This window comes from Terrabacter terrigena (assembly GCF_042676085.1).
GTDB lineage: Bacteria > Actinomycetota > Actinomycetes > Actinomycetales > Dermatophilaceae > Terrabacter > Terrabacter terrigena.
On sequence record NZ_JBHTKH010000008.1, the window covers coordinates 111744 to 168097 of the forward strand.

General features: G+C 70.3%; 54 protein-coding genes and 1 other RNA gene (1 of these 55 only partly in view). 42 read left to right on the forward strand and 13 right to left on the reverse strand.

What is annotated here, in order from left to right; translation table 11 throughout:
- Positions 1-40 precede the first annotated feature (40 nt).
- From ACFQ2V_RS13570 to ACFQ2V_RS13595, 6 genes are all read left to right on the forward strand, one after another.
- A complete protein-coding gene (locus ACFQ2V_RS13570) occupies positions 41-253 on the forward strand; it encodes a hypothetical protein (RefSeq protein ID WP_386053311.1) in 213 nt (70 codons plus the stop codon).
- A gap of 116 nt (positions 254-369) precedes the next feature.
- The gene (locus ACFQ2V_RS13575; protein ID WP_386053400.1) at positions 370-744 is read left to right on the forward strand and encodes a TadE family protein; all 375 of its coding nucleotides are present in this window, start codon (positions 370-372) and stop codon (positions 742-744) included.
- Complete coding sequence (locus ACFQ2V_RS13580) at positions 741-1232, forward strand: pilus assembly protein (RefSeq protein ID WP_386053313.1); 492 nt, start codon at positions 741-743, stop codon at positions 1230-1232. Before ACFQ2V_RS13575 ends, ACFQ2V_RS13580 begins: the two co-directional genes overlap by 4 nt.
- Positions 1229-1756: a pilus assembly protein TadG-related protein gene (locus ACFQ2V_RS13585; protein ID WP_386053314.1), complete on the forward strand. Its 528-nt coding sequence runs from the start codon at positions 1229-1231 to the stop codon at positions 1754-1756. The genes ACFQ2V_RS13580 and ACFQ2V_RS13585 overlap by 4 nt, the downstream gene beginning before the upstream one ends.
- A 201-nt stretch (positions 1757-1957) precedes the next feature.
- The gene (locus tag ACFQ2V_RS13590; protein WP_386053316.1) at positions 1958-2416 is read left to right on the forward strand and encodes a lamin tail domain-containing protein; all 459 of its coding nucleotides are present in this window, start codon (positions 1958-1960) and stop codon (positions 2414-2416) included.
- A 201-nt stretch (positions 2417-2617) separates the two neighbouring features.
- Positions 2618-3157, forward strand: coding sequence for a matrixin family metalloprotease (locus ACFQ2V_RS13595; protein WP_386053318.1), 540 nt, complete (start codon positions 2618-2620; stop codon positions 3155-3157).
- A 96-nt stretch (positions 3158-3253) separates the two neighbouring features.
- On the opposite strand, the gene ACFQ2V_RS13600 is transcribed toward ACFQ2V_RS13595, so the two are convergent.
- Positions 3254-4183, reverse strand: coding sequence for a hypothetical protein (locus ACFQ2V_RS13600; RefSeq protein WP_386053320.1), 930 nt, complete (start codon positions 4181-4183; stop codon positions 3254-3256).
- Between the two features lie 181 nt (positions 4184-4364).
- Here ACFQ2V_RS13600 and prfB point away from each other — a divergent pair, with 181 nt between their 5' ends.
- The 8 genes from prfB to ligD all read left to right on the forward strand — a co-directional run bounded on the left by prfB (position 4365) and on the right by ligD (position 13762).
- On the forward strand, positions 4365-5477 hold the full coding sequence (gene prfB / locus ACFQ2V_RS13605; protein ID WP_386053322.1) for a peptide chain release factor 2: 1113 nt from the start codon (positions 4365-4367) through the stop codon (positions 5475-5477).
- Positions 5478-5637: 160 nt separating this feature from the next.
- Entirely contained in the window at positions 5638-5811 is a 174-nt protein-coding gene (locus tag ACFQ2V_RS13610) for a hypothetical protein (protein ID WP_386053324.1), read from the forward strand.
- 188 nt (positions 5812-5999) lie between these two features.
- Positions 6000-6917, forward strand: coding sequence for a cell division ATP-binding protein FtsE (gene ftsE / locus ACFQ2V_RS13615; RefSeq protein ID WP_386053326.1), 918 nt, complete (start codon positions 6000-6002; stop codon positions 6915-6917).
- A 24-nt stretch (positions 6918-6941) separates the two neighbouring features.
- On the forward strand, positions 6942-7847 hold the full coding sequence (gene ftsX, locus ACFQ2V_RS13620; protein ID WP_386053327.1) for a permease-like cell division protein FtsX: 906 nt from the start codon (positions 6942-6944) through the stop codon (positions 7845-7847).
- Between the two features lie 77 nt (positions 7848-7924).
- Positions 7925-9430, forward strand: a complete 1506-nt coding sequence (locus ACFQ2V_RS13625; protein ID WP_386053329.1) for a peptidoglycan DD-metalloendopeptidase family protein — start codon at positions 7925-7927, stop codon at positions 9428-9430.
- Between the two features lie 125 nt (positions 9431-9555).
- A complete protein-coding gene (gene smpB, locus ACFQ2V_RS13630; protein ID WP_386053330.1) occupies positions 9556-10029 on the forward strand; it encodes an SsrA-binding protein SmpB in 474 nt (157 codons plus the stop codon).
- Positions 10030-10117: 88 nt separating this feature from the next.
- Positions 10118-12076, forward strand: coding sequence for a DUF2207 domain-containing protein (locus ACFQ2V_RS13635; RefSeq protein WP_386053332.1), 1959 nt, complete (start codon positions 10118-10120; stop codon positions 12074-12076).
- 54 nt (positions 12077-12130) lie between these two features.
- Positions 12131-13762 (forward strand): non-homologous end-joining DNA ligase, encoded by a 1632-nt coding sequence (gene ligD / locus ACFQ2V_RS13640; RefSeq protein WP_386053333.1) that lies wholly within the window; start codon positions 12131-12133, stop codon positions 13760-13762.
- Positions 13763-13771: 9 nt separating this feature from the next.
- Here ligD and ACFQ2V_RS13645 read toward each other — a convergent pair whose 3' ends face one another.
- Together ACFQ2V_RS13645 and ACFQ2V_RS13650 are read right to left on the reverse strand one after the other, a co-directional pair.
- Positions 13772-14299 carry a hypothetical protein gene (locus ACFQ2V_RS13645; protein ID WP_386053334.1) on the reverse strand — a complete coding sequence of 176 codons (528 nt, stop codon included), beginning with the start codon at positions 14297-14299 and terminating at the stop codon, positions 13772-13774.
- Between the two features lie 220 nt (positions 14300-14519).
- Positions 14520-17894, reverse strand: a complete 3375-nt coding sequence (locus tag ACFQ2V_RS13650; RefSeq protein WP_386053336.1) for a pyruvate carboxylase — start codon at positions 17892-17894, stop codon at positions 14520-14522.
- Between the two features lie 220 nt (positions 17895-18114).
- Between ACFQ2V_RS13650 and ssrA the strand changes: the two genes are divergently transcribed.
- Positions 18115-18481, forward strand: a transfer-messenger RNA (tmRNA) gene (gene ssrA, locus ACFQ2V_RS13655).
- Between the two features lie 40 nt (positions 18482-18521).
- Here the strand turns inward: ssrA and ACFQ2V_RS13660 are convergent.
- From ACFQ2V_RS13660 to ACFQ2V_RS13670, 3 genes are all read right to left on the reverse strand, one after another.
- Positions 18522-18899: a DUF4333 domain-containing protein gene (locus ACFQ2V_RS13660; protein ID WP_386053338.1), complete on the reverse strand. Its 378-nt coding sequence runs from the start codon at positions 18897-18899 to the stop codon at positions 18522-18524.
- 173 nt (positions 18900-19072) lie between these two features.
- Complete coding sequence (trxA, locus tag ACFQ2V_RS13665) at positions 19073-19459, reverse strand: thioredoxin (RefSeq protein ID WP_386053339.1); 387 nt, start codon at positions 19457-19459, stop codon at positions 19073-19075.
- A gap of 58 nt (positions 19460-19517) precedes the next feature.
- Complete coding sequence (locus tag ACFQ2V_RS13670) at positions 19518-20141, reverse strand: SIMPL domain-containing protein (protein WP_386053341.1); 624 nt, start codon at positions 20139-20141, stop codon at positions 19518-19520.
- Positions 20142-20211: 70 nt separating this feature from the next.
- Here ACFQ2V_RS13670 and ACFQ2V_RS13675 point away from each other — a divergent pair, with 70 nt between their 5' ends.
- The 19 genes from ACFQ2V_RS13675 to ACFQ2V_RS13765 all read left to right on the forward strand — a co-directional run bounded on the left by ACFQ2V_RS13675 (position 20212) and on the right by ACFQ2V_RS13765 (position 39847).
- On the forward strand, positions 20212-20604 hold the full coding sequence (locus tag ACFQ2V_RS13675) for a VanZ family protein (RefSeq protein WP_386053342.1): 393 nt from the start codon (positions 20212-20214) through the stop codon (positions 20602-20604).
- A gap of 291 nt (positions 20605-20895) precedes the next feature.
- Positions 20896-23235, forward strand: coding sequence for a DEAD/DEAH box helicase (locus tag ACFQ2V_RS13680; protein WP_386053344.1), 2340 nt, complete (start codon positions 20896-20898; stop codon positions 23233-23235).
- 29 nt (positions 23236-23264) lie between these two features.
- Positions 23265-23825 (forward strand): YqgE/AlgH family protein, encoded by a 561-nt coding sequence (locus ACFQ2V_RS13685; protein ID WP_386053345.1) that lies wholly within the window; start codon positions 23265-23267, stop codon positions 23823-23825.
- 1 nt (position 23826) lies between these two features.
- Positions 23827-24708, forward strand: coding sequence for a glutamate racemase (locus ACFQ2V_RS13690; protein WP_386053347.1), 882 nt, complete (start codon positions 23827-23829; stop codon positions 24706-24708).
- A 67-nt stretch (positions 24709-24775) separates the two neighbouring features.
- Positions 24776-25075 carry a DUF3039 domain-containing protein gene (locus ACFQ2V_RS13695; protein ID WP_386053348.1) on the forward strand — a complete coding sequence of 100 codons (300 nt, stop codon included), beginning with the start codon at positions 24776-24778 and terminating at the stop codon, positions 25073-25075.
- A 329-nt stretch (positions 25076-25404) separates the two neighbouring features.
- On the forward strand, positions 25405-26934 hold the full coding sequence (locus ACFQ2V_RS13700) for a recombinase family protein (protein ID WP_386053350.1): 1530 nt from the start codon (positions 25405-25407) through the stop codon (positions 26932-26934).
- A gap of 69 nt (positions 26935-27003) precedes the next feature.
- Positions 27004-27351 carry a hypothetical protein gene (locus ACFQ2V_RS13705; protein ID WP_386053352.1) on the forward strand — a complete coding sequence of 116 codons (348 nt, stop codon included), beginning with the start codon at positions 27004-27006 and terminating at the stop codon, positions 27349-27351.
- Positions 27352-27701: 350 nt separating this feature from the next.
- Complete coding sequence (locus tag ACFQ2V_RS13710; protein WP_386053353.1) at positions 27702-28052, forward strand: hypothetical protein; 351 nt, start codon at positions 27702-27704, stop codon at positions 28050-28052.
- 92 nt (positions 28053-28144) lie between these two features.
- Positions 28145-28486: a hypothetical protein gene (locus ACFQ2V_RS13715; RefSeq protein WP_386053355.1), complete on the forward strand. Its 342-nt coding sequence runs from the start codon at positions 28145-28147 to the stop codon at positions 28484-28486.
- Positions 28483-28839, forward strand: a complete 357-nt coding sequence (locus ACFQ2V_RS13720; protein WP_386053357.1) for a hypothetical protein — start codon at positions 28483-28485, stop codon at positions 28837-28839. The genes ACFQ2V_RS13715 and ACFQ2V_RS13720 overlap by 4 nt, the downstream gene beginning before the upstream one ends.
- A 69-nt stretch (positions 28840-28908) precedes the next feature.
- Positions 28909-29376 carry a hypothetical protein gene (locus ACFQ2V_RS13725; RefSeq protein ID WP_386053358.1) on the forward strand — a complete coding sequence of 156 codons (468 nt, stop codon included), beginning with the start codon at positions 28909-28911 and terminating at the stop codon, positions 29374-29376.
- Positions 29369-29719: an FDXHR family putative zinc-binding protein gene (locus ACFQ2V_RS13730; protein WP_386053360.1), complete on the forward strand. Its 351-nt coding sequence runs from the start codon at positions 29369-29371 to the stop codon at positions 29717-29719. The genes ACFQ2V_RS13725 and ACFQ2V_RS13730 overlap by 8 nt, the downstream gene beginning before the upstream one ends.
- A complete protein-coding gene (locus ACFQ2V_RS13735; RefSeq protein ID WP_386053361.1) occupies positions 29716-29838 on the forward strand; it encodes a hypothetical protein in 123 nt (40 codons plus the stop codon). Before ACFQ2V_RS13730 ends, ACFQ2V_RS13735 begins: the two co-directional genes overlap by 4 nt.
- A 195-nt stretch (positions 29839-30033) precedes the next feature.
- Positions 30034-30294 (forward strand): hypothetical protein, encoded by a 261-nt coding sequence (locus ACFQ2V_RS13740; protein ID WP_386053362.1) that lies wholly within the window; start codon positions 30034-30036, stop codon positions 30292-30294.
- A 1043-nt stretch (positions 30295-31337) separates the two neighbouring features.
- Positions 31338-33503, forward strand: a complete 2166-nt coding sequence (locus tag ACFQ2V_RS13745; protein WP_386053363.1) for a glycosyl hydrolase family 28-related protein — start codon at positions 31338-31340, stop codon at positions 33501-33503.
- Entirely contained in the window at positions 33503-34189 is a 687-nt protein-coding gene (locus ACFQ2V_RS13750; protein ID WP_386053365.1) for a hypothetical protein, read from the forward strand. The genes ACFQ2V_RS13745 and ACFQ2V_RS13750 overlap by 1 nt, the downstream gene beginning before the upstream one ends.
- Before the next feature lie 751 nt (positions 34190-34940).
- Positions 34941-35903, forward strand: a complete 963-nt coding sequence (locus ACFQ2V_RS13755) for a zinc metalloprotease (protein WP_386053366.1) — start codon at positions 34941-34943, stop codon at positions 35901-35903.
- Between the two features lie 138 nt (positions 35904-36041).
- Positions 36042-37802, forward strand: a complete 1761-nt coding sequence (locus ACFQ2V_RS13760) for a DEAD/DEAH box helicase (RefSeq protein ID WP_386053367.1) — start codon at positions 36042-36044, stop codon at positions 37800-37802.
- Positions 37803-37993: 191 nt separating this feature from the next.
- A complete protein-coding gene (locus ACFQ2V_RS13765; RefSeq protein ID WP_386053368.1) occupies positions 37994-39847 on the forward strand; it encodes a bifunctional metallophosphatase/5'-nucleotidase in 1854 nt (617 codons plus the stop codon).
- Positions 39848-40054: 207 nt separating this feature from the next.
- On the opposite strand, the gene ACFQ2V_RS13770 is transcribed toward ACFQ2V_RS13765, so the two are convergent.
- Both ACFQ2V_RS13770 and ACFQ2V_RS13775 read right to left on the reverse strand, forming a co-directional pair.
- Positions 40055-41380, reverse strand: coding sequence for an alpha-amylase family glycosyl hydrolase (locus ACFQ2V_RS13770; protein WP_386053369.1), 1326 nt, complete (start codon positions 41378-41380; stop codon positions 40055-40057).
- Positions 41377-41901, reverse strand: a complete 525-nt coding sequence (locus ACFQ2V_RS13775) for an Lrp/AsnC family transcriptional regulator (RefSeq protein ID WP_386053371.1) — start codon at positions 41899-41901, stop codon at positions 41377-41379. Before ACFQ2V_RS13775 ends, ACFQ2V_RS13770 begins: the two co-directional genes overlap by 4 nt.
- Positions 41902-42009: 108 nt before the next feature.
- Here ACFQ2V_RS13775 and hppD point away from each other — a divergent pair, with 108 nt between their 5' ends.
- Positions 42010-43254: a 4-hydroxyphenylpyruvate dioxygenase gene (gene hppD / locus ACFQ2V_RS13780; RefSeq protein ID WP_386053373.1), complete on the forward strand. Its 1245-nt coding sequence runs from the start codon at positions 42010-42012 to the stop codon at positions 43252-43254.
- A gap of 122 nt (positions 43255-43376) precedes the next feature.
- Here hppD and ACFQ2V_RS13785 read toward each other — a convergent pair whose 3' ends face one another.
- Positions 43377-45251 (reverse strand): Ig-like domain-containing protein, encoded by a 1875-nt coding sequence (locus ACFQ2V_RS13785; RefSeq protein WP_386053375.1) that lies wholly within the window; start codon positions 45249-45251, stop codon positions 43377-43379.
- A 360-nt stretch (positions 45252-45611) separates the two neighbouring features.
- On the opposite strand from ACFQ2V_RS13785, the gene ACFQ2V_RS13790 reads away from it, so the two are divergent.
- Both ACFQ2V_RS13790 and ACFQ2V_RS13795 read left to right on the forward strand, forming a co-directional pair.
- Positions 45612-46427 (forward strand): RDD family protein, encoded by an 816-nt coding sequence (locus ACFQ2V_RS13790; protein WP_386053376.1) that lies wholly within the window; start codon positions 45612-45614, stop codon positions 46425-46427.
- A gap of 156 nt (positions 46428-46583) precedes the next feature.
- On the forward strand, positions 46584-48155 hold the full coding sequence (locus tag ACFQ2V_RS13795; RefSeq protein ID WP_386053378.1) for a DHA2 family efflux MFS transporter permease subunit: 1572 nt from the start codon (positions 46584-46586) through the stop codon (positions 48153-48155).
- Positions 48156-48239: 84 nt separating this feature from the next.
- Here ACFQ2V_RS13795 and fahA read toward each other — a convergent pair whose 3' ends face one another.
- Positions 48240-49493, reverse strand: a complete 1254-nt coding sequence (gene fahA / locus ACFQ2V_RS13800; RefSeq protein ID WP_386053379.1) for a fumarylacetoacetase — start codon at positions 49491-49493, stop codon at positions 48240-48242.
- Positions 49490-50359, reverse strand: a complete 870-nt coding sequence (locus ACFQ2V_RS13805; protein WP_386053380.1) for a hypothetical protein — start codon at positions 50357-50359, stop codon at positions 49490-49492. Before ACFQ2V_RS13805 ends, fahA begins: the two co-directional genes overlap by 4 nt.
- 82 nt (positions 50360-50441) lie before the next feature.
- Between ACFQ2V_RS13805 and ACFQ2V_RS13810 the strand changes: the two genes are divergently transcribed.
- Positions 50442-51716, forward strand: a complete 1275-nt coding sequence (locus ACFQ2V_RS13810) for a homogentisate 1,2-dioxygenase (protein WP_386053382.1) — start codon at positions 50442-50444, stop codon at positions 51714-51716.
- Positions 51717-51721: 5 nt separating this feature from the next.
- Complete coding sequence (locus ACFQ2V_RS13815) at positions 51722-52405, forward strand: IclR family transcriptional regulator (RefSeq protein ID WP_386053384.1); 684 nt, start codon at positions 51722-51724, stop codon at positions 52403-52405.
- Between the two features lie 80 nt (positions 52406-52485).
- On the opposite strand, the gene ACFQ2V_RS13820 is transcribed toward ACFQ2V_RS13815, so the two are convergent.
- Entirely contained in the window at positions 52486-53121 is a 636-nt protein-coding gene (locus tag ACFQ2V_RS13820) for an isochorismatase family protein (RefSeq protein WP_386053386.1), read from the reverse strand.
- Positions 53122-53124: 3 nt separating this feature from the next.
- Positions 53125-54375: a nicotinate phosphoribosyltransferase gene (locus tag ACFQ2V_RS13825; protein WP_386053401.1), complete on the reverse strand. Its 1251-nt coding sequence runs from the start codon at positions 54373-54375 to the stop codon at positions 53125-53127.
- Positions 54376-54535: 160 nt separating this feature from the next.
- On the opposite strand from ACFQ2V_RS13825, the gene clpS reads away from it, so the two are divergent.
- The 3 genes in view from clpS to ACFQ2V_RS13840 are tightly spaced (at most 56 nt apart) and all read left to right on the forward strand, a layout consistent with a single transcriptional unit that may run on beyond the window.
- Positions 54536-54841 (forward strand): ATP-dependent Clp protease adapter ClpS, encoded by a 306-nt coding sequence (gene clpS, locus ACFQ2V_RS13830; RefSeq protein WP_386053388.1) that lies wholly within the window; start codon positions 54536-54538, stop codon positions 54839-54841.
- Positions 54841-55614, forward strand: a complete 774-nt coding sequence (locus tag ACFQ2V_RS13835; protein WP_386053389.1) for a DUF2017 domain-containing protein — start codon at positions 54841-54843, stop codon at positions 55612-55614. Before clpS ends, ACFQ2V_RS13835 begins: the two co-directional genes overlap by 1 nt.
- A 56-nt stretch (positions 55615-55670) precedes the next feature.
- A protein-coding gene (locus tag ACFQ2V_RS13840) for an MBL fold metallo-hydrolase (protein WP_386053391.1) crosses the window boundary here: on the forward strand, positions 55671-56354 show its 5' portion. Its footprint extends 84 nt past the window's final position; 684 of the gene's 768 nt are visible here — the first part of the coding sequence; it begins with the start codon at positions 55671-55673; the stop codon falls past the right edge of the window.

The following is a 56354-nucleotide window of genomic DNA, read 5'->3' on the forward strand; positions in this document are numbered from 1 at the left end:
AGCCGGTGCACACCACCACACCGATCACAGGGAGAACGACATGAACCGCATTCTCGCCACCCAGGCCCGTGCCCGGGCGGTCCTCGCCGCGGCCGGCCACCGCATCGCCGGCCCCCGCGACCGCGGCGACGTGCCCGGCTGGGTCCTGATCACGATCATGACGGCCGGGCTCGTCACGGCACTCTGGGCCATCGCGGGTCCGCAGCTCGGGCAGCTCTTCAGCGACGCCATCTCCAACGTCAAGGGCCCGTGAGGCGTCGACTTCTCGGCACGCTCCCGTCCCCAGCGGCACTGGTGGCGCGTGCCGAGCGGGCCGAGCGGGCTCACCCGCACGCGTCCCCGTGCCCGACGAGAGACCGGGGTTCCGCCATCCCGGAGTTCGTGATGGTCGCGGCCCTGCTGCTCCTCGTGGCCATGGGGGTCTTCCAGCTGGGGCTGGCGCTCTACGTGCGCAACACGCTCATCTCGGCGGCGTCCGAAGGCGCACGCTACGGCGCTCGTGCCGACGCCTCGCCGGGTGACGGCGTCGCTCGCACCGAGGCGCTCATCACGACGTCGCTCAACCGCTCGTTCGCGCAGGACGTGAGCGCGGAGCGGTCGGTGACTGCCTCCGGGGTGCGTGTCGTCGAGGTCAGGGTGACGGCACCGCTTCCCGTCATCGGACCCGTGGGGCCGGCGGGCCTGCTCACGGTCTCCGGGCGCGCGTTCAGCGAGGAGCAGGTCGTCGCGGGAGCGAATCCGTGACACGCCCGGAGCAGCTCGTGGCCCGTGTCGCGCGCCGTCGCACCGGGCACGGCTCGCCGAGCCTGCACGCGACCGACGACGGACGAGCGATCATCGAGTTCATCTTCCTCGGCATCCTGCTCCTGCTGCCGCTGACGTATCTCGTCCTCACGGCAGCGCGCATCCAGGCAGCATCGTTCTCGGCCTCCCTCGCCGGTCGCGAGGCGGGCCGGGCCTTCGTCACCGCGCGGTCCGACGACGACGGCCTGGCCCGGGCGCGTGCGGCGGCAGCGCTGGCCTTCCGCGACTTCTCGTTCGACCGGGGCGCGGCGGTCGCCGTGAGCTGCGACGGCACGCCGTGCCTGCGCCCCGACGGGGCGGTGACGTCCGTGGCAAGCATCGAGGTGCAGCTGCCCCTCGTGCCCGATCTCATCGCCGACCACGTGCCCTCGTCGGTCACAGTCAGCTCGACGCACGTGGCGTCCGTCGACAGGTTCGTCGCGCGATGACGAGGACGTATGCCGACCGGGTCGCCCCCGTCGGCCACGGCCGGCCCCGCCGGCGCGGCCTCCTGTGCCGGGTCCTGGCTCGAGGCCGCGCCGACGAGGGGCAGATCGGCGTGCTCGTGCTCGGGCTCTTCGTCCTCGTGACCCTCCTCGTCCTGGGTGCCGTCGACGTCACCGCTGCGCAGCTGGCCCGGATGCGCCTGCTCGACACGGCCGACGCGGCAGCCCTCGACGCCGCGGACGCGCTCGACGAGCGGGTCGCGTACGAGGAGGGGGTCCTCGACCGGCTCTCAGTCACCGACGAGTCCGTGGCGCGCGCGGCACGCCAGCACCTCGCCCGCACTCCGCTGCCGCCGGGCATCACGTCGTGGTCCGTGGTCCCCGACACGGGCACGTCCGACGGGGCCACCGCCGTGGTGACCCTCCGGGGGACTGCCACCCTGCCCATGAGCGGGTGGGTCCTCGAGTCCCTCGGTGGCAGCGTGACGATCACCGTCACCTCGCGCGCCCGGTCGCCGCTGGCCTGAGGCGGGGGCCCAACGGCATTTCGTCCGAAACGACCACGCCGCCGCCGCCGCGGTCGTAACCTCCGTGTGACGCCCGCGCCGTCCCAGCACGTCCAAGCCTGGCCGGTGCGGTGCGTCGGGACAGGGAACCGTGGCGCCGTCCGACGGACGGCGCCACTGGTATGTGACGCGGCCGCCGAGCCGCACGGACGAAGGAAACACATGTACGCGTACGTCAAGAAGGCCTTTGTCGCGGCCGCCGGCCTCGGCCTCGCCGTGGCCGCCCCCATCGCCGCCGCCAGCTCGGCCCAGGCCCTGCCGGCGATCATGATCTACAAGGTCCAGTACAACTCCCCGGGGGCCGACACCGGCAGCAACACGAGCCTCAACTCGGAGTACGTCGTCATCAAGAACACGACGCGCACCAACCGGTCGATCACGGGATGGACGCTGCGCGACAAGACGGGCTACACGTACAAGTTCCCGGCCTTCACGCTCAAGGCCGGCGCCACCGTGACGGTCCGCACCGGCCGCGGCACGGCCACGACGGCGAACCGGTACTACAACTACTCGTGGTACGTCTGGAACAACTCCGGCGACACGGCATACCTCAAGACGGCGGCCGGCACGACGGTCGACACCTGCTCGTGGACGAGCTCCGGCAGCGCGAAGTACTGCTGACGACGCGCAGACGCGAACGACGGCCCACCCCGCCCGCGGGGTGGGCCGTCGTCGTTCCGTCGCGCGGTGTGGCGTCCACCGGAGCGCCCCGAAAGGTCAAGAGATCGTCAAAAATGCCTCAGGTTCGGACGAAGTCGATAATTTGGACAAACAGCGCCAATGCCACCCGGCGCGCGCGGCGTCCCGAGCAGGAGCAGGCACATGAAGCGGATCGTCCTCGTCGCACTCGCAGCGGCCGGAGCAGCGGGCATCGCCCTCGGCGCCGCCGCCCCCTCGCAGGCCGCCAAGCCGGCGCCGACAGCCCCGACGGCGGCGCCCTACCTGGGCCGCTGGGCCACCCAGGCGGTCGTCTACGACTCGACCGGTGGCGGCAACTGGTTCCGCATCGCCGAGGCGGTGGGCGAGTGGCGCACCTCCGGGTGGAACGTCGTCACCACGAGCGACCCGGCCCGGGCCAACATCACCGTCGTCGCCGAGGACTCGTCGATCTTCGGTGCGATCGGCGACGCCAGCCCGGTGAGCAGCGGCGGCGTCATCACGTCGTGCACCGTCCACCTCGCGCCCTCGTGGGCCACTCTCACGGGTGGCCAGCAGCTGGCGATCCACGAGCTCGGCCACTGCGGCGGCCTGCCCCACTCCACGTCGAGCAGGAGCGCGATGTACTCCTACACCAGCTCGTCGTCGACGCTGTCGAGCCCGACCAGGGACGACCTGAAGTGGATGGCCGGCAACTACAGGTAGGTCGGTCCGGCAGGAACGTGGCCCCATTGACGACGGGCCCGCGGATCCCGCGGGCCCGTCGTCGTGTGCGGGTGTGTGCCGTGCGCCGTCAGGACGTCACGGGGTGAGTGCCGTCAGGTAGGCGTGCTGGAAGCGGAACTGGCGCATCGTCGCGTCCTTGTACTGGTCGGAGCCCGACTCGAAGTTGACGTAGACCCAGTCGCCGGCCGGCCCCGCCGCGCCGCGCGGAACGTTGACGATGCCCTCGCTCATCGGCGGGATCTCGATCGGGCGCCCGTAGGTGCTCGAGCCGATCTTCCTGAACTTCAGCCGGCTGTAGCAGCTTCGTCCGTAGGACGTGCTGAAGATGTACTGACCGTCGGCGACGACGGCCCCCTGGACCCGCGTCGGCGTGCTGATCGCCACAGGGGCGCCCGTGGGAGCCTGCGTCGAGGTCAGCTTGTATCGCCACATCGTGGAGCTGCCGTTGAGGGCGTCGCTGAAGCTTCCGACGTAGAGGTAGCCGCCCGCGGCGGTGTTGTACGAGCTGGCCTTGACCGACCACGAGCCGTTGGTCTTGAGCGCCGTGTTGTGGGGCGCCAGCTCGAGCGCACGCAGCGAGAACCGGAAGAGGTTCCTGCCACCGGAGCTCGTCGACAGCAGCAGGCTGCCGCCGGCGACGGAGACGCCGCCCATGTGCCCCTCGATCTCCGCACCGTTGGTGTACTGGACGAAGACCTTCTTGACGAGGGTGCCCGTGGAGCGGTTCTTCACCGCGAGGATGTTCCTGCCCGGCAGCCACGTGTCGTCGCTCAGAGACGTGATGAGCCAGTCCTTCGCCGGCCAGTAGGCCAGGCCCTGCGAGACGTAGTCGGTGTTCGTGTAGGGGATGGTCGTCCCCGCGTCGAAGTTGTTGGTGAACCACGTCAGCCCCAGCCGCGGAGGGCACGTCACCGCAGCCTCGGACGACGTGGCGGTGACGACTCCCATCGGAGCGATGAGGCCCGCGACGGCGACGAGCCGCACGAGCGCAGCACGGATGCGCATACCCCTGTCCTTCCCCTGTTCCCTGACGACCCGGGCGGCCCGGTGCTCACCCGGTGTGCGCATCCTGACCCACGACGACGCCGGAGGCAATGGGCAGGACTGCTCGCCGCAGCGCCGCTCCATACCCTGGCCGCGCCCGGCCGTGCACGGCAGGCGCCGCGCTGCCGTAGGCTGTTCGATCGTGGCTGTTGACTTCACGCAAGAGATCAAGGAACTGCGCGCGACGATGGATTCCGTGCGTGGGGTCACCGACCTCGACGCCTTGGGCGTGACCATCGCCGACCTCGAGAAGCAGGCCTCCGCCCCCGACCTCTGGGACGACCCCGACCAGGCCCAGCAGGTGACCAGCGCCCTGAGCCGTGCCAACTCCGAGCGCGACCGTGTCGTCACCATGGACGCCCGCATCGAGGACCTCGAGACCCTCGTCGAGATGGGGCAGGAGGAGAGCGACCAGGCCACCCTCGACGAGGCCGAGCGCGAGCTCGACGCCCTGCGCAAGGACGTCGGCGAGCTCGAGGTCCGCACCCTCCTCTCCGGAGAGTACGACGAGCGCGAGGCCGTCGTGACGATCCGCGCCGGCGCCGGCGGCGTCGACGCCGCCGACTTCGCCGAGATGCTCATGCGGATGTACCTGCGCTGGGCCGAGCGCCACGGCTACCCGACCAAGGTCATGGACACCTCGTACGCCGAGGAGGCCGGCCTCAAGTCCGCCACCTTCGAGGTCAACGTGCCGTACGCCTTCGGTCACCTCTCGGTCGAGGGCGGCACCCATCGCCTCGTGCGCATCAGCCCCTTCGACAACCAGGGCCGTCGCCAGACCAGCTTCGCCGCGGTCGAGGTGATCCCGCTCATCGAGAGCGACGACTCCATCGAGATCCCCGAGAACGAGCTGAAGATCGACGTCTTCCGCTCGAGCGGCCCGGGCGGCCAGAGCGTCAACACGACCGACTCGGCCGTGCGCATGACGCACCTGCCGACCGGCATCGTCGTGTCGATGCAGAACGAGAAGAGCCAGATCCAGAACCGCGCCGCCGCGCTGCGCGTGCTGCAGTCGCGACTGCTCCTGCAGCGCAAGGCCGAGGAGGCCGCGGTCAAGAAGGAGATGGCGGGCGACGTCAAGGCGAGCTGGGGCGACCAGATGCGCTCGTACGTCCTCAACCCGTACCAGATGGTCAAGGACCTCCGCACCGAGTTCGAGACGGGCAATCCTGCCGCGGTCTTCGACGGCGACATCGACGGCTTCATCGAGGCCGGCATCCGGTGGCAGATCGGCGAGAACCGCCGACAGGCCTGACGGCCCGCGTGCCCGTTTCGGCGGGCTGGAGCCTTCAGCACTCGTGGGGTCGCGTCATCGGCTCCACCCGGGAGGCTCCGCCCATGTCGGATGAACGTCACCTCGGTCTACGTGCGGGACCAGTGCCCCTCGCGCGGCACGGCCTACCGCTCGATGGCGGGTGTCGCCGTCCGCGGCGAGCCGGAGACGCGGGGGGTCCTTCACCGGCGCCCTGCGCCAGCAGCTGAGCTTCTCGGCGCCGCTGCGCATCAGTGCGCTCTGCACGCAGGGCTGGGGCGAGCTGGCCCGCCCGGGCGGTGAGTCCGCGCAGGGCCTCAGCACCTTCGTCTGCTGACCGCCGCACCATCTGGTGACGCCACGCCCGGCACGCACGTTTTCCACGGGTTTCGACCCGGTGGCCCGTAGCCTCGGAGGCGGTCCTGCGCGCCCGCCCACGTATGCCGTCGCCGACGTGTGCCGCCAGGTGGGCGCCCAGCCCAGCCGCTGTCCCGCTGCAGTCCAGTACGAGTCGAGGCCCGACGCATGATCCTCTTCGAGAACGTGACGAAGACCTACCCGCGCACCACCCGTCCGGCTCTCGACGACGTCAGCCTCGAGATCCCCCGCGGTGAGTTCGCCTTCGTCGTCGGCACGTCCGGCTCGGGCAAGTCGACCATGATGCAGCTCGTCATGAAGGAGCAGGACGCGACCCGCGGACGCATCCTCGTCGCCGGGCGCGAGCTCGACCGGCTGCCCGAGCGCAAGGTCCCGGCGCTGCGCCGCGAGATCGGCTGCGTCTTCCAGGACTTCCGCCTGCTGCCCAACAAGACGGTCTTCCAGAACGTCGCCTATGCCCTGCAGGTGCTCGGCAGCAGTCGCGCCCGCATCCGCCAGACGGTCCCCGAGACCCTCGAGCTCGTCGGGCTCGCCGGCATGGAGAAGCGCCTGCCGCACCAGCTGTCCGGCGGTGAGCAGCAGCGGGTCGCGATCGCGCGCGCCTTCGTCAACCGGCCGCCGGTCCTGCTCGCCGACGAGCCCACGGGCAACCTCGACCCCGACACGAGCCTCGGCATCGTGCAGCTGCTCGACCGCATCAACCGCACGGGCACGACCGTCGTGATGGCCACCCACGACACCGTGACCGTCAACGCCATGCGCAAGCGCGTCGTCCGCCTCGACCGTGGGGTGCTCGTCAGCGACATGGAGGCGGGCGACTACACGACCGGCTCCATCCCGCGAATCCGGCTCGACGACGAGCCGGCCGCGGCACCCCGGCCCATGGCCGCCGAGGCGCCCGACGTGGCCGACGGCTACGACGACGCCGACCCGACGGCATACGGCGAGAGCGACCTCGACGACGACCCCGACGCCCTGCCGCCCATCGGCCGTGACGCCGACGAGCCGCGGCCGCGCGGCGGAATCTTCCGCCGGCACAAGGCCGTCCAGACGAGCGACCGCTGACCGCGAGACGGAGCCTGACACGACATGCGATTCCAGTTCCTCCTCGGTGAGATCGGCAACGGCCTGCGGCGCAACCTGTCCATGGCCGTGTCGGTCGTCATCGTCACGATGATCTCGATGTACCTTCTCGGCCTCGGTCTGATGGGTCAGCGGCAGGTCGACACCATGAAGGACTACTGGTACGACCGCGTCCAGGTCACGGTCCTGCTGTGCGCCGAGAAGACCCGCTTCACCAACTGTGCGGGTGAGCCGACCACCGAGGCCCAGCGCGAGGCGATCAAGGCCGAGCTGGACGCGCTGAAGCCGACGGTGAAGGAGGTCTACTACGAGTCGCGCGACGAGGCGTACGAGCGGTTCAAGCAGACCTACAAGAACTCACCGCTCGCACGGGCGGGGGAGTCCTACTTCGCCGACTCGTACCGCGTGAACCTCAACGACGCCGGCAAGTTCGACGTCGTCGCGAGCTCGATCAAGGGCATGCCCGGCGTAGCCGACGTGCAGGACCAGAAGAAGCTCCTCGAGAAGTTCTTCACCTTCATGAACACCGTCTCGTGGGCCGCCATCGCCCTGTCGTCGCTCATGGTGCTGGCGGCGGTCATGCTCATCTCCACGACGATCCGGCAGACCGCCTTCAGCCGGCGCCGCGAGACCGGCATCATGCGCCTCGTCGGAGCCTCGAACTTCACGATCCGCTTCCCGTTCGTCATGGAGACGGTCCTGTCGAGCGTGCTCGGAGCGGTGCTCGCCATGGGCATGCTCTGGGCCACGGTGCGCTACGGCGTCGTCGGCTTCCTGAGCCAGACGCTCACCGACACCGCGTTCATCGGGGTGGCCGACGTGTTCTACGTCGCCCCGTTCGTCGTCCTCGGGGTGGTCGTCCTGTCGAGCCTCACCTCCTGGGTGACGCTGCGCCGCTATCTGCGCGTCTGACGCCGTCAACCGGCACATTCGTGCCGAACCCTCCCCAACGCGAGTGGCGTGTGGTACCAATGTCACATATGTGGCTCATGAGGTTTGATCCCCTGCGCAGGCCCGCGACCAGTCTCACGGCCGTCGGCCTCGTCGTCGCGTGCACGGTCTCGGTCGGCACGGGCCTCGCCGCGCGGGCCGACTCGGTCTCCGACCAGAAGAAGCGCAACGACAAGCGCATCGCTTCGCTGGGCCAGCAGCTCGAGGGCACCAACGCCGCCCTCGCCCGCGCCTACGTCAACCTCGAGCGCACCAACGCAGCCCTCCCCATCGCGCAGCAGCGCGTCCTCTCCGCACAGGCCACCCAGACGCGCGCCCAGGCCGCGCAGGTCGCCGCCGAGGCCACCGAAGCCCGCGCGATCGATGCCGAGGCCAGGGCGCGGGCGCACAACGAGGAGGTGGCGCAGAAGCTCGCCGTCGCGCAGGCCAACGAGCAGCGCGCCAAGGAGCGTCTGACCAGGAGCGCGACCGACCTAGTGTCGAGCCAGGACGCCCTCGACTCCTACGCGGCCGAGGTCTTCCAGGGCTCGGGGCAGGAGTCCCAGCTCGGCATGGTCTTCGGGTCGACGTCCCCGCAGGACTTCGCCAACCGCCTCATCATGGCCGACACGGCCAGCGCCGTCGCGAGCGACACCATCGACAAGCTCGCGGCGATGACGGCCGACAACACCTCGACCAGGTCCTACCTCAGCTCGGTGCGTGGCGAGATCGCCGACCTGAAGCGCCAGGCCGAGGCGGCCCTACGCGGTGCCGAGGCGGCGGCAGCCGCCGCGACCGAGGCCAAGAACCAGGCGATCGTCGCCAAGAACAACGCCATCACGGCGGCCCAGAACGCCGCGGCCGCCAAGACGCAGCTCGACCAGCTCAAGTCGAAGCAGTCGACCTACGCCGCCGACCTCGCGGTCCAGCGCAAGAGCGAGGCCGCCGAGCTCTCCGCCGCGCGCGCCGAGTCGGCGCGCCTGCAGGCGGTCCTCGTCGAGCGCGCCCGACAGGCCCGCATCGCCGAGCAGAAGCGCCTGGCCAGGCTGCGTGCCGAGCGGGCGGCCAAGATCCGCGCCGAGCGCGCCAAGGCGGCCGCTGCCAAGAAGCGCGGTCAGGTCTACGTGCCCAGGACCCCGCCGCCGGTGCAGAACAACGACAACACCCCGTCGAACTACCTCAGCTACCCCGCCAACGGGCCGACGACCTCCGGGTTCGGCATGCGCTGGCACCCCGTGCTGCAGAAGTGGATGCTCCACGACGGTCTCGACTGGGGCATCGCGTGCGGCACACCCGTGTACGCCGCGGCGCCGGGTGAGGTCATCCGTGCGGGCTGGCGCGCGAGCGGGTGGGGCAACCAGGTCCTCATCGACCACGGCATCCACCGCGGCGTCGACCTCGTCACGAGCTACAACCACCTCTCGAGCATCGTGAAGTTCGGCGGCAGCGTGAGCCGTGGCCAGCTCATCGGCTACTCCGGCACCACTGGCTACTCGACCGGCTGCCACCTGCACTTCGGCACGTACGAGGACGGCACACCGGTCAACCCCCGCCGGTGGCTCTGACCCCAGGCGCCGCGAGACCCCGAAACCGGCTCTGAGAAGCGTGCGCGTTCGGGGTAGCGTTGGTCCGCCGACCGCGCCCGCGGCCAGGCAGACCCGCGCAGCCCCGATGTCGGAAGGACGGTCCGGTGCCCAAGGAGAAGGGGCGGTCGCTCGTCGCGAGCAACCGCAAGGCCCGACACGACTACCTCATCGACGACACCTTCGAGGCGGGCATCGTCCTGTCCGGCACGGAGGTCAAGGCCCTGCGCATGGGTCGGGCCTCGCTCGTCGACGGCTTCGCGATGTTCACCGGTGACGAGCTCTACCTCGAGAACGTCCACATCCCCGAGTACCTCAACGGCACGTGGAACAACCACGCGCCCCGCCGCAAGCGCAAGCTGCTCCTGCACCGCGCCGAGCTCGAGAAGATCGCCCACAAGACCCGCGAGAGCGGGCGCACCATCGTGCCGCTGTCCCTGTACTTCAAGGACGGCCGCGCCAAGGTCGAGATCGCGATCGCGACCGGCAAGAAGGAGTACGACAAGCGGCACGCCCTGCGTGAGCGCCAGGACCGACGCGAGGCCGACAGGGCCATGAGCGCCGCGAACCGGCGTCGCTGACGCGGGGTCTGTCCGGCCCCGTCGGAACCTCGCGCACCCGTTGCGCGTCCGGTGTCAGGATGCAGGGACAACGACCTGGAGGGACCCGATGAGCGGATCGAGCGTGAGGCGCGGCAGGCGCCTGGCAGTCCTGGCGTTCCTGCTGGCCGCCGCAGTCCTGCTGGCCGGACCCGGAGCGAGCGCCCGTGCGGCCGGCGACGAGGGCATGGACTCCTTCGCCGCGGTGTACGACCTCCAGCCCGACGGCAGCATGAAGGTCACCGAGACCATCACGTGGCGGTTTCCGAGCGGCGCGGAGAAGCACGGCATCTTCCGCAACATCGTCGTACGCATGGGATGGAACGACGAGCAGGACCGCTACCGCTACTTCGACCTCACCGACGTCGACGTCTCGAGCCCCAGCGGTGCTCCGGACGCCTTCCGGGTGAGCGACAACGGTGCCTCCAAGGAGATCCGCATCGGCTCGGCCGATGAGCTCACGAGCGGTACCCAGGTCTACGAGATCCACTACACGCTGCACGACGTGCTGAACCCCATCACGGCCGACGGCCAGCCTGTGACGGGTACGGCGCCGGCCGACACGGTGGAGCTCTACTACAACGTCTTCGGGCCCAACGAGCTGACCGAGCGCGATCGGGTCTCGGTCACGGTCAACGCCCCGACCGGATCGACGAAGGTCGCCTGCTACCAGGGCGTGACCCGGTCCGACACCCCGTGCCAGGCCGCGTCGGGCGACCCGGCACGGTTCTCCGCCCAGGGCCTCACGGCGGGCGAGGCCATGTCGGTGCTCGCCTCCTACCCCGCGTCGGCGTTCGGCGACGTGCGGCCCGACGTGCGCCAGGGCAGCTCGGGCTCGTCGGTCGGGTCCGCGGCAGCCCCTGCGGCCAACGCCGCCGCCTGGCTCGGCGGCATCGGTGCCCCGGTGCTCGCACTGGCGGTCATGGGCACCCTCGTGTGGACCCGCGGTCGCGACGAGCGCTACGCCGACCTCACCCCGGGCCTCACCCCGTCGTTCGGCACCGGCGCCACGGGCGACGGCACGCCGAGCGCTGCGACCGTCCGCGGCGGGTCCACCACCACCGCGGTGCAGTTCCAGCCGCCGAAGGGTGTGCAGCCCGGCATGGTCGGCACGATCATCGACGAGACCGCCAACCCGATCGACGTCTCGGCGACGCTCATCGACCTCGCCGTGCGTGGCTTCCTGCGCATCGAGGAGAACGACTCCGGCGGCATGTTCAGCCGCACCGACTGGACCCTCACCCGTCTCGCGCCGCCGGCCGGCGAGCGCCTGCTGCCCTACGAGCGCCAGCTGCTCGACGGTGTCTTCTCGAGCCGTGGCGACACGGTGCGCCTCTCCGAGCTCAAGAACACCTTCGCGAGCACCCTCAAGCGCATCCAGTCGGAGATGTACAAGGAGGTCGTGACGCGCGGCTGGTTCCGGTCGTCGCCGCAGACCCAGCGCGGCGTCTGGCAGGGCCTCGGTCTCGTCATCGCGGTGCTCGGCGGGCTCGTGATCTTCTACGGCCGTCCCGCCCTGAGCGCGGTGCTCGGCGGCGGCTTCACCGGCGGCATCGCGCTCGGGGTCGGCCTGGTCCTCTCCGGCCTCATCGTGTGGTTCCTGGGCGGTCGCATGGCGTCCAAGACGGCCGAGGGCTCCGCCGTGCTCGCTCAGTCGCTCGGGTTCAAGGAGTACCTCACGACGGCCGAGGCGGGGCAGATCGAGTTCGAGGAGGCCAGCAACATCTTCAGCCGCTACCTGCCGTATGCCGTCGTGTTCGGTGTCGCCGACCGGTGGGCAAAGACGTTCGCCGACGTGGCGCGGGCGGCAGAGGCCGCGAACCAGCCGCTCGTCATGCCGACCTGGTACGTCTGGAGCGGCAGCACGTTCCCGGACTTCACGAGCATCGCCGACGGCGTCGACTCCTTCTCGACGACGTCGACGGGCACGTTCACCTCGACGCCGGGGTCGTCGGGCTCGTCGGGCTTCTCGGGCGGTGGCGGCTTCTCCGGCGGCGGTGGCGGCGGCTCGTCGTCCGGGTCCTGGTAGGCGGCGGACGCCCGCCCCGCCGAACGCGAGGCCGGACCCGGGTAAGGGCACGGCATGGCGACAGCCCGGACGACCGACCCCCTCGAGCCCTACCGGCTCAAGCGCGACTTCACGCGCACGACCGAACCCGCGGGCGCAGTTCCCGAGCCGGACGCCTCCGGACGCCGACGGTTCGTCGTGCAGCGTCACCGTGCTCGACGGCTGCACTACGACTTCCGTCTCGAGATCGAAGGCGTGCTCGTCAGCTGGGCGGTTCCGAAGGGGCCGACGCTCGACCCGGACGCCCGGCGGCTCGCCGTCCACGTCGAGGACCATCCCATGGAGTACGAGTGGTTCGAGGGGGTGATCCCTGCGGGAGAGTACGGCGGCGGCGACGTCATCGTCTGGGACCGCGGCTCGTGGGAGCCGCACGGCACCGACGACCCCGGAGCAGCAGTGCGTCGGGGCGAGCTGCACCTGGACCTCATGGGCGAGAGGCTCGTGGGCCGCTTCGCGCTGGTTCGACGTGACAGCGCTTCGGGTGGCCCCATAGGGTCAGGTGGGTCTGGCAAGGAGCAGTGGCTGCTCGTGCACAAGCACGACGCGTATGCCGTGTCGGGGTGGGACGCGGACGTGCTGCGGACGTCCGTCCTCAGCGGTCGCACCAACGAGGAGGTGAAGGCCGCCCCGGACGCCGAGTGGCGCTCCGACGAGCCGGCTGCGACGGCCCTGCACCGGCTGGGCGCACCGGCGACGCGGGCTCTGCGTGACGAGGAGCTGTCCGAGCTCGGCGAGCTCAGGTCCGAGGGCCGGTGGACGGTCTTCGACCGGACACTGCGCGTGACCAACCTCGACAAGGTCCTCTTCCCCGGGCGGGGTGGGCAGGCCCCGGTCACGAAGCGGGAGCTGCTCGCCTACACGGCGCGCATCGCGCCGGTGCTGCTGCCCTACCTTCGCGGCCGGGCACTGAACCTGCACCGCTACCCGGACGGCTCTGACGCGAAAGGCTTCTGGCACAAGGAGGTTCCCCCTCGCGCGCCCGAGTGGTTGCCTCGCTGGGACAACCCGGCCGCAGACCCGGGGGAGGCGCGCACCTACCTGGTCGCCGACGAGCCTGCTGCCCTGGTCTGGGCTGCGCAGTTCGGCGCGCTGGAATGGCACCCGTGGACGTCGTCGACGGCTGCACCGGAGCGGCCCGACCATGCCCTGTTCGACATCGACCCCGGCGACGACACGTCATGGGAGGAGGTGCTCGACCTGGCGAGGCTGCACCGCACCGCCTTCGAGCACGTGGGGGTGCGCGCGTACCCGAAGGTGACCGGGAGGCGGGGCGTGCAGGTCTGGGTGCCGATCCGGCGCGGACCCAGCTTCGACGAGACGCGGGAGTGGGTCGAACGCGTCTCGCGCACCGTCGGCGCGGTGCTGCCCGGCCTCGTCAGCTGGAAGTGGGAGAAGCGCCGGCGCGGTGGCCGCGCTCGGCTCGACTACACGCAGAACGCCGTCAACAAGACTCTCGTCGCGCCGTACAGTCCGCGGCCGGCTGCCGGTGCACCCGTGTCGGCGCCCATCAGCTGGGACGAGCTCGACGACCCGGACCTGCGACCCGACCGCTGGACCGTGCGCACCGTGCTCGACCGGTTGGACGAGCGGGGCGACCTCTTTCGCGGGGTCCTGGACCACGCGCAGGTCCTGCCCCGGCTCCACTGACCGCGGCGGCTAGGGCACGCGGGTGAGCCGGCCGGCCGAGCCCGGCCCGAACGTGGAGCGGTAGGCGAGCACGCCGTCGCCCAGCACGAAGAGCTCGCCGTCCTCATGGGGTCGGCAGTCCGGCGAGCTGCCGGGAGCGTACGTCCGGACCCCGAACTCGAAGACCGGGCCGTCCTGCACCCTCACGAGGGTGAGGTTGCCGACGCAGGCGGGCGAGTCGGTCGACAAGGTGCCGCAGTCGTGGCCCTCGGTGCACGAGCTCGTCACGACCAGGGTCATCGGCAGGCGCCGGGCACCGAGTCGCACGACGCCGGTCCAGGTGCCGGTCAGCTGCTCGAGGGCTGCCGGCCGGGGCGCCGCAACCGGAGCGGGCGCCGGTGTCAGGACGGCGTCCTCGGCCTGGGTCCCGGAGCTCGAGGCGGCAGTGGCGACGTTCGACGACACGGCGGGCGGCGTGTCCGGAGCCGTGGCCGCGGGCGGCAGCAGGCGCGTCAGCACGCTGACGCCGCCGGTGATGGCCAGGGCACAGAGTGCCATGACCAACGCCCAGCCGGCCGCGCTCAGCCCCGGTCCGCGCCCCGAGCCGGCTGCGGACCTCCTCGGCTGCTGACGACCGACCATCACGCACCTGCCCAGATGTCCCGACCGTTCGAGCGTACCCACGCGTGGGAGGCCGCCACACCGGAACCGCAGGTATCCCGGTCAGGTCTGCGCTCGCCCGGCCTCGCCCTGCCTCGCCCGGCCGTCGCGGCGCGGGTCAGCCGATGACGACCAGCAGGTCACCCCCCTCGACCTGCTGGTGCGTGCCGATCGCCACGCGCGAGACCGTGCCGCCGGACGGGCTGGTGATGTTGGCCTCCATCTTCATGGCCTCGATGGTGGCGACGACCCCTCCGGCCTCGACCGTGTCGCCCTGGGCCACGGCGAGGGTCACCACGCCGGCGAACGGAGCAGCCACCTGGCCCTTCGCGCCGGGGTCGGCCTTCTCGGCGGACTTCACATCGGCCTCCACCGACCGGTCGCGCACCTGGATGGGACGGAACTGTCCGTTGAGGGTGCACATGACGGTACGCATGCCCTTCGGGTCGGCCTCGCCGACGGACTGGACGCCGATGAGCAGCCGCTTGCCCTGCTCGATCTCGACCTCGTACTCCTCGCCCTGCTCGAGGCCGTGGAGGAACTCGACCGTGCCGAGCACCGAGAGGTCGCCGTAGGACTCGCGCGAGCCCTCGAACTCCGACGTCGGCCCCGGGAAGAGCAGCTGGTTGAGCGTGCGCCGCGGCGACTCCTCGAGGTCGCGCTCCTGCTGAGGGGTCAGCTCGGTCAGGCGCGGCCTGGACCGGCGGCCCGCGAGCGCCTTCGTGCGGAACGGCTCGGGCCAGCCACCGGGCGGGTCGCCGAGCTCGCCGTTGAGGAACCCGATGACCGAGTCGGGGATGTCGTACTTCTGCGGGTCGTCCTCGAAGTCCTTCGGGTCGGCGCCCGCGCCGACCAGCGCCAGCGCGAGGTCACCGACCACCTTGGAGCTCGGCGTCACCTTGACGATGTTGCCCAGGATGCGGTTCGCGGCGGCATACATGTCCTCGACGGCCTCGAAGCGGTCGCCGAGGCCGAGGGCGATCGCCTGCTGGCGCAGGTTGCTCAGCTGACCACCCGGGATCTCGTGGAAGTACACGCGGCCGGTGGGGGAGTCGAGGCCGGACTCGAACGGCTTGTAGAGGTGGCGTACCGCCTCCCAGTACGGCTCGAGGGCGAACACCTTCTCGATGTCGAGGCCCGTCGGCCGGGCGGTGTCGTCGGTGGCCGCGACCAGGGCCGACAGTGCGGGCTGGCTCGTGGTGCCGGCCATCGTCGCCGTCGCGGCGTCGACGGCGTCGACCCCGGCGTCGATGGCCGCGAGCAGCGTGCCGATCTGCCCGCCGGCGGTGTCATGGGTGTGCAGGTGCACCGGCAGGTCGAAGCGCTCACGCAGGGCCGTGACGAGGCGGGCGGCGGCGGGCGCGCGCAGCAGGCCGGCCATGTCCTTGATGGCGAGCACGTGGGCGCCGGTCGCGACGATCTGCTCGGCGAGGCGCAGGTAGTAGTCGAGCGTGTAGAGCTTCTCTCCCGGCGACATCAGGTTGCCGGTGTAGCAGAGCGCCACCTCCGCGACTGCGGTCCCCGTGCCGAGCACGGCCTCGACGGCCGGGCGCATCTGCGACACGTCGTTGAGGGAGTCGAAGATGCGGAAGATGTCGAGGCCCGTCGCCGCAGCCTCGCGCACGAACGCGTCGGTGACTGCGGTGGGATAGGGCGTGTAGCCGACCGTGTTGCGGCCTCGGAGGAGCATCTGCAGGGGGATGTTGGGCATCGCCTCGCGCAGCGCCGCGAGCCGCTCCCACGGGTCCTCGGCGAGGAAGCGCAGGGCGACGTCGTAGGTCGCGCCGCCCCAGGCCTCCATCGACAGCAGCTGCGGTGTCAGGTGCGCCACGTGCCGGGCGACGTGCAGCAGGTCCCGGGTGCGCATGCGGGTGGCGAGGAGCGACTGATGGGCGTCGCGGAAGGTGGTGTCGGTGACCGCCACGTCGTTGGCCTCGCGCAGCGCCTGCGCGAAGGCGGCCGGCCCGTCGGCCTTGAGGCGGTCGCGCGAACCCTGCGGCAGGGGGACGTCCGGCAGCTGGGGGAGCTTGTGGCGCGGGCGGATTCGCGTCGTGACGGGTCCGTTCGGCTGGTTGACCGTGACGTCGGCGAGGTAGGTGAGCAGCTTGGTGGCGCGGTCCGCGCTGACGCGGGCGGCCAACAGCTCGGGGCGCTGGTCGATGAACGACGTCGTCGCGAGGCCCTGCTGGAACACGGGGTCGCTGAGCACCGCCTCGAGGAACGGGATGTTCGTCGAGACGCCGCGGATGCGGAACTCGGCCAGCGCACGCTGGGCGCGCCGGACGGCGATCGGGAACGTCATGCCGCGGCAGGTGAGCTTGACGAGCATCGAGTCGAAGTGAGCGCTGACCTCGGCGCCGACGAACACGGTGCCGCCGTCGAGTCGGACCCCGCTTCCGCCCGCCGAGCGGTAGACGGTGATGGTGCCCGCGTCGGGACGGAACCCGTTGGCGGGGTCCTCGGTCGTGATGCGGCACTGCAGCGCGAAGCCCTTGGTGCGGATGTCGTCCTGGCGCAGCCCGAGGGTGGCGAACGTCTCGCCTGACGCGATCTGCATCTGCATGACGACGAGGTCGATGTCGGTGACCTCCTCGGTGACCGTGTGCTCGACCTGGATGCGCGGGTTCATCTCGATGAAGACGTAGCGCCCGTCCTCTCCGAGAAGGAACTCGACCGTGCCGGCGTTGACGTAGCCGATCGACCGGGCGAACGCGACCGCGTCGGCGCACATGGCGTCGCGGAGCGAGGGGTCGAGGTTGGGCGCCGGCGCGATCTCGACGACCTTCTGGTGGCGGCGCTGGAGCGAGCAGTCGCGCTCGAAGAGGTGGACGGTCTCGCCGGTGCCGTCGGCGAGGACCTGCACCTCGATGTGGCGGGGGTCGACGACCGCCTCCTCGAGGTAGAGCGTCGGGTCGCCGAAGGCCGACTCGGCCTCACGCTGTGCGGCCTCGAGGGCGTCGCGCAGCGCCTCCCTGGTCTCGACGCGGCGCATCCCGCGGCCGCCGCCACCGCTGACGGCCTTGACGAAGACCGGGAAGCCGATCTCGTCGGCGGAGGCCTCGAGCGCGTCGAGGTCGGTGCCGGGCTCGGAGCCCCGGAGGGTGGGCAGCCCGGCTTCCCGGGCAGCCGCGATGGCGCGTGCCTTGTTGCCGGTCAGGTGCAGCACCGAGGCCGGCGGCCCGATGAAGGTGATGCCCGCCGCGTCGCACGCCTCGGCGAGCAGGGGGTTCTCCGAGAGGAACCCGTAGCCGGGGTAGATGGCGTCGGCGCCGGCCTCGACGGCCTGCGCGACGATCGCCTCGTGGTCGAGGTAGGCCCGGACCGGATGCCCCTCCTCGCCGATCTGGTACGCCTCGTCGGCCTTGAGGCGGTGCTCGCTCTTGCGGTCCTCGTAGGGGAAGACGGCGACCGTGCGGGCGCCGAGCTCGGTCGCGGCCCGGAACGCCCGGACGGCGATCTCGCCTCGGTTGGCGACGAGAACCTTGCGGAACATCGGACCTCCAGGGTCGGGGCAGCTCGGTGGTCCACGACGACCACGTCCCGCAGCCTAGTGGCGGGCGGCTGCCGGCGAGCACGGGCGACGACGGGCGGGATGCCTGCTTCGGGAGCCGGGAATGGCTTGGACCCGCCGGACGTTCCTGCTGCATACTGTGGACTCCACCCCGGTGGAGCTGCAGGTTGAGAAGTGAACAGCGTGACGTGGACACCCCCATGGGGGTGATCGGTTTCGACGGTGGTCGACACACCAGGGGAAGCGGGTCGAGGATGCAGGGTTATCTCGTTAACGCTCCTTGCAAAACAATAGGTGCCAATTCCAAGCGCACCGACTTCGCCCTCGCCGCCTGAGCGAGCCCCGAAGTCTGTCAGCCTGAGCTAGTTTCCGACTCAGTGCCTGGCATCAGCTAGGAAACTTGCTGCGTGGTCATGTTGGGGGGCTGCGCGGGACTCTTACTCAACTGGGCCTGTCAGGGGACGCGTGCGTGCGAGCCCTGGGGCCGAGAAAAGCCGTAGCGCACTGCACCCGGAGAAGTCCTGGTCTCTCGTCATCGGACGCGGGTTCAATTCCCGCCACCTCCACCACCTCGTGGTGGCCACGTCACGCTGTCACCACCTTGCTGTGTCACGACGTGACGCGCGTCAGCACGTAGTGCCCGTCGGCCTTCGTGAAGGTCGCCCGCACGGTCACCTTCTGGCCGTTGAGCGTCATGTGGCAGTCGGTGTGCGTGCCGACCTTGAGGTTCGGGAAGTTCGCGCACGTCACACCCGAGACCTTGTCGGACGGCGCGTTCGCCTTGGCACGGGCCATGATCCGGGCGGCCAGCGCCTTGCCGCTCGTCGCCGGGTTGAACACGATGACCGACGGCGCGGCCGTCACCGTGGTGGTGACTGTGGGGGCAGCACTCGGGGAGCCCTGTGAGCAGGCGCCGAGCGCCGACGCGCAGAGGGCCCCCACGCCGACGGCCACCGCCACCGCGTCCTTGTGCGTCCGACCACGCATACGTGCCTCCCCGCGTCGTCCCGGCGCCGCTCCCCCCGGCGCCCCACATCGGACTCAAGTATCACGGGGCCGGCGCCGGGCCGCAGGCGAACGGCCGAGACACGAAGAGGGCGCCCCGCGTCGCGGGGCGCCCTCTTGCACGTGCCGGGTGGTGGCCTCGGGCCGTCCCGGCCTCAGGCCTGCTCGGGTGCGCCCGCCGCCTCGGCGGCCATCTGCTCCTTGATCGGAGCCATGTCGAGGTTCTTGACCTGCTCGATGACGTCCTGCAGCGCCGACTGGGGGAGTGCACCGGGCTGGGCGAACACGAGCACGCCCTCCTTGAAGGCCATCAGGGTCGGGATCGAGGTGATGTTGGCGGCCTGCGCGAGCGACTGCTCGGCCTCGGTGTCGACCTTGCCGAACACGATGCCGTCGTTGTCGCCGCTCTGCGACGCGGCGTCGTAGACCGGTGCGAACTGGCGACACGGGCCGCACCAGGACGCCCAGAAGTCGACCAGCACGATGTCGTTGTCGAGGACGGTCTTCTCGAAGGACTGCGCGGTCAGGTCAGTGGTAGCCATGTCTCTCCCAACGGATCGGCGGTGGTGGGTATTCCGTGCGTGGCGTGCCTGCGCGGGCTCACACCAGCTGCCAGGTGACGGTGACGCCCGCCACCAGCTCGAGGTCGCCGCCCTCGACCGGCATCCCGCCCGCCGCGTCGGCTGCCATCGCCATCACCTTCGAGCTGTAGGACGCGACGCGGGCGGCTCCGCCCTCCGCCACCCCGAGGACGGCGCCGAGCTCGGCACCAGACAGGCCGGCATACTGCTGCGCCTTGTCACGGGCGTCGGCGAACGCGGCGTCGCGTGCCCGCCTCAGCCCGTCGGAGCGGTCGGCGACGTCGAGCCGCACGGAATCCACGAGCAGGGCGTTGCCGAGCGCCGCCGCAGCGGCCTCGAGGATCTCGCCGACCGCCTCGAGCCGCCGCACCGTCACCCCGAGACGCTGCTGCGCCGTGAAGCCGACCGCCGTCCCCGTGTTGTCCCAGCGCTGGTTCACGCCCGCGTCGAGCGTGCGGATGTCGGCGTCGGCGACCCCGCGGTCGCGCACCACCGCACCGACCTTGCGGATGCCGTCCGTGGCCCCGGCGAGAGCCGCAGCGACGTCGTCGGCGTCGTGGCCCACCCGCAGCTCGAGCCGCACGACGTCGGGGGAGACCGACGCCCGTCCGCTGCCGTTGACGGTCACCGTGCGCTTGCCCATTCCAGTCCTCTCTCCGGACCGCCCGGGGCGGCACGTGGTCCTCGTCGCAACCTACCTAGACTGCGGAGCCATGACGAGACCAGCGCGCGATCCCGGCGACCTGGTGGTGCGCGGGCAGGCGCACCGCTCGCGGAAGCTCGTCGCGCTGGCCGCGACCGCCGTCGTCGTGCAGCTCGCTGTCCTCTACTGGCCCGTCGTGACCATCGAGGGCCCCGTCAGCTGGACGGACAAGGTGGTCCACCTGCTCGTCTTCGCCGTGCCGACGTATGCCGTTGGGAGGGCTCTGGGGTCCGTGCGGGCGGCGGTCCTCGCGTTCGCGCTGCACGCTCCCGTCAGCGAGCTCGTGCAGCACTTCCTGCTTCCCGGCCGGTCGGGCGACGTGTGGGACGCCGTGGTCGACCTCGTGGGGGTCGGCCTCGGTGCGGCGGCGCTCGTGGTCAGGACGCGGCTGCGCCGCTGGTAGACTGGCGGACATCCGACTCCGAGGTCTCCTCGGATCACGACGGACGGGATGGCGCCGGGGATGCCCGGCGGGCAGGCCCGGCCGACGGGGCGACACCCCACCGGAAGACCGCGCAGACGGCGCGGCCCGGCACCGACGCGGAGCGGATCCGATCGCCGGACGGCACAGATGCCGGGCACCGGTACACATGGGGCGCAGACACTTCTGCGCCTGAGGCTCGTCTGCATGGTCGTGTTGTGACTCACGGCTCGAGGCGAAGTCTGCATCGAGTCAAAGAGAGTTGAATACGTAATGCCCAAGCACACCTCCTCCGGCGCGCCCAAGAAGGCTCGCTGGTCCACCGAGAAGAAGGTCGCAGCCGCCAAGAAGCCGCACCGCGGCCAGGGCGGACCCAAGGCCGGTTCGTTCTCCGGTTCCAAGACCTCGCGCCCGGCGTCGTCGGGCACCTCCCACGTCGGCGGTCGCGAGTGGCGCGCCCCGCGTGACGAGCACCGTTCGTCCGACCGTCGTGACGACCGCGGCGGCTACCAGCGACGTGACGACCGCGGCGAGCGTCGCTCGTTCGACCGCCGCGACGACCGTGGTGACCGCGGTTTCCAGCGTCGTGACGACCGTCCCCGCTTCGACCGCGACGACCGCGGTGACCGTGGCTTCCAGCGTCGTGACGACCGCCCCCGCTTCGACCGCGACGACCGCGGCGACCGTGGCTTCCAGCGTCGTGACGACCATCCGTCGTTCGACCGCCGCGACGACCGTGGCGACCGCGGTTTCCAGCGTCGTGACGACCGCCCCCGCTTCGACCGCGACGACCGCGGCTTCCAGCGTCGTGACGACCGTCCGTCGTTCGACCGCCGTGACGACCGCGGCGAGCGTCGCTCGTTCGACCGCCGCGACGACCGGGGCGACCGCGGGTTCCAGCGTCGTGACGACCGCGGCGAGCGTCGCTCGTTCGACCGCCGCGACGACCGCGGTGACCGCGGCTTCCAGCGTCGTGACGACCGTCCCCGCTTCGACCGCCGTGACGACCGTGGTGACCGTGGCTTCCAGCGTCGTGACGACCGCGGGGACCGCGGCTTCCAGCGACGTGACGACCGTCCCCGCTTCGACCGCGGCGCCGACCGCTTCGACGGCAGCGCACCGGTGAGCTTCGAGGATGCCGAGGCCGAGCGCATGGACGCCGACAACTGGACCAAGGCGACCCGTGCCGACATCTCCGAGGGCCCCGTCGCCGTCGAGGCCGACAACGGCTTCGCCGCCCTCGGGCTGCCCGAGCGCGTCGTCGAGCGCCTGGCTCGCGAGGGCATCACGACGCCGTTCCCCATCCAGGCAGCGACGATCCCCGACGCGCTTGCAGGCAAGGACGTCCTCGGCCGTGGCCAGACCGGGTCGGGCAAGACGCTCGCCTTCGGCCTGCCGGTCATCGCGCGCCTGCTCGAGTCGGGGGCGCCGCGCAACCCGCGCCGCCCGCACGCCCTGATACTCACGCCGACGCGTGAGCTCGCGATGCAGATCTCCGACGCGCTCGAGCCGCTCGTGCACGTCGTCGGCCTGCGCCACAAGCTCGTCGCGGGTGGCCTCAGCTACACGACCCAGATCAGCGCCCTCAACAAGGGCGTCGACATCCTCATCGCCACGCCCGGCCGCCTCAACGACCTGCTCGAGCGTGGCGCCGTCGAGATGGACGACATCGCCATCACGGTCCTCGACGAGGCCGACCACATGGCCGAGATGGGCTTCATGGCCGAGATCACGACGACCCTCGACAAGATCCCGTCCGACGGTCAGCGCCTGCTGTTCTCCGCCACGCTCGACCGCGGCATCGACGACCTCGTCGCCAAGTACCTCACCGACCCCGTGACGCACTCGACCAACGACGCCACCGCCTCGGTCGAGGGCATGGACCACCACGTCCTGCTCATCGACCCGCAGCACAAGAAGGTCATCACGGCCGAGGTCGCCAACCGCGAGGGCCGCACGGTCGTCTTCTGCCGCACCAAGCTCGGCGCCGACCGCATCGCGCTGCAGCTTCGTGAGCAGGGCGTCATGGCGGCCGCGCTGCACGGCGGGCTCAACCAGGGCCAGCGCAACCGCGTGCTCGGCGCGTTCCGCGACGGCACCCTCCCGGTCCTCGTCGCCACGGACGTCGCCGCGCGCGGCATCCACGTCGACGACGTCTCCGTCGTGCTGCAGGTCGACCCGCCGGCCGACCACAAGGACTACCTCCACCGCTCGGGTCGCACGGCCCGCGCCGGCGACAAGGGCACCGTCGTGACACTCGCCCTGCCGCACCAGCGCAAGACCATGGAGCGTCAGCTCAAGGACGCCGGCCTCGAGATCTCGCCGGTCCGGGCCACGCCCGGCGACGCGATCATCGCGGCCACCGGTGCCACGACGCCGAGCGGCGTCGCCATCGCCGAAGACGAGTTCCAGCGCCTCGTCGCGGGCCCGAAGCAGCACCGACGTGGCCCCGCCGGGCCCCGCGGGCCACGCCAGGGTTCGCGCGGTGGCTTCCGCCCGCACCACAGCAGTGGCCATGACGACCGTCGTGGTCGTCGGGGTGACCGTGGCGACGGTCTGGTCTCCCGTTGGGGTGACGACGAGCGCGGCGGTCGTCGGGGCGCTCGCTTCTGAGTGGTCGCCGGTGTGGAAGGCTGTGCTCCGTGAGCTCGACGTTCCACACCGGCCGCCTGCTCGTGGCGACACCGTCCGTCGCGGGTGACGTCTTCCACCGGTCCGTCATCCTCATGCTGCACCACGACGACGGTGGCGCCCAGGGCGTCGTGCTCAACAAGCCCCTGTCGGCAGAGGTCGACTCGGTGCTGCCGGGGTGGCAGCGCGTCGTCACCGCCCCGCACGTGCTCTTCCAAGGGGGGCCGGTGTCGACCTCGTCCGCCCTCGGGCTCGTCACGGTCCCCGGCGACGAGCCGGAGCCGCTTGGCGTGAAGCGGCTGTTCGGCTCCATCGGCCTCGTCGACCTCGACGTGCCGACGCCCGTGGTCGAGGCCGAGCTCGCCGGCCTGCGGATCTTCGCCGGCTACTCCGGCTGGGAGTCGGGCCAGCTCGAGAACGAGATCGCCCGCGGCGACTGGTACGTCGTCGACGCCGAGGTGCGCGACGCGTTCACCTCCCACCCCGGAACCCTGTGGCGCGAGGTGCTGCGGAGGCAGCGCGACAGCCTGGCGTATGTGGCGAGCTTTCCCGACGACCCCTCGATGAACTGAGATGAACGCGTCCTCACGTCCGGTGCCCGCAGCAGGTACGCGGAGCCAGAGCCGAGAGTCGACCAGGCGAGTTGCCTTCGTCGACAGCGGTGTCGGGCTCCTCGGTTACGCCGACGCGCTGCGGTCGCTGCGGCCCGATCTCGGCCTCGTGCTGTCGCTCGACCCGGACAACATGCCGTACGGGCCGCGTACTCCGGACGAGGTGCAACGGCTGATCCTCGAGTCAGCCCGCGCAACCCTCCCGTACGCTCCCGACGCCATCGTCGTCGCGTGCAACACGGCTTCGGTCCACGGCCTCGACGCCCTGCGTGCGGAGCTCGAGCCGGGCATCCCCGTCGTCGGCACCGTGCCTGCCATCCGCCCGGCCGCGGCCGGGGGAGGACCCGTCGCCGTCTGGGCCACGGCAGCGACGACGTCGAGCGACTACCTGCGTGGCCTCATCGACGCGTTCGCCGCCGACGTCGAGACGTATGCCGTCGCGGCCCTCGGCCTCGCCGAGGCCATCGAGGCCGGAGACCCGCAGCTCGTCGACGAGTGCATCGCGTATGCCGCATCGCAGACTCCCGCGGGCGTGCGTTCCCTCGTGCTCGGCTGCACCCACTACGGGCTCGTCGCCGAGCGCATCGTCTTGGCGCTGGGCGAGGGCGTCGCCGTGCACGACTCACCGGTCGCCGTCGCCCGCCAGACGCTGCGCCGCATCGGTCTCGAGCCCGCCACTGCCGGCGGTGAGACCGGGGCCGAGGCGGGTGCCGAGGGAGGTGTCGAGGCCGTGCTGCTGAGCGGCAGGCCGGCACCGATGCCGGCGTCGTGGCAGGCCTACCCGGCAGGCCGGCGCCTGCTTTGCGCGCCGGGCGTGTGCCGGTCGGCCGCAACGAACCGCTGAACCGGCCCCGGCGAGACGGGAGCCGGCGTCGTTCCGGCCGATCGGACCTCGGCCGTAGACTTCCCGCATGAGCACCATGCCTCCCGACCCCTTCGAGCCGGAGCCGCTGCGCGGCACGAGCACGGCGACGATCGAGCGCGAGGAGGTCCGCGAGGAGCTCCAGGAGCCCGGCGACCACGAGCGCTTCTCGCACTACGTGCGCAAGGAGAAGATCCTCGAGAGCGCGCTCTCGGGCGAGCCCGTCGTCGCCCTCTGCGGCAAGATCTGGGTGCCGGGCCGCGACCCGCAGAAGTTCCCCGTCTGCCCGGTGTGCAAGGAGATCTACGACGGATTGAGGCAGGCAGAGGACGGAGGAGAGGGCGAGTAGACGCCCCTCTCCCGAGAGCTCGACAACCTCAGACAGTCCAAGCCCAGCCCCCCGACGCGGGGGCTGGGCTTTCTTCATCCTGAGGAGGAACCATGCAGCCTCAGGCGCCCCCAGACCGTTCGGAGACGGTCGACTCTCCTACCAAGCGTAGTAGTTGAGCACGACAAGCCCCTGACCTGCGGCGATGCAAGACGCAGCCCGCCCGCGAGGTGCGGGCTCTAGGGGGGTGGTTAGGGGGTGCGATTAGGGGGTCTCGACCCCACGAGAAATGGCCAATAGAAGTGCTTGTTTATGCACCATGAGGGCAGATGACGCGGTAGCATGGCGCCATGCCATCGAGGTACAGGGACACGCGCCAGGGTGCGCACCTCACCACACAGTCGGAGCCCAAGGCTGCGGACACCACCGTCATCTACTGCCGCATCTCACTGGATGCGGAGGGCAAGGGCCTCGGAGTCCAGCGCCAAGAGGACGAGTGCCGACAGCTCTGCGCCCAGCGCGGCTGGGACGTCACTGCGGTTCTCGTGGACAACGACATTTCTGCTACCACAGGCAAGCGCCGGCCACAGTTCGAGGAACTGCTGGCCAGCAAGCCCACGCGCATCGTGGTCTGGCACACCGACCGACTGGTGCGTGTGTCCAAAGACCTCGAGCGAGTCATCGACCTCGGCGTGCCGGTCCACGCCGTCACGGCTGGCGACCTCGACCTAGCCACTCCTGCCGGGCAGGCAGTCGGTCGCACCATCACGGCATGGGCCACATACGAGGGCCAGCAGAAGGGCCTCCGGCAGAAGGCCTCGCACCGCCAGCGGGCGAACGCAGGTAAGTCCTTTTGGGCGCACCGACGCCCGTTTGGGTTCACCCCGCATGGTGAGCACGAGGAGCGGGAGGTGGAAGCACTGCGGCACTGTTTCGCCATGCTGCGGGAAGGCGAGACGTTCGCTGCCTGTGCCGCCTACCTCAACGGCAAAGGCTTCACAACCACCCGCGGAGAGCGCTGGGATGGGTCCAAGCTCAGCCGCACGATGCGGCACCCACGGAACGCGGGACTCGCTACGTATGGCGACGAGATCAAAGGTCAGGCAGCGTGGAGCCCCGTCGTCCCAGAAGAGGAGTGGCGGGCAGTCCTGGGCCGCTCTGAGGCCATCGCTGCCAGCCGTCCCACGACTGCGACAGGCGACCGGGTCAAGTCCCTGCTCGGCGGCATCGCAACCTGTGCCGAGTGTGGCGCACTGATGAAGCGCACCAGACAGAAGAGCAACCGTAAGGCGGGCGCGGTTTACACCGTGATCTACAGGGCGACATGCCCGCCACCCCCACCGGGTGAGCACGGCCATGCCGTCACGATCGATGCTGAGTTTCTGGATGGGCTCGTTGCCAAGGCTGTGAAGCGGGAGGCGAGTCGGCTCGTGTGGGTGAAGCGCAGCGCACAGGCTAGCCAGACGACCCCAGACCAGGCCCAGGAGGCGGCATCCACCGCTGTGAAGCTGCGCCGACGCTTGGAGGATCTATCTCGGCGCGAAGCGATGGACGAGCTCACCGAGGCCGAGGCCAGCGCCCAGCGGGAGGTGCTGCGCTCACGACTCAGCGAGGCTGAGAAGAAAGCCGCGACCTTCTATTCGCAGTCACCGCTAGATCGGGCGGACTCGCAGCGCCGCCTGATCGAGGCTTGGGATTCGATGACGCTGACCGGCCAGCGCGAGGCCGTGGTCAAGTACCTATCGGCCGTGAAGGTGCGGCCTCGGTTGAGCCGTAATGAGCGGGCTAGCGCCGACATGGTCACCATTGAGCCGACGATCCCACGCACTCCTGCCACGAGGGAGCGCCCCCTAGAGCTTGTCTCCAACCGGGAGGCATAAGCGGCCCCGCACGGGTGCGGACACACCCGGCGAGGCCTAGACCGAATCGCAGCTAGGAGCGAAACGACCATGGACACAGTGAACAGCAGTGCCCCGATCGAGGAGACGTTTGGGGCAACATCGGTGCACGTCTGGCCGGATGGTATTGAGGGCAGCGAGGGCAGACCCTTCGGCATCCTGGAGACGGCCGAGCTCTACACCGACGGCGCCATCGAGGCGCAGCGGCTGGAGGCCGGCGTGAAGGGCGTTGCGTGGCTCGACGTCCTCGCCGAGTGGGAGGCGCAGCGAGACGCAGCCACGCTCTGGCTGGAGGCCAGGGGCTTGGGCGTCTGGTGGGACACCCCGCTAGAGGAGGTGCCCGGACCCGGCACCGGAAGTGCGTTGCGTCTCTTTGCCATCGCTGCCCTGGTCGGGTAGCCCGACACCAACGCAGGAACTCCCGTCTCATATCCGAGACGGGAGTTTTTCTTTGTCTTGGGGCTCTCCATTCCCGCAGGTCGTGCCTGAAGTGCCATATCGAACACGTATTCGCGGAAGCGGAAATGGGCCTTCTGTGCAGCTCGAATCGCACGAGCGGTTCCACCACCCCATGTCATGATTTATGCATCGGGTCGGGAAAACGATTGGCCTGCAAAGGCTTTCGCAACTCTAAAGGCCTCACCGATGTGACACATCGGTTCACCCGACTTCACAGACCACCCCATCCGGGGGTGCGGACACCCATGCGCAATGCGGGGGGTGTCACAACGAGAAGTAAGGACCACCAAATGGCAGACCAGACCACGCTCTACTCCGGCAACCCCATCACGGCCTCCGGCTCATCCACTCCCGTCGCTGTCCCGCTGGGCTCGACGGTCGCTGTCACCATCAACGCCACCACGGTCTCGGGCACCACGCCCTCGGCAACGTTCGAGGTGCAGTGGTCTCACGACGGCGTCAACTGGGCCTCGGCCGACGGCACGGCCGACTCCTTCGCTGCCATCACGGCGGCCAAGAGCGTCGCCCGAAGCTTCACCGTCAAGGGCACGCTGCTGCGCCTCGTGTGGACAGTCTCTGGCACCACGCCGTCGTTCACCACGACGGCCTACCTCAGCGGCGTCAGGGTGCTCTCCACCTGACAGGCCCTGGCCGCCCCTAACCCCACAGACCACCCCATCCGGGGGTGCGGACTGCCTGCACATCGCCGGCAGTCACAACGCAAAGGAGATCCATGTCCGACACCTATGACGAGTACGAGCAGTACGACGACGACGCCCCGTCCAGCGGTTCGCTGGAGGACATCGTGCAGGCCGCTGTCATGGCCGCACTTCAGCAGGCCGGCAGTGGCACGACGCTCGACCACAACGCCATCGCAGCCTCTGCCCGTCGCCAGGCCATCGCTGCGGCCTCCGGTCAGTCGGCCGTGTCCGAGCAGTCGGTGGCTGTCGCTGTCCGGGCGCTCGAGAAGAAGGAGGCAGCCGGGGAAGCTCTCGACTTCGATGCGGTGGCAGACGCCATCGCTGCCTCTGGGGCCGAGGTCATCCGAGACCGCCGCAGCACCGGCCGCCGATGACCGAGGGCATCTCGCCCGAGCTCGCCAAGGTTGTCGAGGCAGCCGTGGCCAAGGCGCTGGGGGAGGCGGCTCCCGCGGGCGATCCGATGGAGGTAGGCAGCCCGGAGTGGGCCGAAGCGCCCATAGCGCCGGGAAGCGCCATCACGAACGGGGATGCCCAGACGCTCGACCGTCTGGCGAACATGTCCGCTGCCGCGCAGCCGGTCTATATGCCCGGTCGAGAGCACGCCCTTCGCACGATCGAGGGAGCAGCAGGCGGCAACTTCGATCAGGTCGTCGCTGGGCTGGAGTCCTCGCCCACGTTCCGAAAGTACGTGGAGCGAGCCGAGACCGCCTACGTGCGCAAGGACTGACACACGCAAAGCGGAGGGGCCGAGCATGCCGGCCCGGCCCCTCCTAGTCCCACTTTTGAGGAGACCATTATGACCACGGACACGACGGGCGAAAGCCCCGACGTGCCTACGCCTCCCGAGCAGGAGGCCCACAAGCCCAAGTCCCAGGGGCTGCGTCACTACGTGCGGTCGCTGGAGGGCCAGCGCAACGATCTGGCTCGCCGCGTAGCCGATCTGGAGACCGAGCTGGCCGGCGCACGCCTGGACACCGTGCTCGCAGAGATGCGCGTTCCCGAGGCGTTCCGGGCCGTTGCCCGCCAGCGCGGGACCGCGCCCACCACGGAGGCCGTCGAGGCACTGATGGCGCAGGTTCGCGCAGAGGCCGACCATGCCAGCCGCGTGCTCGCCCAGTACGACGCTGGGGCCGACGAGCAGGGAGCCGACGCCCTTCCCGAGGTCGACGGCTACACCCCCGAAGAGGTGCAGGCCGCTGTGTCTGCGGCTGTCTCTGCGGCACTGGCCGCGCAGGGCGTCTATGACGGGGGAGCCGATGACTGAGGGACTGAAGGAAACGCCGTGTAACGAGGCGTGTGTCCTGCCCAAGCCCTATGGGCGTAGCCAGCACTGCCGGGTGTGCCACCGCACGTTCGGCGGCACGGTCGCAGGGGACCGACACCGCGCCGGAGCCTTCGGCTCGGACGTCGACCCGCGGCGCTGCCGCACCGAAGCGGAGCTGTCCGCGGTCGGTCTGGTGACCAGTGACCGTGGCGTGTGGGGTCGCAGCGCACCGGATTCGGCGACGGGGTTCCGCAACGCGGCCACCGATGGCCTGATCCCTTCTGCCGCATCGTCCGTCCCGGCTGCACCCCGCAACGAAGACGTCCCGGAGGTGGTGGCATGACTCGCGTCGACTACCCCGAGACGGCGCTTGCATTCGACGCCCTGCTCGACGCCCTGGACGGCGCCGATGCAGGCACCAAGGACGAGGCGTTTGCCGTTCTCGCGGGAGGTGCCGCATGACCGTTCCAGCCGGCTCAATGGCGGACCTGTGGGAGGCGTGGGTGCAGGGCTCGCACCCGCCGCCCCAGTGCCATGGCGTTGCCATGGAGTTTCGCGCCGGAATCTCTAAGCGGGGCAACTCCTACCGCGGATTCTTCTGCACCGTCGGCAGGCGATGCACGCCCCTGTGGGTGCCCAAGACGGAGAAGGACTGACATGGCGACCAAGGCAGAGCTGGAGCAGGCCCTGAGCGAGCTCAACACGGATGCTGCGGTCTTCGAGGTCGCCGACGAGGTGGACGTCCCGCCAGCCCACCCTCGGCTGCGGGAGATTCCCTCCGCCGTGCTCTATGACGGCCCCCGCCTTGTCGTGTGGTGCCAGGAGAACGGCATGCGGCCGACGTGGTGGGAGATCGAGAGCGAGCGCCGGCGACGTCAGGAGACCCGCGCCAATGGGCGGGGAGGTCGGAGGCGATGACCGAGCACGGCACCCGCAGTCGCTACGCGCACGACCGCTGCCGCTGTGTGCCTTGCAAGGCCAGCAACAACGCGTACATGCAGGCGTGGAGACGAGCGCGACGCCTCCGCGTCAAGACCGAGAGGAGAGGTCGATGACCAGCCGCACGTTTCGAGCCAGACGCTCAGACTCCTGCGCGGGATGCGGACGGCAGGTCTGCGTGGGGGACCTCATCGTCATGCGCGATGGGGCCGCCACTCACGCCGGGTGCGTCTACCGGCCGAGCTCCACGCCTCTTGAGCGATGGCGACGAGTGACGGCCTGAGAGCCTTCCGGGATCGGGTCGCCAGCCATCGCGTGCGCCTCAGGGAACGCCACGCAGAAGGCCCGTTCTCGCATCGACGGAGCCTCTACTTCGTGGCGGTCGGTGCGGTGGGCTGGGAGTGGTCGCCTCCTGTGGGTCAGGCCGCCGAGTGGCTGCGTGAGGTGAACCAGGCACTGCCCGGTGGCCGGCCGAGTGCCCGCGATACGGCTCGACAGCTCGCAAGGCTCTGCGGCCACGACTCTGAGGTCTCGCTCCCGTGGCGCTCACTGGCCGAAGCGGTCGGGCTGGCGGACGCAGCGGGGCGACCGCGGGCCTACGTGGAGCAGGGCGTGCGCACCCTCGAGAGGTGGGGGTGGCTCGAGGTGCTCACGACGGGCGCGGGGCGAGGGGCGAGGACCACGTTCCGACTACTGGCCGGTGGGCGGGTGGCAGACCCGCCGACTAATGGCCAAAAGAACAGAAGCGCGCCAGAGGGCGCGCCCGACGCCCCCTCGGCGGGCCTCCAGCCCGCCCGCCTCGGGGAGTAACAAGCGGCGCCAGGAAGGCGCCGATTCGACTGGGAAGGAAAGGGAGCCCCCTCAAGGGGCGACCTCCTCGACAGGGGCAAGAAGCCCCTGCTCGGAGACCAACAAAGACCAGTGAGAGCGCCCATCCGGGGCGCTCCATCAACCAATCAGAAGGGGAGGAGGGGCTGGCACCCCTCCCCCCGGACGCAAACCTCGAATCAGGAGAACTTGCAATGCCCATCGTAGCTTCAGCTCGCTACCTCTTCGGTTGCGGAGTCAGTGACTTCGCCATTGCACCCCCGTCGAAGAACGGCGGTTTCGCCGTCTCCGCCGCGGGGCTTACCAACGGGACTCTGTGGTCCGCCGCTGCTGGCGGCACCCAGCACACCGACCTCCAGACCACCAGTGGCGCCGCCACGTCCACCGTCGGTACCGACGACAACGGTTCCCTAGTGCCGTTCTACGGCCCACCGGGCGTAGACGGCGCATGGCTGGACTTCGGTGGCAGCCGCTCGTTTGTCGCCGCCTCACAGGCTCAGGACGCGCACCTCGCGAGCCTGCTCGGCGACCCCACTTCCCAAGTGGCCACCGCTGTCGATGCCCGCTGGGCACGCAAGGACCGCCAGCCGGTCAACGTCAGGGACTATGGCGCTCTAGGGGATGGGGTTGCGGACGACACGGCCGCCCTGACGGCGGCCCTGACGGCCGGCGCGGGTGGAATCGTCGAGCTCGCCCGCGGTGGCACCTACCGAATCAGCGGTCCGCTCTCGATCCCCAGCCGCACGACGCTCCGGGGGTACGGCGCCACCCTCGACGCCTCCTCCATGCCGGTCGCGACTGCGCTGGGCCAGCGCATCGCGGTCACTTCCACCGGAACGATCGGCGCCGACGTCGCGATCTCCACTCCCGTCGCCCAGTGGTCCCGAGTCGTGAGCGGGATTGCCGACACGTCGGCCCTTTCGCCCGGTGACCTGATCCTGCTGCGCAATGACGAGCGGCCCGTCCCCGGCATGACGCGCACCGACCGCGACAAGGGTGAACTGGCCATCATTCAGTCGGTCGACTCCGCCACCCAGGTCACTCTTGTGGCCGGCGCGACGTTCGCCTACGGCACGACGGGGCTCGCACTCCAAAAGTTGACGCCCGTCGAGGACGTCACGATCGAGGGCGTCAGGCTGAAGCTCGGAGGCGTGGCCTCAGGCCACAACGGCATCCAGATTCGGTACGGCCGAAACACCACCGTCCGGGACGTCACTGTCCTCGGTGCCGAAGACATCGCCATCGGCCTGAACACCGTGTGGGCTGGCAAGGTCAGGAGCTGCGACGTCCGTGACTCGACCTCGAGCACGACGCTGGGCAACACCGGCTACGGGGTCGCGATCGTTGAAGCCTCCAAGCACTGCATCGTGGAGGACAACCACTTCTACAACTGCCGACACTTCGTCGCAGGCGGGGGCTTCTGGCCCCCCGCCTATGTCGACGTCAAGGGCAACCAGGGGCAGCGAGCCTCGGATGCCGCATACGACTGTCACGAGCCGTGCTTTTACTGGACCTTCACCAAGAACACGGCGGTCGGAGTCGCGTCGGGGTTCATCGTCCGAGGGCAGTACGTCACTGTCGAGGAGAACGAGGTCACAGACTCGACCGGCCGCGCCTACCGAGCGGCCACATTCGACGGTGTCACAGAGCAGCGCGGAATCCGCTTCATCAACAACAAGGCGACCTCCACGGTGTACGGCATCGAGGTCGACGGACAGGCAGCCGGCGCAGAGCCGAACTGCCTCAAGTACGACGTGGAGATTCGAGGCAACTACCTCCGCAGCGCGGGAGCAAACCCCATCCTTCTGCGCCACTTCGAGGGCGCCAAGGTCACCGGGAATGACGTGATGGGCTCTACGAGCCACGCTCTCCTCATCCTGGGGCTCTCCGGCAACCAGTCGAAGAACCTGGACGCCAGTGACAACAAGGTCCGTGACGCGGCACTGGACTCCATCAAGGTGCAGTACGTCGATGACCTCAGCATCGACGGGGGTCTTCTGCTCAACTCCGGTACACGCGGGATCGAGCTGCTGAACTGCAACCGGACGCGGCTGTCTGGGGTGTCGATCCGGGTGCATCCGCAGGACGGGGTGTTCATCTCGGGTGGAAGTGTTCACGCCGTCTCTGGCATGCACATCACGGGCGGTGTGGGGGCCACCTATGACTGCCTCCGCTTCTCCGGCACGTCACAGGCCTCGGTCAGGGGCGGCTATCACGCCGGCCCGCGTTACGCGGTCTATGCGACCACCTCCGACAAGGTGGTCGTTACCGGGGTCAACGCCTACGACTCAGTTGGCTCCGCCGGAGTGAAGGTCAACTCCGACGCCACCACCAAGCTCCTCGCGGACAATCTCGTCTGATGACGCAGCCGGCGCTCCGGTACTTCAAGTGGGTCTCCCCAGACGGCACCGACTCGCTCTCTGGCACCATCCGCTGGGCGCCCGCTGGCGCCAAGGCGGAGCCGGGGGCCGTGGTGTGCCAGCCGGACATGGATGCCTCACTGCACGCGACCACCGAGCCTGAGGCGTGGGAGGCCTGGGCGGGTTACGGTGCTCGACTGCTCGAGCTGGCTCCGGTGGAAGAGCACCCGCCAGTCACAATCAACAGCTCCATCGTTGTCGCGGCTGCTTGGCGCATCGTCCGCGAGCTGGAAGTCGAGCGGGAGGTGGAGGACTCCGCCGCGGCCCTTGGCCCCCAGGCGGAGTTAGTCCAACGGTTCGTGTCTCTTGCAGTGTGGCTAAGAGAGGACGAGCTGGACGAGCTCGCCTGTCACATCGTGGCCACCGAGCACGACCGCCACCTTGCGGAGTCAGTGGCCAAGGATGCAGGGCGAGACCCGTCAAGGCTCGCACTATGGTCTGACGGGCGGGCCATCCTCCAAGGCCCCCCGTGTGCCGTCCGAGACGCACTGTGGGCGCTCGTGGCACGCGACCTGATCGGCACACCTGATGGGATTACGGGGGAGTGCTTCACGCAGGGGATGTATGACCGACTCACCTTGCCCTATCGGCAAGTGATCGGACTGCCTCACCCCGACGATGGGTAACAGCAAGCTCAGCAACGCCATCCCTTGACTTCAACACGGAGGTCCGGGGGTGGCGTTGCGTTAGTTCGTCACCAACCACCAGACGACATAGGCGCCTCCGCCTATCCACGTTCCCCACAGGAGCAGGTTGCCGATGAAGGTGCCCACGCGCTCTGCGTCAGTGAATGACCCCCAGGCGTACTGCCGCTCTCTCCCCATCATGGCGTCACGGTAGACCGCAGCCACCGAACCGGGAGGGAAATTGAGTGGGGACAGTCGCTGTAATAATGGGTGTGGAGTTAAGCATCCCCCGGGTCAAGTTCCGTAGGGCTGGCCGAAACGAGTGTGCCGGCGCTAGCGGCCGAGCTCTTCCCGGGAGGCATCGGCTTTCCGGGCGAGGCCCAGGCTTTGCGCGTGTTTCCCCCAGCGGACAGCATGAAACCGGGCAGGCCGCCCGCGTATATATAGGAGATATGGCTGCGTATCTCGTTGTGTGCCTGCCCTGATGCTGTCTAGTTGGAGATCTACGACGGCCTGCGCGACCCGCAGGACGGCGGCGACGGCGACAACGGCGACGCCTGACGGCCGCGCCTGACCCCCGCGCCGAGGACCACGCCGGACCACGCCGAGGACCACGGCGACGGACACGACGCGCCCCGCGATTTCTTACGGCTTCTTTACCCGCGGTGGCTCCGCCGCTGACGCTCGCGTACCTATCGTCGCTGGGGTCGGCGCCCGATCGGGGGCCGTGTCGGACGAGAAAGGTCTCCCCATGAAGCTTCGCTCCCTGGTGCTCGCGGCACCCCTCGCGCTGGCCACCCTGTCACTCGGTGTGCCCGCCCAGGCAGTGCCCGTCGCCGACGGCCACGCCCCCGCGACGTGCGTCGACCCGGCGGCTGTCGGCGCCCGCGGTGCGCACGGAACGGCCAAGGACCCGCACGAGCTCTCCGACGCCCAGGTCCGCGCCAACGAGGCGGCGCTGACCAAGGCCCTGGCCGCCAAGGGGCTCACCCGCGACTCCTCCGGCAAGCTTGCGAAGGCGACGGGCTCGCAGGCGAAGCCGGGCGCCGATGCCGCCTTCGTGGCTTCCACGGTCAAGGTCTACTGGCACACCATCACGAACGGCTCGCAGGGCGCGGTGAGCGCCAGCACGATCAACAGCCAGGTCAACGTGCTCAACAACGCCTACTCCGGCACCGGCCTCAGCTTCACCCTCGTCGGCAGCGACTCGACGAGCAACGCGTCGTGGTACACCGTGACGCCGGGCTCGGCCGCGGAGCGCAGCATGAAGTCGGCGCTGCGCAAGGGCACGATGGCCGACCTCAACCTCTACTCGGCCAACATCGGCCAGGGCCTGCTCGGCTGGGCGACCTTCCCGAAGAACAGCTACGACGTGATGGACGGCGTCGTGATGCTAACCGGCTCGCTGCCCGGTGGCAACGCGACGAACTACAACCAGGGCGACACCGCGACCCACGAGGTCGGGCACTGGGTCGGGCTGTACCACACCTTCCAGGGCGGCTGTAAGGGCAACGGCGACTACGTCGCCGACACCCCGGCCGAGGCGAGCGCGGCCTACCAGTGCCCGACGGGCCGCGACACGTGCACGAGCCCGGGTCTCGACCCCATCAAGAACTTCATGGACTACACGTACGACGCGTGCATGAACACCTTCACGCCCGGCCAGGTCTCGCGCATGCAGGCCCAGTGGACGGCCTACCGCGCCGGCAAGTGAGCTGACGCCCAGGCGGCTGACCTGCGAAAATCTCTCTGCGGCATACGAACTCGGCCGGCATACCAAACAATCGGGGCCCCGCCAACTTGGCGGGGCCTCGGCATGTCGCGGGGACCGACCGGCTACCGTGGGCGGCCTATGAGTTCAGGGGCCGCCTTCCACCTCCCACCCGCCTTCCCGGAGCGGGCAGCGTGGGGTACCGCGAGCAAGCTGCGCGCGTGGCAGCAGGAGGCGCTCGACCTCTACCTCGAGAAGGCGCCGCGCGACTTCCTCGCGGTCGCGACGCCCGGTGCCGGCAAGACGACCTACGCCCTGCGGGTGGCCACCGAGCTGCTCACCGCCGGCATCGTGCACCGGGTCACGGTCGTGGCGCCCACGGAGCACCTCAAGACGCAGTGGGCCGACGCCGCGGCCCGGGTCGGCATCAGCCTCGACCCGAAGTTCAGCAACAGCATCGGTCGGCACAGCGACGACTACCACGGCGTGGCCGTCACCTACGCCCAGGTGGCCTCTCGACCCTCGCTGCACCGCGAGCTGACGACGACGCGGCCCACGCTCGTCATCCTCGACGAGGTGCACCACGGCGGCGACAGCAAGAGCTGGGGCGACGGCATACGCGAGGCGTTCGAGCCCGCCGCACGACGGCTCAGCCTCACCGGCACGCCGTTCCGGTCCGACACCTCCCCGATCCCGTTCGTCACGTACGAGCTCGACGCCGAGGGTACGCTCGTCAGCTCGAGCGACTACACGTACGGCTACGCCGAGGCGCTGCGCGACGGCGTCGTTCGGCCCGTCCTCTTCATGGCCTACGGCGGCAGCATGCGCTGGCGCACCAAGGCCGGCGACGAGCTCGAGGCGCGCCTCGGCGAGCCGATGACGAAGGACTTCGTCGCGCACGCGTGGCGCACCGCGCTCGACCCGAAGGGCGAGTGGATCCCCGCCGTCCTCGCGGCCGCCGACCGGCGCCTGACCGAGGTGCGCCGCCACGTCGAGGACGCCGGCGGCCTCGTCATCGCCTCGAACCAGACGCAGGCGAGGGCGTATGCCGCCATCCTGCGTGAGCTGACCGGTGAGGCCCCGACCGTCGTGCTGTCCGACGACCTCGGCGCGAGCAGGCGCATCGAGGACTTCGGCGCCAGCGACGAGCGGTGGATGGTCGCGGTGCGCATGGTGTCCGAGGGCGTCGACGTGCCCCGGCTCGCCGTCGGCGTCTACGCCACGTCGACCTCGACGCCGCTCTTCTTCGCCCAGGCGGTCGGTCGCTTCGTGCGGGCCCGCAAGCGCGGCGAGACGGCGTCGGTCTTTCTTCCCTCCGTGCCGGTCGTGCTCGACCACGCCGCGCGCCTCGAGGAGCAGCGCGACCACGCCCTCGACCGCAAGCCCAACCCCGATGACATCGGGCAGATGTGGGCCGAGGAGCAGGCCCTCATCGACGACGCGAACCGCGCCGACAAGGCGAGCGGCGCCCTCGACGAGGGTGCGTTCGAGGCGCTCGAGTCCGATGCGCACTTCGACCACGTGCTCTTCGACAAGCAGCAGTGGGGCATGCACGCCCAGGTCGGCTCCGCGGACGAGGAGGAGTACCTCGGCCTGCCCGGGCTGCTCGAGCCCGACCAGGTGTCGGCCCTGCTGCGCGAGCGGCAGAGCCGCCAGGTGAAGAAGGCGCCGCAGGGGGCGCAGGCGCCGACACCGGTCGCCGCGCACCGGGCCCTCGCCGCCCAGCGCAAGGAGCTGAACAAGCTCGTCTCGACCTACGCCCGGCAGAAGGGCCTGCCGCACGCCAACGTGCACATGGACCTGCGCCGCGTCTGCGGCGGCCCCGACCTCGCCGCGGCGTCGTCCGAGCAGGTGGGCGAGCGCATCGACAAGATCCGTCTCTGGCTCGTCGGTCGCCGCTGAACCGGGTGCCACGGTGCCACCGCAGCCGTGGCCTCGTCGGTCGCAGGTCTGCAGGTGTTCACGAATCGGTGCCGTCTCGTCCGCATTCGTCCCGGTCTGTCGGGCTAGGGTCGGGCGGGCGCTCCCGCGCGCCTCGCTGGAGACAACCGGCACCCTGACCGCGACCACCCTCGCGCCCCCTGAAGGACGACATGAGCACCGACCCCGCCACCCCCGCGCCCACCCCCGACTTCCTCGCCTCCGCCGCCACGCGGCGCCAGCTGCTCTCGCTGGCTGCGGTCGGCGGCATCGGCCTCGCCACGGTGCGCGCCGCGGCACCTGCCGCCGCCGTGACCGCCCCCGGCACCAACGGCGAGACCGTGCGCCTCACCGTGCTCGGCACGACCGACCTGCACGGCAACGTCTTCAACTGGGACTACTTCAAGAACGCCGAGTACACCGACAGCAAGAACAACGACATCGGCGTCGCGAAGGCCTCCTCGATCATCAAGATGCGCCGTGCCGACCTCGGTGCCGCCTCGTGCCTGACGCTCGACGCCGGAGACACGATCCAGGGCACGCCGCTCGCGTACTACTACGCGAAGATCGACCCGATCACCGGTGGCTCGACCCACCCGATGGCCGCCGCCATGAACGCGGTCGGCTACGACGCCGCGGCGCTCGGCAACCACGAGTTCAACTACGGCATCGACACGCTGCGGGCGTTCGAGAAGCAGCTGGACTTCCCGCTGTTGTCTGCCAACACCGTCGACTGGGACACCGGCTCGCCCGCCTTCAGGCCGTGGGTCATCAAGACGGTCAGGCTGCCCGACCAGAAGCCGATCAAGGTCGGCATCCTCGGTCTCGTCACCCCGGGTGTCGCGATCTGGGACAGGGCGAACGTGGAGGGCCGGCTGAAGTTCCCCGGCATCGTCGAGCAGGCCCGCATCATGGTGCCGCGCCTCAAGGCAGCCGGCGCCGACGTCGTCATCGTCTCGGCCCACTCGGGCACCAACGGCCAGTCCTCGTGGGGCGACGCGCTGCCCTACGTCGAGAACGCGAGCAGGATCCTCGCCGAGCAGGTGCCCGACATCGACGCGATCCTCGTCGGACACTCGCACGTCGAGGTGGTCACCAAGGTCGCCAACGCGCAGACCGGCAGGCAGGTGCTCCTGTGCGAGCCCCTCTACTGGGGGATGCGCGTCGCCGAGATGACCCTCAGCCTGCAGAAGGTGCGCGGTCAGTGGCAGGTCGTCGACAGCTCGGCCCAGCTGTGGAACGCGAACGCCGTGCCCGAGGACCCTGCCGTCACGGGCGCCGTCAGGGCGGCGCACGAGAAGGTGCTCGGCTACGTCAACGGCGTCATCGGCACGTGCACAAGGGCCATGTCGGCAGCGACGTCGCGCTACGAGGACACCCCCGCGATCGACTTCATCAACCACGTCCAGGCCGACGCCGTCAAGGCGGCGCTCACCGGCACGCCGGAGGCCGGCCTGCCGGTGCTGTCGATCGCCGCACCGTTCAACGCCCTCGCCTCCATCCCGGAGGGCGACGTCACGATCCGCGACGTCGCGGGACTCTACATCTACGACAACACGCTGCTCGGCATCGTGCTCACGGGAGCACAGGTCAAGGACTACCTCGAGAAGAGTGCGAGCTACTTCAAGCAGGTCTCCGGCACCGGCCCCTTCACGGCCGACCAGGTGACGCGCGCCAACAACACCCCCGACTACAACTACGACATCATGGGCGGGCTCGACGCCGACCTGACCTACGACATCGACGTCGCCCAGGCGGCCGGGTCGCGCATCGTGAACCTCGCGTATGCCGGGTCGACGGTCGCGTCGGACGCGCGCTTCGTCATCGCGATCAACAACTACCGCCAGTCCGGTGGTGGCGGCTTCCCGCACGTGACGACCGCCCCCGTCGTCTACAACCGCCAGATCGAGATCCGCCAGATGCTCATCGACTGGGCGACCGCCCACCAGGTGATCGACCCGGCGACGTTCTCCAGCCCGGACTGGAGGCTCGTCAGCAACGGCAGCCCGGTGACCGTCACCGGCTGACCCCACCGGAACCAGCGTCGGCCCGCGCTCGGGGAGTGCCTCGAGCGCGGGCCGTCGTGCGAACGCATGGGCGTACCCGCCGGGACAGGGGAGCACCGACGGGTACGCACCTCCATCCTCGCCGATCCACCGCGCCCACGTCCGAGGTTTCGCCGCGTTTCGGCCGAGAATTCGCCCGGCCGGCGACTTTTTCGGGCTTCGCGAGCCTCAGGCGCCGACGAGGACCCGGTGACCCCAGGCCGGCAGCGTGAACTGCTGCCCGACGGTGAGCTCCACGGGCTCACCCGTGAACGCGTCGGCCCACGGGCCGGCCTGCGGACCATGGCCGAGCGTCACCGTCTGCTCGCCGTCGCTGAAGTTGAAGGCCGCGAAGACGCGGTCGTCGCCCATGGCCCGGACGAAGGTGAGCACGGCAGCCTCGGCGGAGTTCGGCACGCGCACCATCCGGCCGCCGGCTGCCCCGTTCCACAGCGCCGGGTGCGCCTTCTTCAGGGCGAAGAGCCGGCGGTAGAGCTCGCCCTGCTCGTCGTCGCGCCACTCGATCTGGTCCTTGTCGAAGAAGACCAGACGCTTGTCGCTGCCGGCCTCCTGGCCGTTGTAGACGAGCGGCATCCCCTCGCTCACGACCGACAGCACGATCGCGGGCTCGAGCGCGTCGCCGAACTGTTCGTACTCGGTGCCCTCCCACGCGTTCTTGTCATGGTTGCTGACGAAGAGCATGCGGTAGGCGTCGCGCTGGTAGAAGCGGTCGTTCCACGCGTAGTAGACCTTGAGCGCCTCGACGTCGGCCTTGCCGTGCGCGATCTTGTGCAGCGTGTCGTTCCAGCTCCACGCGTACGTCATGTCGAAGGCGCGCGTGTGCAGGTCGCGGGACTCCCACTCGGCGAGCAGGAACACAGGCTTGATCGCGTCGAGCTCGCGACGGGCGTTCTCCCAGAAGTCGACCGGCACGAATCCCGCCACGTCGCAACGGAACCCGTCGACGTCGACCTCCCGCACCCAGTACGCCATCGCCTCGGTCATGTAGCGGCGCAGGTCCTCGTTGTCGTAGTCGAGGTCGATGATGTCGTCCCAGTCCCACCACGGCGTCGGGCGGAAGTCGCCCTTCCAGTCGCGGGCGTACCAGTCGGGGTGCTCCTCGACGAGCAGGTTGTCCCACGCGGTGTGGTTGGCCACCCAGTCGAGGATGACGTGGAGACCGAGGTCGTGTGCGGTCGCCACGAAGTGGCGCAGGTCCTCGAGGGTGCCGAACTCCGGGTTGACCGAGAGGTAGTCCTTGACGGCGTACGGGCTGCCGAGCACGCCCTTGCGGTTCTGCTCGCCGATGGGGTGGACCGGCATCAGCCAGACGATGTCGATGCCGAGCTCGCGCAGGCGCGGCAGGTGGGCCTCGGCGGCACGGAAGGTGCCCTCGGGCGTGAAGTGGCGCTGGTTGATCTGGTAGATCGTCGCGCTCCGGGTCCACTCGGGGTGGGTCAGCTCGACGTCGGCACGGGGGGCGTACGGGTTGGCGCTCACGGGTTCGGCGGTCACGGGTGCGGATCTCCTTGGGCGAGGTCGAGCAGGTGCTCGACGAGCGGGACGGTGCGGTGGTCGAGTCGGGTGGCGAGCGAGATGACGGTCGAGGCGCGGGTGACGTGGGCGTCGTCGACCACCTGGTCGATGACGCGCTGCAGATCGGCGTTGTCGCGCCCGACGATGCGGATGAGCACGTCGCCCGAACCGGTGATGGTGTGGGCCTCGAGCACCTCGGGGATCGCGGCGAGGTGCTCGACGACGGGGGAGTGGCCGCCCCGGCCCTGACGGATCTCGAGCGTGCAGAAGGCCGTCACGGGATAGCCGAGGGCCGCCGGGTCGACGTGGGGCGCCATCGACCGCAGCACGCCGGTGCGTTGGAGACGGTCGATGCGGGCCTGGACCGTGCCGCGTGCCACGCCGAGCCGCCGTGAGGCACCGAGCACGCCGACGCCGGGTTCGGTGAGCAGCAGCAGCAGGATGCGGCAGTCGAGCGCGTCTACGGCTGCGCGTGAGCCCAGCCCGGCGGTCGTGGTCATGGGCAAAGTGTCCAGCTTGGACGGGCAATCGGGCAACACTTTGTGCACTGTGTCCAGGCGCATATGTGCCTGTTGCACAGTGCCGTTGGGGTGGGCCACTCTCGCTCCATGACCGACACGATGCCGTCTCAGGCCGCCGACCACGCCGTCGACCTCACCCAGCAGGAGCGCGAGGCCGACCTCGACCTCGACCAGCTCAAGCAGCTCGTGGGTCTCGTCGAGTACGACGAGAACACCGACGTCTTCCCCGTCACGGGCTGGGACGCGATCGTCTTCGTCGCCGGCAACGCCACCCAGAGCGCGCACTACTACCAGAGCGCCTGGGGCATGGACCTCGTCGCCTACTCCGGCCCCGAGAACGGCAACCGCGACCACAAGGCCTTCGTCCTGCGCAGCGGCTCGATCCGCTTCGTCGTCAAGGGCGCCGTCGACCCCGACAGCGCCCTCGCCGACCACCACCGCCGCCACGGCGACGGGGTCGTCGACATCGCCCTCGAGGTGCCCGACGTCGACAGGTGCATCGCCCAGGCCCTCAAGGCCGGTGCCACCGTGCTCGAGCAGCCGACCGACCACACCGACGAGCACGGCACCGTGCGCATCGCCGCCATCGCGACGTACGGCGAGACGCGCCACACGCTCGTGCAGCGGACCGTGAACGGGCAGACGTATGCCGGTCCGTACCTCCCCGGCTATGTGCCGAGCACCTCCAGCCACGTCAGGCGCGAGGGCCAGCCCAAGCGCCTCTTCCAGGCCCTCGACCACATCGTCGGCAACGTCGAGCTCGGCCACATGGACGAGTGGGTCTCCTTCTACAACCGCGTCATGGGCTTCGTGAACATGGCCGAGTTCATCGGTGACGACATCGCCACGGACTACTCCGCCCTCATGAGCAAGGTCGTCGCCAACGGCAACCACCGGGTCAAGTTCCCGCTCAACGAGCCGGCGATCGCGAAGAAGAAGAGCCAGATCGACGAGTACCTCGAGTTCTACCGCGGCGCCGGCGCCCAGCACCTCGCGGTCGCGACGAACGACATCCTCGCCTCGGTCGACGCCCTGCGCGCCAACGGCGTCGAGTTCCTCGACACCCCGGACAGCTACTACGAGGACCCCGAGCTGCGCGAGCGCATCGGCAACGTGCGCGTCCCGATCGAGGAGCTGCAGAAGCGCAAGATCCTCGTCGACCGCGACGAGGACGGCTACCTGCTGCAGATCTTCACCAAGCCGCTCGGCGACCGGCCGACGGTCTTCTTCGAGCTCATCGAGCGACACGGCTCGCTCGGCTTCGGCAAGGGCAACTTCAAGGCGCTCTTCGAGGCGATCGAGCGCGAGCAGGACAAGCGCGGCAACCTCTGAGCCGACCTCTGGGCCGCCCGCGACAGGAGTCCGCCCCCACGTCCGGACGGACGTGGGGGCGGATCCTTCTTCCCGGTTCCACGCGAGGGGGGGCAAACCGCGGTCCCGGTCAGGTCTGGCCGTCAGCCTCCCGTGGTGAACGCTGCCGTGCTCGGCGTCAGGATGTTGCCCGCCAGGTCACGGATGCCCGAGGTGAGGCCGAGCGTGTAGCGCGTCCGCGCTGCGAGCGTGGCGTTCGGGTTGAGCGTCGCGCGCCGTGTGGTCGCGTTGTAGGTGACGGCGGCCGGGACGGTTGCCCCGCTCGGCGAGCGGAGGACCACCGACGACGTGCTCACGCCGGTGACCGCCTCGTTGAAGCCGACCGTCACGTTGCCGACGCGACTGACTCCCACCGCACCCGAGGCCGGGCTGCGGAAGTTCACCACCGGAGCGGGGCCCGTGACGAACGTCCACGTGCTCGACACGAGGCTCACCCCGAAGTCGGCGCTCTTGATCGCCGTCGTGAGGCTCGCCGTGTAGCGGGTGTCGGCGGCCAGCGTGGCATCCGGGTTGAGGGTGGCCGTGCGCGTCGTCGCGTCGTAGCTGACGACGGCCGGGACGAGTGCCCCGCTCGGCGTGCGCAGCACGAACGACGTCGCGTTCACACCGGTCACGGCCCGGCTCAGCGTGGCGGTGACGTTCCCGGTCTGGACGATGCGGGTCTGGCCCGGCAGCGGTGACCGCGTGCTGATGGTCGGAGCCACACCGACCGCGAAGGCGGCCGTCGTGTTCGGACCGACGTTGCCGGCCCGGTCGCGCGCCCCGACGGTGAAGGTGTAGCGACCGTCGGCGAGGGGACCGTAGCTCTGGCCGGTCAGGCAGGCGGCTGCCGCCGCACCCGGCGCGAGCGAGCAGGTGAACGTCGAGCCGGGCTCGCTCGTGAAGCCGAACGCGACAGTCCGGGCCGCTCCCGCAGCCGCAGGCCGCGAGGTGATGGTCGTCCCCGAAGCCACCGTGTCGATCGTGATCGGCAGCGAACCGGCGCCCATCGTCTCCGGGGCCAGACCGGAGACCTCGCCAGCGGTCACCGTGTGGGGGCCGTCGGCCAGAGGCGTCGCGAGCGTGATCGACCACGTGCCGTTGGCGGCCGGCGCCGTCGTACCGGCGAGCGCGCCGTCGACGTAGAGGTTGATCGTGTCGGCCGTGGCCAGGCCGCGGACCCCGCCGAACGTCGGCGTCGAGTCGTTGGTGACGTTGTCGACGGCCGAGCTCCCGGAGTCACTGGCTGCTGCCATGTCAGGTGTGCTGGGGCCACGGTCCGCGGGCGCGCTGCACGGGGCGCCGGGGCCGCCGATCTGCCCGAACTCGAAGATCGTCAGCTCGGTGCCGGCCAGTGGGTTGCCGCCGAGCCACATGCCGCGGCTCTCGTTCTGGGTGCTGGTCGCGCGCTGGATGTCACTGACCCCGCTGGTCTGGTCGACGCCGCCGAGGCCACCGATGGTGGCCGTCCACGTCGTGAGGCCGGGACCGTCGTAGGCGAGCAGCCCGTCGCCGCCCACCGAGTCGGCACGCAGGTCGCGCCTGTTGTTGACGACGAAACGCTGGCCGCCGGCGATGACGCGCGCCTCGATCTGGTCGATCGGGATCTGCCCGCCTCCGGCAGCGACCGCCGTGCCCTTGATCTGGATCGTCGTGGCATCGATCGCCGTGGCCGGCTGGGTCACGGTGACGCCGGCGGTCGTCGTCTGGTCGACGGTGCCCGAGCCGGTCGTGGTCCGCACGACGTCACCGGGCCGGATGTCCGGCGTGACGGTCTCCCAGCAGCCACCTCCGGGGTGGTTGACCTCGACGAGGCCGTCGAACCCGGGCGTGGTGAGGTCGTCCTGCGGATCCACGTGGGCGATCCCGACCGTGAAGCCGCTGCGGATCACCTCGACAGTGACGGGGTCGCCCTGTGCATAGCCGTCCGCCGAGACGAAGTCGCGCTCGGGGAAGGAGATGATCGTGTGGGGAGCCACCGGCGGCTCGTTGATGGCGGCGGCGAACGCCGGCCAGGCTGAACCAAGACCGGCGGCCATCACCACCGTCCCTGTCAGTGTTGTGAAGAATCGTGAGCGTTGCCGTCGCGACATTGGGCATCCTCCTGTGTCGGTGCGGCGGCCGAGTCGAGCCACGGCCACGGCTCCTCCCCCCGACGGCGACGAGCCCACCGCTCGCTCATGGTGTCGAGGGGGCCTTGAGGAAACCTTGTGTTGGCATTGCGTGAAATCGACCGATAGGCGTGATTCGCCGGGCATCCTCGGCAGCAGTCGGGCAGGGCCGGACGCGAGCAGGGGTCGCTCCACGTCGCGCGACCCCCGTCGTGGCAGAGTTGGGTCATGAGCCAGCAGCCCTCCGGGTGGTACGACGACCCGAGCCAACCCGACATGCTCCGCTACTGGGACGGCGTGTCGTGGACGAACCACACCGCGCCGAAGAAGTCGCCGACGGCCTCGCAGAGCACCATCGGCCTGCCGCAGCAGGCCCGCAGCGACCAGGCCTCGGCCGACCGCACGGGGGCCGCTGCACCCACTCCCACCACGCCGGTGCCCCAGGGCAGTGGCTGGCAGAGCCAGTCGCAGACCCCGCAGTACTACCAGCAGGCGCCGGCGAACGCGCAGTGGATGTACAACATCCGCACCACCGCCGACGGCATCCCGCTCGCGTCGTGGGGCAGGCGCCTCGGCGCGTGGTTCATCGACGGCATCATCATCTCGCTGGTGGGCGGCGCCGTCTCGTGGGCGGCGACCCCGCGCATGGGTCAGCTCTTCTCCGAGATGATGACGGCGGCCGAGGCAAACGACAGCGCGCGTCTCACGGCGATCCAGGGCGAGCTCACCGGTCCGGCCCTGCAGTTCTCCTTCATCCTCTGGCTGCTGACGACGGCGTACTGCCTCGTCTTCTGGACCACCACGGCGCAGACCCCGGGCAAGATGGCGCTCGGCATCAGCGTGCGTCGCGCTGCCGAGCCCGGCCCGTTGCCGCTCGGCGTCGCCGTGCTGCGCCGGCTGGTCCCGCTCGCAGGGCAGTTCGTGCCGTTCCTCTCGCTGCTCGACGGGCTTTGGCCCCTCTGGGACGACAAGCGACAGGCGCTGCACGACAAGGTGGCCGGCACCCAGGTGGTCCAGGGCAAGCAGCCGCGCAAGCAGGCCTGACGCGCCGACGCCCACCGCCCCTCCCGTGTGTCGGGTGGGGCGTAAGTGGGTTGCGCCGTTGTCGGGGGTGCGCGGCAGAATCATGGGTGCGCGGTCACCACCGTCGCCACGGCGTCGTCGCCGTTCCTGAACTCTGAAGACAATCGGAGCCCACCTGTGTCCGCACCAAGCACACCACCTGCCAGCCCGGCATACCCCGACAAGATCGACGCGGCCGTCCTCAAGGTCGCCGGGGTCATCGTCCTCGGCGCGATCATGTCGATCCTCGACATCACCGTCGTCAACATCGCCCTGACCAAGTTCCAGACCGTCTTCGCCGAGCCGGGCGGTCAGCCACTGCTCTACTCCACGGTCGCGTGGACGGTCACGGCCTACACGTTGGCGCTCGCGACGGTCATCCCGCTCACCGGCTGGGCGGCCGACCGCTTCGGCACGAAGCGCCTCTACATCCTGGCCGTCATCCTCTTCACGGCCGGCTCTGCCCTCTGCGCGACCGCGGGGTCCATCGAGGTCCTCATCGCGTTCCGCGTCCTGCAGGGGCTCGGCGGGGGCATGCTCATGCCGCTCGGTATGACGATCATGACCAGGGCTGCCGGTCCCGAGCGCATGGGTCGGCTCATGGCCGTGCTGGGCATCCCGATGCTGCTCGGCCCGATCTTCGGCCCGATCCTCGGCGGCTGGCTCATCGACAACTACTCGTGGCACTGGATCTTCCTGATCAACGTGCCGATCGGCGTCGTCGCCGTCGCCTACGCCGTCTGGGCTCTCCCGTCCGACCGACCCGAGCCGTCCGAGTCCTTCGACGTCATCGGCATGCTGCTCATGTCGCCGGGCCTCGCCCTCTTCCTCTACGGCGTGAGCTCGATCCCGGGTGAGCGCACCGTCGGTTCCGCCAAGGTGCTCGCCCCCGGTCTCGTCGGGCTCGCGATGATCGTCGCCTTCGTGCTCTACAGCTTCCGGCCCAGGCACCCGCTGCTCGACCTGCGCCTGTTCACCAACCGCCGGCTCACCGTCGCCACGATCACGATGTTCCTCTTCGGCGCCGCCTTCTTCGGTGGGCTGCTGCTCGTGCCCCAGTACCTCCAGCAGGTGCGCGCCGAGACCCCGCTGCACTCCGCATACCTCATGGTCCCGCAGGGCATCGGCGCGATGCTGACCATGCCGGTCGCGGGTGCGCTCGCCGACCGGTTCCCCGTCGGACGCATCGTGCCGTTCGGGCTCGTCGCGATCGTCGCCGGCATGTTCGCCCTCACTCAGGTCGGCCCCGACACCTCCTACTGGGGCTACATCATTCCGGTGCTCTTCGTGATGGGTCTCGGCATGGGCGGCACGATGATGCCGATCATGACGTCGGCGCTCAAGACGCTGACCCACCACCAGGTGGCGCGCGGCTCGACCCTGCTCAACATCACCCAGCAGATCGCGAGCTCGATCGGTGTCGCCGTCATCTCGGTGGTGTTCACCAACTACCTGAACTCCACCGCCAAGGCCGGCGACGTGCTGAAGGCCCAGTTCAACCCGGCGATCAAGGAACAGCTCGGCCCCAAGGGACTCGTGGAGGCCGTCGCCGAGCTCGCCGACGTCTACGGCAAGACGTTCCTCATCGCGGCCATCCTGTGTGCCGCAACGCTCATCGCGGCGGCGTTCCTGCCGCGCAGGCACGAGGAGTCGCGCCTGCTCGACGAGGAGGCAGCCGAAGCGGGTGCCGCCCCGGTCGTCCTGCACTGACGGTCAGCCTCACGGCCGACGTCGAGTGCCCACCTCCGCGAGTCGGAGGTGGGCACTCGTCCGTCCGGGGCCGGCAGGGCAGTCTCAGCGTGCCGGGATGATCGTCCCGGTGACCTCGGCGACACCGATGCGGGCGCCGTCGGGGCCGGGGGCCCAGGCCGTCATGGTCACCGTGTCGCCGTCCTCGAGGAAGCCGCGCGTCGTGCCGTCATCGAGGGTGAGCGGTTCGGTGGCGTTCCACGTCAGCTCGAGCAGGCTGCCCCGGCTCTCGCGGGTGGGGCCGCTGATGGTTCCCGACGCGAAGAGGTCGCCGTTCCTGATGGAGGCACCGTTGACGGTCAGGTGCGCGAGCATCTGCGCCGGCGACCAGTACATCGCCGCGTGCTCCGGCCGTGAGACGACCGTGCCGTTGAGGGTGACCTCGAGGTGGATGTCGAGGCCGAACGCGTCACCCTGCAGGTAGGGCAGGATCTGCGGATCCGTCTGTCCCGGAAGGGCCGTCCGCGCCTCCGAGAGCGCGTCGAGCGGTGTCACCCACGCGGAGACCGACGTCGCGAACGACTTGCCGAGGAAGGGGCCGAGCGGGACGTACTCCCAGGCCTGGATGTCGCGGGCGCTCCAGTCGTTGAGGATGACGACGCCGAAGAGGTGGTCGCCGGCCTCGTCGACCGACACCCGCGAGCCGAGCCCCGTCGACCCGCCCACGACGTAGCCGAGCTCGGCCTCGATGTCGAGGCGGGTGCTCGGGCCGAAGACGGGGGCCGGATCGGACGGCGCCTTGCGCTGCCCGGTCGGTCGCACGACGTCCGTGCCCGAGACGACGACGGTCCCCGACCGGCCGTGGTAGCCGATCGGCAGGTGCTTCCAGTTCGGCGGCAGCGCCGCGTTGTCGGGACGGAAGATCTTTCCGACATTGCTGGCGTGGTGCTCGCTGGCGTAGAAGTCGACGTAGTCGGCCACCTCGACGGGGAGGTGGAGCACGACGTCGGCGAGCGGGTGCAGGTGCGGGGACACCCCGTCGCGGTGCACCTCGTCGGTGAGGACCTCGGTGAGCCACTGCCGCGCCACCGTCCACGCGGGCCGGCCCAGGGCGAGGAACGCGTTGAGGCTCGGCGTCAGCCAGGCCGTCGCGAGGTCGGGTCCGTCGCCGACGAGTCCGGCATCGCGGCCGATGGCCGCGACCGCGCCGGCGTCGAGGACGAGGTCGCCGATGCGCACGCCGACCCGTCGCGCAGGGTCGGCGCCCGTGCTGAAGACGCCGTAGGGGAGCGTGTGGATGCCGAACGGGTGGTCGGCGGGGACGTCGAGCCAGGTGGACGGCTGGTCGGGCGGTGTCACGCGGGAGTCTCCTTGGTGGGAACGAGACCGAGCGCCTCGAGCTCGGTCAGCGGGTCGAGCACACCGCAGCAGCCGTATGCCGTGAAGCTCCGACGCAGGCGGCGCGCGTCATCCTCGTGCAGGCCCGAGACCGCGGTGACGAGGACCTCGGTGTCGCGGCGGGTCAGCTCACCCGCGAGCTCACGGGTCTCGGCGCCGTCGAGCGCCTCGTGGGTGGCGAGGAGCACGTTGAGCAGACCGTGCATCGGCTCGCCGCCGTGGTCGCCGCGAACGGCGTGATGAAGGCCGCCGGTCAGCTTGAACGACAGTCCGCGCAGCACGACGGCATCGATGAACGCGGCCAGGGTGGTCTCGTCGGGCCAAGGCCAGGCGGGGGTGACGCCGGTGCGGAACTTGGCGGTGACGTCGTGCTCGTGGTCGACGGCCTCGGCGATGTCGTCGAGGCCCGACTCCTGGTCGGAGCCGAGGCCGACCTCGACCACGAGGGGAACCCCCAGGTCGAGGGCGCGGCGCCAGCCGGCGTCGCCGTCCGACCATCCGAGCTCGGCAGCGGCGACGACGACCCGGGGGTCCTCGCGCAGCAGCTCGACGGCGTCGAAGAGCGGCTCGAGCGGCGACCCGGGACGCACGACGAGCCCCACCTCGAGCGGCTCCGCCACCGCTCTCTCGTCCCGCGCGGCCAGCCCGGCGAGCTCGCCGGCCGCGGTGGCCGGCACGAGCAACGGGCCCAGGTGGGCGGCATACGGCCCGGTGCGGCGGTCGAGGTGCTCGCGGACGGCGACGTCGACGGGCGCGAGGCCCGGTGGGAAGACGGCGGCGTCGTCGACGAGGTGGTCGAAGAGGGGCGCGAACGGCGTCCTTGACATGACCGGGAGCGTACTCCACTGTTGCAATAGTGATACACCTGCGTCCGCTGAGCGGACGCGCTCGATGGAGAGGCTCGCACCCGTGGCGCACTACCAGGCTGTCGGCAACATCCCGCCCAAGCGGCACACGCAGCACCGCCGTCCCGGTAGGGGCCGCGCACCGGGCGAGCTCTACTACGAGGAGCTCATGGGCGAGGAGGGGTTCAGCTCCGACAGCTCGCTCCTCTACCACCGCAACATCCCGTCGACGACCGTCCGCGCCGCGGTGTGGGAGCTGCCCGACCAGTCGACCACTCCCAACCACCCTCTCGTGCCGCGCCACCTCAAGCTGCACGACCTCTTCGACGCGAAGGCGGTGCGCGGCACCGACGTCGTCACCGGGCGACGCCTCGTGCTCGGCAACGGCGACGTGCGCATCTCGTATGCCGTTGCGGCACAGCCGAGCCCGTGGTACCGCAACGGCATCGGCGACGAGTGCGTCTACGTCGAGCGCGGCCGCGCACGGGTCGAGACCGTGTTCGGCTCGTTCGACGTGGGGGAGGGCGACTACGTCATCCTCCCGCGCGCGACGACGCACCGCTGGATCCCGAGGCCCTCGACGAAGGACCCGCTCCGGGTCTACTGCATCGAGGCCAACAGCCACATCGCGCCGCCGAAGCGCTATCTCAGCAAGTACGGCCAGCTGCTCGAGCACGCCCCCTACTGCGAGCGCGACCTGCGCCAGCCCGACGGGCCGCTGCTCGCCGAGGACATCGGCGCCAGGCCGGACGAGCAGACCGAGGTCTACATCAAGCACCGCGGGAGCGGTCCAGGAGGCGTCGTCGGCACGGTCCACACGCTGCCGTTCCACCCGCTCGACGTCGTCGGCTGGGACGGCTGCCTCTACCCGTACGTCTTCAACGTGCGCGACTTCGAGCCGATCACCGGCCGCATCCACCAGCCGCCGCCCGTCCACCAGGTCTTCGAGGGCTGGAACTTCGTCATCTGCAACTTCGTGCCGCGCAAGGTCGACTACCACCCCCTCGCGATCCCGGTTCCCTACTACCACTCGAACGTCGACAGCGACGAGATCATGTTCTACGTCGACGGCGACTACGAGGCCCGCAAGGGCTCCGGCATCGGCAAGGGGTCGATCTCGGTGCATCCGGGCGGCCACCCCCACGGGCCCCAGCCCGGCGCCACGGAGGGGTCGCTGGGCGTCGAGCGGTTCGACGAGCTCGCGGTGATGGTCGACACCTTCCGTCCGCTCGAGCTGGGCGAGGGTGGTCTCGCTGTCGACGACGGCCTGTACGCGGCGTCGTGGTCCAGGGGACTCGGCAGCACCGCCGCGCCCGGTGGCGCGCACTCCGAGGGCTGACCGCAGTGGCTGGCCCCGGGTCCGGTCCGGGTGGCGGGCGACCCGAGTCGTCGCAGACCCTCGACCGCGGCATCCGGGTGCTCGAGGCGCTGGCCGGTGCCGGCGACCCCGGTGGCCTCACGGTCACCGAGATCGCCGCTGCGCTCGGTGTCGGGCGCCCGGTCGTCTACCGCCTCGTCACGACGCTCGAGGAGCACCGGCTCGTCTCGCGGGCGGCTGACGGCCGGGTGCGCCTGGGGCTCGGCGTGAGCCGGCTGGCCTCGGCCGTCACGCCGATCGTGCGGGCCGAGGCGCGTCCGGTGCTGCGTGAGCTCGCCGACGCCGTCGGCGCGACCGCGCACCTCACCATCGCGGAAGGTGACGAGGCCCTCGCCCTGGTCGTCGTCGAACCGTCGTGGACCGACTTCCACGTCGCCTACCGCTCCGGTGCGCGCCACCGGCTCGACCAGGGGGCCGCCGGGCGCGCCATCCTTGCCGGCCGTGCAGGGTCACAGGGGCCCGTCGCGACCGACGGCGAGCTGCAGGCCGGGGCGCACGGGCTCGCCGTTCCGCTCGGCGTCGGCGCCCAGGGCGCGCCCGGAGGTATCGAGGCCTCGGTCGGGGTCGTCTCCCTCGAGCCCCTGGACGCGCGCACCGTCGGCCCACGCCTGCTGCGGGCGGCCAAGGCGCTGCGCTCGGTCCTGCGCTGATCCCGGCCCGACAGGTCGAGGTGTCCGCTCGCGCCGCAGCGCGGCGGCATACCTCGACGCCGACCTCGGCGACGCGTCAGTCAGCCGGCGACCGTCGGGGAGCCGAGCAGCCGCACGCCGACCTCGCGCAGCTGCGCCAGGGCGGCGTCGGTGGTGGGGCGCGCGACGCCGGCGGTCAGGTCGAGCAGCACGGTCGTGTGCAGGCCCTCGCGGTGGGCGTCGAGCGCTGTCGCCCGCACGCAGTGGTCGGTGGCGATGCCGACGACGTCGACCTGCGAGACGCCTCGCTCCTTGAGCCAGTCGGCCAGAGGCGCGTGCTCGTCGTCGTCGGACCGGCCCTCGAACCCGCTGTACGCGGCGGCGTGCTCGCCCTTGCGGAAGACCGCCTCGACGTGCCCGAGTGCAGCTGCGAGACGCGGGTGGAACTCGGCGCCCTCGCTGCCGGCGACGCAGTGCACCGGCCACGTGTCGACGTAGTCGGGGGCCTGCGAGAAGTGGTCTCCCGGGTCGACGTGCCAGTCGGCCGTGGCCACGACGTGGTCGTAGTCCGCGGCGTGGCGGCTCACGTGCTCACTGACCTGCTGGGCCACCAGCGCACCCCCTTCGACGGCGAGCGACCCGCCTTCGCAGAAGTCGTTCTGCACGTCGACGATGATGATGGCCCGCTTCGTGCTCTCGGGAGCACCGCCAGGATGCTTGCTGCTCGACTCGACCACGGCTCAGTCCTCCTCGTAGATGGTGGGGATCACCGGCTCACCGCGTGACAGCTGGGCGGCCGCGCGGGGCAGCTCGGCGCGCGAGGCCTCGTGGCGGGCGCGGGCCTCGTGGATGTCCTGGTGGTCGACGACCTCGCCGCCAAGGACCAGCTCGACCATGAGGGAACGGTCGTCGCCGTCGTCACGCGGTCTCTCGCCGATGCCGATGACCTCGGCCTGCGCGACTCCGTTGCCGTCGAGCCGCCGCATCGCCCACTTGCGGCCACCGACCGAGGTCTTGTCCTTGCTCTTCTTGGCGACGCCCTGCATCTCGCCGGAGGCGTCCTCGCGCTGGACGAGCTTGTAGACCATCGACGCGGTGGGAGCGCCCGAACCGGTGACGAGCGCCGTGCCGACGCCGTAGCCGCTGACCGGCCCGGCTGCGAGGGCGGCGATGGCGTACTCGTCGAGGTCGGACGTCACGATGATGCGGGTGTCCTTGTTGCCTGCCGCGTCGAGCTGGGCGCGCACCTCGGTCGCCTGGATGAGCAGGTCGCCCGAGTCGAGGCGAACGGCACCGAGCTCCGGCCCGGCGATGTCCATGGCGAGGGCGACAGCCGACCTGACGTCGTAGGTGTCGACGAGCAGCGTCGTCCCCTTGCCCAGCGACTCGACCTGCGCCGTGAACGCCTCCTTCTCGGAGTCGTAGAGCAGCGTGAAGGCGTGCGCGGCCGTGCCGGTCGTCGGCACGCCGTAGCGCCGGCCCGCCTCGAGGTTGCTCGTCGCATCGAAGCCGGCGACGTAGGCGGCGCGGGCAGCAGCGACGGCCGACTCCTCGTGGGTGCGCCGCGAGCCCATCTCGATGCACGGCCGGCCGCCGGCAGCCGCCGTCATCCGGGAGGCCGCCGAGGCGATCGCCGTGTCGTGGTTGAGTATCGACAGGACGAGCGTCTCGAGGATCACGCCCTCGGCGAAGGTGGACTCGACGACGAGCACGGGCGACTGCGGGAAGTAGCACTCGCCCTCGGCGTAGCCGCTGACGTCGCCCGAGAACCGGTAGGACGCCAGCCAGTCGACGGTCGCGCGGTCGACGACCTCGTTGTCGGACAGGAACCGCAGCTCGTCGTCGCCGAAACGGAACTGCTCGAGCGCCTCGAGGACCCGGCCGGTGCCCGCGATGACCCCGTAGCGCCGCCCGTCGGGCAGCCGGCGCGCGAACGCCTCGAAGACGCAGCGCCGGTGCGCCTCGCCCGTGGCGAGTGCCGCCTGGAGCATGGTCAGCTCGTAGTGATCGGTCAGCAGCGCCGTGCTCGCGGCGCGAGGGCTCGTCGGGCTCACCCTCCTCACCCTATGCGGGCGCAGGTCCGTGACGCCGTCGCGACCTGGCTGCCCCGCCCGGCGTGGTGCCGCCGGCCCGGGGACCTAGGGTGGCCCTGTGACCCCAGCCGCCCCCTCCCTGGCCCCCGTCGAGCAGGAGGTGACCTCGACCGAGGACGTCGTGGCGCCCGACCTGCCCTGGGTGACGATCGTCTGGAACGACCCGGTCAACCTCATGACGTACGTGACCTGGGTCTTCGAGACGTACTTCGGCTACGCGCGGCCCAAGGCGGAGAAGCTGATGATGGATGTCCACGTGAAGGGCAAGGCGGTCGTCTCCAACGGCCCGCGCGAGTCCATGGAACGGGACGCGGAGGCCCTGCAGGGCTACGGCCTCTGGGCCACCTTCGAGAAGGACGAGTGATGGCGCGCGCCTTCCTGCGCGAGGACGACGACTACGTCGCGCTGCTCGACACGACCGAGCGCACGGTCCTCTACGGCCTGATGCAGCAGACCCGCATCCTGCTGTCCCCCGAGATCGAGCCCACGGGTGACGCGTTCGACGACCTCGTCGCCACGATGGGCCTCTCCCTGAGCGCAGCCGACCAGGAGTTCGGGCCGGAGCCTGGGGACGGGCTCGGTGCGGGCGAGACTGGGGCACGGCCGGACTCGTCTGCCCTCGCCGACCGTGACCCCGCCCTCGACCGGCTCCTGCCCACTGCGCACCGCGGCGACGACCAGGTGGCGGCGGAGTTCCGTCGGCTCACCGAAGAGGGCCTGCGACAGCGCAAGAGCGGCAACATCGACGTCGCCCTCGACCGCCTGTCGGAGGCCTCGGGCGACCGCGTGGTGCTCGGCGAGCAGCAGGCTCCGGCCTTCCTGATGGCCCTGACCGACGTGCGCCTGCTCCTCGGCGAGCGCATGGGGATGCGCACCGAGGAGGACGCCGAGGCCCTGCATGCCGCCATGGAGGTCATCGACGACGACGACCCGCTCGGCTACGCCATGGCGTGGTACGACTTCCTCACCTGGCTGCAGGAGACGCTCACCCACGCGCTCATGGGCACCGACCTCAGTCTCGGCGAGACGGCATACGACGAGGACGACGGCGACGAGGACGACGAGGACGACGAGGACGACGAGGACTCCGACGACGAGGACTCCGACGACGACGGCGGGCCACGCGGCGCGGTGTGACACACCCGACGCCCCGGTCGCGGGCCGCGGTCGGCGTCGGCACCTAGGCTCGTCCCGTGGACGTCACGATCGTCGGGTGCTCCGGATCCTTCGCCGGCCCACGCTCGCCCGCGTCGTCGTACCTCGTGCAGGCCGAGCACGAGGGCCGCACGTGGAGCATCGTGCTCGACCTCGGCAACGGGGCGCTCGGCGCCCTCCAGACGCACGTCACGCCGTATGCCGTCGACGCCGTCCTGCTCAGCCACCTGCACGTCGACCACTGCATCGACATGTGCGGGCTGTACGTCATGATGCGCTACGTCCCGGGCGGTCCGGGTCGTGCGGCGATGCCCGTGTGGGGCCCACCGGGCACCGGTGTCCACCTGGCCCGGGCCTACGGCGGCGGCGACGGCGAGGACGTCTTCGGGACCTTCGACTTCCACGACCTGCGCGACCGTGAGCCCGTGACGGTCGGGCCGTTCACGGTCACGCCCGTCCGGGTGAACCACCCCATCGAGGCCTTCGGGTTCCGGGTCGAGGCCGACGGTCGCACCCTCGCCTACACCGGCGACACCGACACGTGCGACGAGCTGTCCGACCTCATGGTGGGTGCCGACCTCGTCCTGGCCGACTCGGCGTTCGTCGACGGCCGTGACAGCGTGCCCGGCATCCACCTGTCGGGCAGGCGCGCCGCCGAGGCCGCCGTCCGGGCGGGTGGAGTCGGGCGCCTCATGCTCACCCACATCCCGGCGTGGAACGAC

Excerpts from the sequence above, each read along its gene's own strand:
- ACFQ2V_RS13570 (WP_386053311.1), top strand. The coding sequence starts at position 41 with ATGAACCGCATTCTCGCCACCCAGGCCCGTGCCCGGGCGGTCCTCGCC.
- ACFQ2V_RS13585 (WP_386053314.1), top strand. The coding sequence starts at position 1,229 with ATGACGAGGACGTATGCCGACCGGGTCGCCCCCGTCGGCCACGGCCGG.
- ACFQ2V_RS13590 (WP_386053316.1), top strand. The coding sequence starts at position 1,958 with ATGTACGCGTACGTCAAGAAGGCCTTTGTCGCGGCCGCCGGCCTCGGC.
- ACFQ2V_RS13595 (WP_386053318.1), top strand. The coding sequence starts at position 2,618 with ATGAAGCGGATCGTCCTCGTCGCACTCGCAGCGGCCGGAGCAGCGGGC.
- ACFQ2V_RS13600 (WP_386053320.1), bottom strand. The coding sequence starts at position 4,183 with ATGCGCATCCGTGCTGCGCTCGTGCGGCTCGTCGCCGTCGCGGGCCTC.
- ftsE (WP_386053326.1), top strand. The coding sequence starts at position 6,000 with ATGATCCTCTTCGAGAACGTGACGAAGACCTACCCGCGCACCACCCGT.
- ftsX (WP_386053327.1), top strand. The coding sequence starts at position 6,942 with ATGCGATTCCAGTTCCTCCTCGGTGAGATCGGCAACGGCCTGCGGCGC.
- ACFQ2V_RS13625 (WP_386053329.1), top strand. The coding sequence starts at position 7,925 with ATGAGGTTTGATCCCCTGCGCAGGCCCGCGACCAGTCTCACGGCCGTC.
- ACFQ2V_RS13635 (WP_386053332.1), top strand. The coding sequence starts at position 10,118 with ATGAGCGGATCGAGCGTGAGGCGCGGCAGGCGCCTGGCAGTCCTGGCG.
- ligD (WP_386053333.1), top strand. The coding sequence starts at position 12,131 with ATGGCGACAGCCCGGACGACCGACCCCCTCGAGCCCTACCGGCTCAAG.
- ACFQ2V_RS13645 (WP_386053334.1), bottom strand. The coding sequence starts at position 14,299 with ATGGCACTCTGTGCCCTGGCCATCACCGGCGGCGTCAGCGTGCTGACG.
- ACFQ2V_RS13650 (WP_386053336.1), bottom strand. The coding sequence starts at position 17,894 with ATGTTCCGCAAGGTTCTCGTCGCCAACCGAGGCGAGATCGCCGTCCGG.
- ACFQ2V_RS13660 (WP_386053338.1), bottom strand. The coding sequence starts at position 18,899 with ATGCGTGGTCGGACGCACAAGGACGCGGTGGCGGTGGCCGTCGGCGTG.
- trxA (WP_386053339.1), bottom strand. The coding sequence starts at position 19,459 with ATGGCTACCACTGACCTGACCGCGCAGTCCTTCGAGAAGACCGTCCTC.
- ACFQ2V_RS13670 (WP_386053341.1), bottom strand. The coding sequence starts at position 20,141 with ATGGGCAAGCGCACGGTGACCGTCAACGGCAGCGGACGGGCGTCGGTC.
- ACFQ2V_RS13675 (WP_386053342.1), top strand. The coding sequence starts at position 20,212 with ATGACGAGACCAGCGCGCGATCCCGGCGACCTGGTGGTGCGCGGGCAG.
- ACFQ2V_RS13680 (WP_386053344.1), top strand. The coding sequence starts at position 20,896 with ATGCCCAAGCACACCTCCTCCGGCGCGCCCAAGAAGGCTCGCTGGTCC.
- ACFQ2V_RS13690 (WP_386053347.1), top strand. The coding sequence starts at position 23,827 with ATGAACGCGTCCTCACGTCCGGTGCCCGCAGCAGGTACGCGGAGCCAG.
- ACFQ2V_RS13695 (WP_386053348.1), top strand. The coding sequence starts at position 24,776 with ATGAGCACCATGCCTCCCGACCCCTTCGAGCCGGAGCCGCTGCGCGGC.
- ACFQ2V_RS13700 (WP_386053350.1), top strand. The coding sequence starts at position 25,405 with ATGCCATCGAGGTACAGGGACACGCGCCAGGGTGCGCACCTCACCACA.
- ACFQ2V_RS13705 (WP_386053352.1), top strand. The coding sequence starts at position 27,004 with ATGGACACAGTGAACAGCAGTGCCCCGATCGAGGAGACGTTTGGGGCA.
- ACFQ2V_RS13710 (WP_386053353.1), top strand. The coding sequence starts at position 27,702 with ATGGCAGACCAGACCACGCTCTACTCCGGCAACCCCATCACGGCCTCC.
- ACFQ2V_RS13715 (WP_386053355.1), top strand. The coding sequence starts at position 28,145 with ATGTCCGACACCTATGACGAGTACGAGCAGTACGACGACGACGCCCCG.
- ACFQ2V_RS13720 (WP_386053357.1), top strand. The coding sequence starts at position 28,483 with ATGACCGAGGGCATCTCGCCCGAGCTCGCCAAGGTTGTCGAGGCAGCC.
- ACFQ2V_RS13725 (WP_386053358.1), top strand. The coding sequence starts at position 28,909 with ATGACCACGGACACGACGGGCGAAAGCCCCGACGTGCCTACGCCTCCC.
- ACFQ2V_RS13730 (WP_386053360.1), top strand. The coding sequence starts at position 29,369 with ATGACTGAGGGACTGAAGGAAACGCCGTGTAACGAGGCGTGTGTCCTG.
- ACFQ2V_RS13735 (WP_386053361.1), top strand. The coding sequence starts at position 29,716 with ATGACTCGCGTCGACTACCCCGAGACGGCGCTTGCATTCGACGCCCTG.
- ACFQ2V_RS13740 (WP_386053362.1), top strand. The coding sequence starts at position 30,034 with ATGGCGACCAAGGCAGAGCTGGAGCAGGCCCTGAGCGAGCTCAACACG.
- ACFQ2V_RS13745 (WP_386053363.1), top strand. The coding sequence starts at position 31,338 with ATGCCCATCGTAGCTTCAGCTCGCTACCTCTTCGGTTGCGGAGTCAGT.
- ACFQ2V_RS13750 (WP_386053365.1), top strand. The coding sequence starts at position 33,503 with ATGACGCAGCCGGCGCTCCGGTACTTCAAGTGGGTCTCCCCAGACGGC.
- ACFQ2V_RS13755 (WP_386053366.1), top strand. The coding sequence starts at position 34,941 with ATGAAGCTTCGCTCCCTGGTGCTCGCGGCACCCCTCGCGCTGGCCACC.
- ACFQ2V_RS13760 (WP_386053367.1), top strand. The coding sequence starts at position 36,042 with ATGAGTTCAGGGGCCGCCTTCCACCTCCCACCCGCCTTCCCGGAGCGG.
- ACFQ2V_RS13765 (WP_386053368.1), top strand. The coding sequence starts at position 37,994 with ATGAGCACCGACCCCGCCACCCCCGCGCCCACCCCCGACTTCCTCGCC.
- ACFQ2V_RS13775 (WP_386053371.1), bottom strand. The coding sequence starts at position 41,901 with ATGACCACGACCGCCGGGCTGGGCTCACGCGCAGCCGTAGACGCGCTC.
- hppD (WP_386053373.1), top strand. The coding sequence starts at position 42,010 with ATGACCGACACGATGCCGTCTCAGGCCGCCGACCACGCCGTCGACCTC.
- ACFQ2V_RS13790 (WP_386053376.1), top strand. The coding sequence starts at position 45,612 with ATGAGCCAGCAGCCCTCCGGGTGGTACGACGACCCGAGCCAACCCGAC.
- ACFQ2V_RS13805 (WP_386053380.1), bottom strand. The coding sequence starts at position 50,359 with ATGTCAAGGACGCCGTTCGCGCCCCTCTTCGACCACCTCGTCGACGAC.
- ACFQ2V_RS13825 (WP_386053401.1), bottom strand. The coding sequence starts at position 54,375 with ATGCTCCAGGCGGCACTCGCCACGGGCGAGGCGCACCGGCGCTGCGTC.
- ACFQ2V_RS13835 (WP_386053389.1), top strand. The coding sequence starts at position 54,841 with ATGGCGCGCGCCTTCCTGCGCGAGGACGACGACTACGTCGCGCTGCTC.